The following is a 57,671-nucleotide window of genomic DNA, read 5'->3' on the forward strand; positions in this document are numbered from 1 at the left end:
TCCTGGCCAAAAACAAGATCGGTCTGAAAAATTTATATCAATTGGTTACGCTTTCTCACCTCCAGTATTACTACCGTACCCCCAGGATTCCGCGGCAGGAGTTAGTGCAGAGAAGGGAAGGGTTACTCATAGGGTCAGCCTGTGAAGCCGGCGAGTTGATCCAGGCATATCTGGCCGGTCAACCGAGCGCCAATCTGGAGAAAATCGCTCAATTTTATGACTTTTTAGAAATTCAACCGACGGGAAACAACGAGTTTCTGGTCCGTAACGGCCGGTTTTCGTCGGTGCGGGAACTGGAGGAAATGAATCAAGCCATCGTTGATCTTGGCCGCCGGCTGAGTAAACCGGTGGTGGCTACGGGCGACGTGCATTTTTTGGACCCTGCTGATGAGGTTTACCGCCGCATCCTGCAAGCCGGGAAGGGTTTTGAAGACGCCGAATTTCAGGCCCCACTTTACTTCAAGACCACGGAGGAAATGCTGAATGATTTTGCCTACCTGGGTGAGAAAACGGCTTACGAAGTAGTAGTGACCAACTCCAATTTAATCAATTCCTGGATCGAAGACATCAAACCGATCCCTGACGAATTGTATGCCCCCAAAATCCCGGGGGCTGAGGAACAGATTATCGAAATGACCTATAACCGGGCGCGCGAGATCTATGGTGATCCACTGCCCGCCCTGGTTCAATCCAGACTGGAGAAAGAACTCAATTCGATCATTAAGAATGGTTTTGCTGTCCTTTATTTAATTGCCCATAAACTGGTTAAAAAATCCAATGATGACGGGTACCTGGTTGGCTCCCGGGGCTCAGTCGGTTCTTCCCTGGTCGCGACTATGACCGGGATTACGGAGGTTAACCCGTTACCACCACACTACGTGTGTCCGAACTGCCATCACTCGGAATTTATCACCGATGGATCAATTGGTTCAGGGGCCGACTTGAGTGATCAGAACTGTCCACGGTGTGGGAGTCAGTACCAACGGGATGGCCACGATATTCCTTTTGAGACGTTTTTAGGTTTTGAGGGGGATAAAGTTCCTGATATTGACCTTAACTTCTCGGGTGAATACCAGAGCCGGGCCCATAAATATGTGGAAGAATTGTTCGGCCGGGATCATGTGTTTCGCGCGGGGACGATTGCTACCATCGCTGAGCGCACGGCCTTTGGTTTTGTTAAGAACTACTTAAAAGACCATCAGATTGTGGCCCGCAACGCGGAGATCAATCGCCTTGTCCAGGGCTGTACCGGGGTTAAACGCACCACTGGTCAACACCCGGGGGGACTAATGGTTGTCCCACGGGACGTTGATGTGCATGACTTTACTCCTTTACAGCGACCAGCGGATGATACCGAATCAGAAGTGATCACGACTCATTTTGATTACCACTCGATCAGCAGCCGGCTGGTGAAATTAGATATTCTCGGACACGACGACCCGACGGTGATCCGGATGCTGCAGGATCTTACTGGCTTTAACCCCAGAGAGGTTCCCTTGGGAGAACCGAAAACAATGCGATTGTTTTCTGGAGTAGAGCCGCTAGGAGTAACACCGGAGCAAATCCGGTCAACTGTTGGTACATACGGGATTCCCGAATTTGGGACCCGGTTTGTCCGGCAAATGCTGGAGGAAACTAAACCACAGACTTTTTCTGACCTGGTCAGGATCAGTGGTTTCTCACACGGTACGGATGTTTGGCTGAATAACGCCCAGGAAGTGATTCGCAGCGGTCAGGCCAAATTATCTGAGGCGATCTCGACCCGTGATGACATCATGACTTATTTAATCTACCAAGGAATGGAACCGATTGTGGCTTTTAAAATCATGGAGGACGTCAGAAAAGGCAAAGGACTTAAACCTGATTATGTAGCGGTCATGCGGCGCCAAAACATCCCGGACTGGTACATTTCTTCGTGCCAGAAGATTAAGTACATGTTTCCCAAAGCCCACGCAGTGGCCTACGTGACCATGGCCTTCCGTATTGCTTACTTCAAGGTTTATTATCCTGAGGCTTTCTACGCCAGCTTTTTTACCGTCAGAGCAGATGAATTTGACGCTCAGCTGATTGTTCAGGGATACGACGCTGTTTTGAAAAAAATCGAAGAGATAGAAAAAAAGGGGGTTGACGCATCACCTAAAGAAAAAAACCTGCTAACAATTTTGGAGGTGGCTCTGGAAATGTATGCTCGTGGCATCAAACTCTTACCGGTTGACCTGGACCGTTCTCTAGCGACTCATTTTTTGATTACGCCTGATGGATTACTACCGCCTTTGGCTGGTCTTCAGGGAGTAGGGGAAACAGCGGCCAGGAACATTGTGCAGGCGCGGGAGGAGCGCCCCTTTACTTCGATTGAGGACTTGCGCGTGCGCGGACGGGTTTCAAAGACGGTGCTCGACGCCCTGGCGACCCACGGTTGTTTACGCCATCTACCTCTTACGGACCAACTGGTGCTTTTTGCCTAGCTGAATTGGCTGTTTTTGTGAGTTAGCGCTTTTGCTTGTCAAGGTGATTGCCCTGTGCTATAATGATAAAGGATTCAGCAGTTAAGGGAACCTCTTTCAGTGAGGAGGCAAAGAGTGGGTATTAACCCACTCTTTCAACATTTATGAATTTTAATGGAGAATAAGGCATAGATGAACATGGCAAAATACGAATACCCTTGTTAATCTGTATAATGTCCGACACGCTATGTACAAATACGGAAGGAGGTTTGGCTGGCGTTGAAAAAGGACAGCAAGTCCAAGGAAAAAGTCGAAGAACAGGTGGAGAAATTGGCCCAGCCAATTGTTGCAGCGAACGACCTGGAATTAGTGGGAGTGGAATATAAGAAAGAAGGCGGGCACTGGTACCTGCGTATTTTTATTGATCGTGATGGGGGAGTAAATTTAGAAGACTGTCAGATGGTCAGTGAGCAGATTGGAGCCAAACTGGACGAGGTTGACCCGATTGCCGGCACATATATACTAGAGGTTTCTTCCCCCGGCTTAGAACGGCCTCTGAAGAGGGACCGCGATTATGAGCGTTTCCAAGGTCATCAGATCACGGTTAATACCTATGCACCCTATAACGGTATAAAAACATTTACGGGAACACTTATTGGACTGCGGGAGGGGATGATTGTCCTTGAGCAAAATGGAGAAGAGATCAAGATCCCGAGAGGGCAAGCCGCCAGAGTCCATCTAGTGGCCCAATTTGACTAAATTCTTTAATAAAACCGAATATAGAGGAGGCTTAATCATGAATTTAGATTTTTTACGGGCTTTAGAAGAATTGGAAAAAGAAAAAGGGCTTAGTGTTGAAGTTCTTCTTGAGGCGATTGAAGCAGCCTTAATTTCTGCTTATAAGAAGAACTTTGGTTCTTTGCAGAATGTTCGGGTGCATATTGACCGTTCTACTGGAGAGGTTAAGGTATATGCCAGGAAGAATGTAGTGGAAACGGTGGAAGATTCGCGCGTGGAGATTTCCGTAGATGATGCCAGAAAAATTGATCCGCGGTACGATGTGGAAGACGTGGTAGAGATCGAAGTAACCCCTAGGAATTTTGGGCGGATTGCGGCACAGACGGCTAAACAAGTTGTCGTGCAACGGATTCGCGAAGCCGAGCGGGGTTTGATTTTTGAGGAGTTTTCTAACCGTGAAGGGGATATCATTACAGGAATAATCCAACGTCAAGAACAAAAAAATGTGTTAATCGACCTGGGAAAGACGGAGGCTATTTTAGCACCTTCGGAGCAGATCAACGGTGAAGAATTCTACCAGGGAGAACGTGTTAAGGTATATATTGTTGAAGTTAAGAAAACAACTAAAGGACCGCAAATAATGGTATCTAGAACACATCCCGGGCTGTTGAAACGCTTATTTGAACTGGAAGTGCCAGAAATTTACGATGGAGTTGTAGAGCTAAAAGCAGTAGCCCGGGAGGCCGGTTCCCGTTCAAAGATAGCTGTTCATTCACGAGATGAAAATGTTGATCCAGTTGGTGCCTGTGTTGGTCCTAAGGGTATGAGGGTGCAGGCCATTGTTAATGAACTCAGAGGGGAAAAAATTGATATAATTAAGTGGAGTAATGATCCCGCAAAATTTGTTGCTAACGCCCTGAGTCCGGCCAAAGTAATTTCAGTGGACATCAACGAAGTGGAGAAGATAGCCAAAGTGATCGTCCCCGATTATCAACTTTCGCTGGCCATCGGTAAAGAAGGCCAAAATGCCCGGCTGGCAGCTAAATTAACCGGTTGGAAAATTGATATTAAAAGTGAAACCCAATCTGGTTTAAACAGCGCTAATATCGAGTAAGGCAGGAGGTGAGAAGTGTGCCCAGGATCAAGAAGATACCGCAGCGGATATGTCTGGGTTGTCAGGAAATGAAAAGCAAGAAGGAGTTAATCCGTATTGTGCGTACACCAGATAGCGAAGTGTTGATTGATCCTACTGGCAAGAAAGCAGGGCGCGGTGCTTACATTTGCCCGAATATTGAGTGTTTAACCAAGGCGATAAAAGGGAAACGGTTGGAAAAAGCTCTACAACAGAGCATTCCAGCAGAAATTCTGGCCGATTTAAAAACGAAACTGGAGGCGGCCCAGCTTGCTAAGTAAAATCAAAACCCTCTTAGGACTGGGACAAAAAGCCGGTAATGTGATTTCCGGGAGTTATGCTGTTCGGGTTGCGTTGGGGAAAAAGCAAGCCAGATTAATGGTCATCGCCGAGGATGTCTCGGACAGGACACGCCAGGAATTGGTAGAACTGGCCAGACGTAATGAGGTGCCGATTATTGTTTTGGGGACCAAGGATGAACTGGGGCAGTGTCTGGGAAAAGGTCAGCGAGCGGCAGCGGTAGTTATTGATCAACAATTGGCTACAGCGATCCGCCGAGCTGTAAAGGAGGAGGAATCCTAAGTTATATGCTGCGGGGTTAGAATTATGGGGGTGATAGCATGGGTAAAATTAGGGTACACGAACTGGCAAAAGAACTGGGCGTAAATAGCAAGGAACTGATTAATAAACTACAGGAGTTGGGGATACCAATAAAGAATCATATGAGTACATTAGAAGATTATCAGGTGGCGAGAATAAAAGAAATCTGGCAGAAAAAAACACCAGCCATCACCGCCAAAACTGAGACACCAACGGTTGTTGAGCCTCCCCAGCGTAAAGAGAGACGCGAGACATCTCATCTGCCTGAAACACAAAAGACGGGAGTCCAAACGGTGGTGCTAAACCCGCCGAAGAGCCTGAGCCCGAATCAGGCCAGTTCTAAAGGGAATCAGCCGCGTCAGACTGGTGAGATTAAGCAGATCGTTAAAGAACGAGTCGCGATGGCTCCTCATCAACCAACCGGGTTTAAAGGCAGCCCACACGGGACGAAAGACCGGGTGCCGCAAGGTGGGTATGACCGAATTGTCCATCCGCGGCCGGCTTCGCCGGAGGACCGGCGGCCAACTCCGCAGGGTGACCGGCGGCCAACTCCGCAAGGGGACCGGCGGCCGGTTTCACAGGGCGAGCGCCGGCCTCCTCAAGATGAACGAGGAACCGGAATACCGCGCGACAGATTTGGGACAAATCAGAAGCGCGAACAAGTTGCCTCTCCGGTCAAGATTCTTCCTGTAGTACCTCCAGTACCTCCCGTGCCAATAGAAGGGCAACGACGAGATAAAACCGTTCGTCCTGAGAGGGGACCAGCTAGTGGGAAAAAGAGGGTTGAAGAACGGGACTTTGTCGATGAACGCTTACTTATGCCCCGTGGAAAAAAGGGACCTGGTGGGGCGGGTAAAGGGAAATCGCGAGGGGATGTAGCGGTGATCGCCACACCCAAATTAGTAAAAATTCCCGGGGCAGTGACAGTACAGGAACTGGCTGGGCTTTTTAAACGGAGTCCGGCCGAGTTAATTAAAAAGTTGATGGCTCTAGGGATATTGGCTACCATTAACCAGGAGGTCGATCCGGAAACGGCGATAATCCTGGGAACGGAATTTGGAATCAATGTCGAAGTAGAAGTTCCGAAAACCGCGGAGGACCTGTTGGAAGAAATTGTTGATCCTCCTGAATACCTGGTTGAGCGTCCACCCGTGGTTACGGTCATGGGACATGTAGACCATGGTAAAACATCGCTGCTGGATGCGATTCGAGAAACAAATGTTACCGCACAGGAAGCTGGTGGAATTACCCAGCATATTGGGGCGTATCAGGTGGAGATTAACGGGAAAAAGATAACGTTTATCGATACCCCCGGGCATGAGGCTTTTACCGCCATGCGGGCTCGCGGGGCCCAAGTGACCGATATCGCCATCCTGGTTGTGGCAGCAGATGATGGGGTTATGCCTCAGACCATTGAAGCAATTAATCATGCCAAAGCCGCTGGCGTACCAATTATTGTGGCTATTAATAAGATCGATAAAGCTAATGCAAACCCTGATCGCGTGAAACAACAGTTGACGGAATATGGTTTGGTTCCGGAAGAATGGGGGGGCGATACTATTTGTGTTCCTGTTTCTGCCCATACCCGGGAAAACCTGGATACCCTCTTAGAGATGATTCTGTTGGTGGCTGAGATGAGCGAAATCAAGGCCAATCCCAATCGCCCGGCTAAAGGGACAGTCATCGAAGCCCAGTTGGATAAAGGGCGTGGCCCAGTGGCAACTGTTTTAGTTCAGCACGGCACCTTAAAAGTAGGGGATTCGATCCTGGTTGGATTGACTTCAGGCAAGGTCCGGGCCATGATTGATGATAAGGGCCGTCGGGTCAAGAAGGCAGGTCCATCTACGCCGGTTGAGGTATTAGGTTTAAGTGAAGTGCCGATGGCCGGGGACATCTTCCAGGTAGTTACAGACGAAAAACTGGCCAGACAAATTACAGCCGAGCGGCAGAACCGTAAGCGAGAAGAAGAGTTACAGAAAACCGCTCGGGTTACCCTGGACGATTTATTTAAACAGATTAAAGAAGGTCAGGTCAAGGAACTCAATATCATTATCAAAGCTGATGTTCAGGGTTCAATTGAAGCCCTGCGGCAGGCCCTGGAGCGGCTCAGTACGGACGAGGTACGGGTCAATCCAATACATGGTGGAGTAGGAGCGATTACGGAGACGGACGTGATGCTGGCTTCGGCTTCCAACGCGATTATCATTGGCTTTAACGTTCGACCCGATAGCAATACCCGCCGGGCGGCCGAAGCTGAACAGGTCGATATCAGGCTGTACCGAGTGATCTACGATGCAATTGAAGATATCAAAGCGGCGATGAGCGGTCTGCTGGAGCCAGAATGGAAGGAAGTAGTCCTGGGGAGAGCGGAAGTCCGGGCGACCTTCAAAATACCCAAGGCGGGAACAGTTGCTGGCTGCTATGTCACTGAGGGCAAGATCACCAAGACGGCGGAGATTAGAGTGATCCGCGACGGCATTGTTATTCACGAAGGTAAGGTTGAATCATTGCGACGGTTTAAGGATGACGTCAAAGAGGTTAGCCAGGGATTTGAATGTGGTCTCGGTATTGAGAAGTTCAATGACATAAAAGAAGGGGATATCCTAGAGGCCTTTACCATGGAGAAGGTTCAACGCGCGTTATAGAAGCCTATTCACCCGGCGGAAGGAGGTACTTACAAGATGTCACATCGCGCCGTTCGCCTTGGGGAAGAAATGAAGAAAGAAATCGCTCAGATGCTAAGAGATGAGTTGAAAGATCCCCGAATCGGGTTTGTCACTGTAACTAAAGTAGATGTAGCCAATGACCTGGGACACGCCAAGGTATTTGTCAGCATCTTGGGAAGCGAGGAGGAAAAACGGCAGTCGATGCAGGCGCTGATTAAAGCGACTGGCTTTGTCCGCAGTGAGATCGCCAGAAGGATCCGTTTGCGTTATGCGCCGGAGATCGTTTTCAAGTTGGACGAATCAATCGAACAAGGTGTAAGGATCGCTTCCCTATTGGAACAGGTCAAAGTAAAGAACAAGCCTGAGGAGTCCTGAAAATGGACAACCTGACAAGAATTGTAAAAGAGTTAGCAAATGCGCCATCGGTTCTGATTTGTTCACACGTGATGCCGGATGGTGACAGTATTGGTTCCATGCTGGCACTGGGTTTAGCCATGGAGAAAATAAATAAAAAGGTCGTGATGGCAGCCAATGCTCCTATTCCGGATGTGTATCGTTTCCTGGCCGGCAGCCAGAAGGTCAGATTACCGGTAGAAGTGGTTGACATACCGCCAGTAGCGGTCATTCTAGACTGTACTGAGGAAGAACGGGTAGGAGATAAATTGCTTGACTTGATTAGACCGATCCCAGTGAAAATAAACATTGATCACCATATTAGTAATACCGGTTTTGGCGAATATCGCTGGGTTGACCCGGCGGCAGCGGCTACAGGCGAACTAATTTTTACCCTGTTAAAAACCATGGACGTGCCGCTTGATCCCCCCATAGCCACGGCTATTTATACAGCTCTGGTTATGGATACCGGCAGTTTTCAATATTCCAACACCACTGACCAGACCCACCGGATTGCGGCGGAACTACTTCTCCAAGGGGCTGACCTAGATGGGGTACGCGAATATCTGTTTGAAACTCAGCCGGTCGTGGTCCTGCGCTTGCTGGCGGAAGTGTTATCTAGCCTTCAATTATCTGAGGATGGATGGGTGGCCTGGATGGTAGTGACCCGAGAAAATGTTGAAAGTTTAGGAGTATCTAGTGAGCACTTCGAAGGAATAGTGAACTATCCCAAATCTGTAGCCGGGGTAGAAGTCGGACTCTTATTTCGTGAACTGGAACCAGGCAAAATCAAGGTCAGCCTTCGCTCCAAGCGGTTGGTAGACGTGAATAAACTGGCGGCCAGGTTTGGCGGAGGGGGGCATCAGCGGGCGGCCGGTTGTATAGTAATTGGCTCGCTGGCAGAGGTTGTTCAGCAAGTAGTTGCGGCAGCTAGGGAAGCAGTAGCCAAGGTTAAGACTAAAGAGCTCCGTTGATTTACACGGTACCGATGAATATTGGAAAGAGCAATCTCGGAACGGAGGTGGATGTGTCTACCTGAAGCACAGATATATGGATATACCAATCCAGAAGAAATATTTTTATGGTAACCAGGAGTATCTTATGGACGGACTGATCAACGTACTGAAACCGCCAGGTATGACCTCACACGATGTGGTTGATTACATCCGGCGGCTCCTAAAAACCAGAAAGGTGGGCCACGCCGGAACACTTGATCCCGGGGCGTCGGGAGTATTACCGGTTTGCGTTGGGCGAGCGACCCGTCTGGTTGAATTCATGAGTGAATGGACCAAAACTTATCGGGCAGAACTGGTCCTCGGGGTAAGTACTGATACCCAGGACGCTCAAGGACAAAGATTATCTGTGTGCGAAGTAACGGGCCTAACTGAAGGCGATGTTCAACAGGCAATGCGCAAGTTTATTGGTCTGATCGAGCAGACACCACCCATGGTTTCTGCTCTGCACCACCAGGGACGAAGACTTTATGAACTGGCGCGTGAAGGAAAAACAGTTGAACGGCAGCCAAGACGGGTGCAGATTTTTAAACTCGACCTCCTGCGATTTGAACCTAATTGGCCGCACCCCAGAGTACTGTTTGAAGTCAACTGTTCGAAAGGGACGTATGTGCGGACGCTCTGTGCTGATCTTGGTTTGCACCTCGGCTGTGGTGCTCACATGTCATTCCTGGTTCGTACTAGCGTCGGACCATTTGACTTAACCGAGGCTTATACTCTTGAAGAATTAGCGGACATGGTTAAAGATAAGAAAAACTTTTTTCTTCTTCCCATGACGTTAGCTGTTTACGAACTGCCAGCCCTCGTCATCAAGTCTGATGCCCGGCCGGCCCTGCAGAACGGTCAGACGTTAGCGGCATCTGATTTTTACGCCGCTGACGTTAACATAAAGTTAGGAACCGTAAAAATTATCACTCCAGAAGGTAACCTGGTCGCTCTGGGCCAAGTTGAGTTCGGCCAGAATAAGCAGTGGTGTTGCAAGCCGCTTAAGGTGTTAGATCCTTTACATAAATTAAGTTAGGTTAGGTAATAAAGCTGCTTAATTAGAATTTATAAGAAGAGGAGACAGAGTACATGAAAGTGGTTCAAGACCCACAAGAGATTGGGAAAAGTTACGAAAATGTAATGGTCGCTTTGGGCAACTTTGACGGAGTGCACCTGGGTCATCAGCGACTGATTAGAGACATGATCCAGGAAGCCCGCCAGGCTAAAGGTGCGGCAGTAGTCGTAACGTTTCATCCTCATCCCTTGAAGGTCTTACAGCCAGACAAAGCCCCCAGGTTACTCACAACCCTCGAAAGAAAAATTGAACTGATTCGTGGGTTAGAAGCCGATGTCCTGCTCCTGGTTCCTTTTACCCTAGAATTGGCCAGGCTTTCACCCCACACTTTTGTTCAGGATATTTTATACGATCGGCTTCAGGTTAGAAAGGTGTTTGTCGGTTTTAACTTTAATTTTGGCTATCGCGGGGCCGGTAACCCCGAGCTTTTACGAACGATGGGTGGACAACTCGGGTTTGACGTGGAAGTACTTCCGCCAATCACGGTCGAAGGGACAATTGTCAGCAGTACGGAAATTCGTCAGGCCCTGGAACTAGGAGATATTTTAAGAGCGCGTACATTTTTAGGATATTGGCCGATCGTGGAAGGTAAGGTGATTTCAGGTGACCAGCGGGGCCGGCAAATAGGGTTCCCGACCGCGAATGTGGCGATCGATCAGGAACTAATGCTACCCGGACGGGGTGTCTATGTTGCCAAGGTAAAGGTACGTGGAAAATGGTACGTCGGAGTAGTGAATATCGGAACCAAGCCGACATTCACCAATCTTGAAGTGTGGACGATCGAGGCCCATCTTCTGGACTTCTGCCAGACAATCTATGGAGAACGGATTGAGCTTCACCTGCTCCAAAAACTTCGCGATGAATGCAAATTTAACAGTGTAAATGACTTGGTCGAACAGATAAAGTTGGATATTGCTGAGGCCAGGGTGCTTACAAATACTGCTATGTTTAACCGGGCCCAGTCTAGATAGAAAGATACGGGATATTTATTTGCATCCATCTGATAATTATGCTACAATAAATTTCGGTAACGATTGCAAATCCTTGGAAAGGGGAGTTCGCTATGGCCCAGCCAGTTATTGACGACTCCCATCATGAATTGAGAAGGATTGTGCAGAAAATTTCCTATATTTGTACCAGCGATGAGTTTCAAGCTCTTAAGAAAGAACTTGAAACGCTGTATCGACGGTATGGGACGGAGCAGCCAGCCATCTCAGCCTTTCAAGATGCTTTATACACCTTGCTTGTTCAGGAAGAAATTGATCTTTTAAGGTCGAGGGCATATTGAGGTGAAGGATGGGTTTCCGTGAAGATCGTTATTACCGACCATGCCAAAAAAAGGCTGCGTGCTCTTCGACAAGAAAAGATTACCCCGGCTGATATTGTTAATTCTTCCTTGCAAATCCCGGGATTTATTCCTACAGCGACAAGATTTAGAGGATTTTTGGCTGAATCTGGACGAGTCTTCGATCTGGTGGTAAAAGATATTCCCGGCGGTCGATTAGTAATAACCGTAATCGGGAAATGAATTAAACGAGAACCGACGGCTAGGAATACCGATGCTCCGACGGTAATCTTGGCTTTCGGCGATTAAGTAAAAAGGAGGTGAAGTGAGTGGCTCTGGCGAAGGAACAAAAACAATTGATCATTAACCAGTTCAAAATTCACGAGAACGATACTGGCTCTCCCGAAGTGCAGATCGCTATTTTGACTGAACGGATCAACAGTTTAACCGAGCATCTGAAAATTCACAAAAAGGATCACCATTCCAGACGGGGCCTGCTCAAAATGGTTGGTCAGCGACGCGCACTGTTGAACTATCTTAAAGATAATGATGTTGACCGTTACCGGGCAATCGTTGAACGGCTAGGTCTGCGTCGTTAATAGCTTTTGTTACAGTTTAAAGAGCGCTTTGTCGCTCTTTTTCTGCTATACTTTATTTTGTTCTCGTCTCAACGTACGGTACCTTCTTAATTTATAAATGGTTGTTTTTGCTATTAGAAGGAAATAATATATCGTATGTCGAATCTTTCAGAGTTTGCAATAAAAACTTACATGACAACAAGGAAAGGAGGTAAAAATGATGCACACTTTTTCCACAACCCTGGGCGGTCGTCCACTGATTATCGAGTCAGGTAAGATGGCTAAGCAAGCAAATGGGTCAGTCCTGGTCAGATATGGGGATACCGTGGTTTTGGTTACGGCTACGGCTTCAGCCGAACCGCGGGAAGGGATAGATTTTTTCCCGCTCACCGTGGATTATGAAGAGAGGTTGTACGCAGTGGGTAAGATCCCAGGTGGCTTTATCAAGCGCGAAGGACGGCCAAGTGAAGCAGCGATTCTTTCTGCCCGGTTGATCGACCGGCCACTCCGCCCACTATTTCCGAAAGGTTTTCGCAATGATGTTCATATCGTGGCGACAGTGATGTCTGTCGACCAGGATAATGCACCGGACATAACGGCCATGATCGGGGCTTCTGCTGCCTTGATGGTCTCAGACATCCCGTTTCAGGGGCCGATCGGGGCAGTGGTGGTTGGTCGTGTTGACGGGGAGTTTGTCATCAACCCCACCAGGGTACAACTCGAAAAAACAGAGATGTATGTAACTGTAGCGGGAACGAAAGATGCCGTCATGATGGTCGAAGCCGGCGCTAATGAAGTGCCGGAGGATGTAATTCTGGAAGGGATCATGTATGGACATGAAGCAATCAAGGGGTTGGTTGATTTCCAGGAGGAGATCCGTCAAGCGATCGGGAAGCCGAAGCGAGAGGTTCCCTTGTACCAAATTGATCCCGAAATTGAGATGGCGGTTCGCGAGTATGCCACTGACAAGCTCAATTCCGTTATCCGCACAGCCGACAAGCTCTTGCGAGAGGAGCTAATTCAGGGAGTTAAGACGGAAACGCTCGAACATTTTTCAGAAACTTATCCTGACCAGCAAAAGCAGATTAAAGATGTGCTGGAAAAAATCATAAAGGAAATAGTGCGCCGCATGATCACGATCGAGCGAATCAGACCGGATGGTCGCCAACTGGACGAAATTCGACCGATCTCAGTAGAAGTGGGGGTTTTACCACGCACCCACGGTTCCGGTCTTTTTACCCGTGGTCAAACCCAAGTGCTTACGGTCTGTACACTCGGGGCTGTTGGCGACGAACAGATTCTCGATGGATTGGGCATTGAGGAATCAAAACGTTATATGCACCATTACAACATGCCTCCGTACAGTGTCGGGGAGGCCAGACCAATGCGGGGGCCAGGCCGACGGGAAATCGGACACGGCGCCTTAGCGGAGCGGGCCTTAGAGCCGATGATTCCCAACGAAGCCGAGTTTCCGTACACCATCCGGCTGGTTTCCGAGGTACTGGAGTCAAATGGTTCGACTTCCATGGGCAGCGTCTGCGGCAGCACTCTGGCCCTGATGGATGCGGGTGTTCCCATCAAGGCCCCAGTAGCGGGGATTGCGATGGGGCTGGTTAAGGAGGGCGACGAGTTTGCTGTCCTGAGTGATATCCAGGGGATCGAAGACGCGCTGGGAGATATGGACTTTAAAGTTGCTGGTACGAAAAAAGGAGTTACCGCTCTACAGATGGATATTAAGATCGCGGGGGTTAATCGAGCTATTTTGGAAAAGGCCTTGGCCCAAGCTCGAGCTGGCCGGTTGTTCATAATGGACAAGATGCTGGCGGTTATTGATCGACCGCGTCCTGATTTGTCACCTTACGCGCCGCGAATTATCACGGCGACAATCGATCCAGACAAAATTCGTGATGTCATTGGTCCCGGTGGCAAGACCATCAAAAAGATTATTGATGAAACCGGGGTCAGTATTGATATTGAGGATGATGGTCGTGTCTTTATTGCGGCGATTGACGCGGAAGCAGGTAAGGAAGCCTTGCGGATCATTGAAGCATTAACCCAGGAAGTCGAAGTTGGACGGACTTACCTGGGCAAAGTGGTTCGGCTCATGGATTTCGGGGCCTTTGTCGAAATTATCCCGGGAGTTCTGGGAATGCCTGGCAAGGAAGGGCTGTTGCACATCTCCCAATTGGCTGAGGAGCGGGTAGCTCGAGTCCGCGGCGTGGTCAGTGAGGGCGATGAAATCCTGGTGAAGGTAACTGATATTGACAAACAGGGGCGAATCAATCTATCGCGAAAGGAAGTTTTGCGCAGCCAGCGAAAACTTAGGGAAAAAGAAAAGAATTGATCAAAATAAACCGAGCCAACTCGGTTTATTTTATAGGGATATATTGGAAGCATAATTATAACCCGACCGACATACAGTTATGGCGATAGAATTCGCATGATATGGAGTGATCGGTGTGCGGTTTTATTATTTTTTTCAGTTCCGGCGGCTTAAACAACTGGCTTTATTCTTAATGATAATTGGTATCGCCCTAGAGGTAGTCTACCAGAGTTGGCGCGATCAGGCTACCTTATCAGTCACAAACCCCAACGGACCAATTCGCCGGGGAAATACCGGGCAAAGGGTGGTCGCTTTGACCTGCAATGTTGATTGGGGTGAGGAATATTTACCAGCTCTTTTGGAGATTCTGGCGAGCCAACAAGTCAAGGTCACCTTTTTTATTAGTGGGCGGTGGGCTGAGAGAAATCCTGAACTGACCAAGCAGATCGCCGCTGGTGGTCATGAGATCGGCAACCATGGATACTCCCACCCTCACCCGAATAATCTTTCCCGCGAACAATTAATACGAGAGATTCAAAGAACTCATGATACTTTAACCCGGATTACTGGTCAGCCAGTGAAGCTGTTTGCTCCTCCATACGGTGAATGTAGCCCGAAGGTAGTCAACACCACGGCTTCTCTTGGCTACCGGGTAGTCCTCTGGAGTTTAGATACCATCGATTGGCAAAAACCAGTTCCTTCAGTGATTGTTCAGCGCGTGGTACCGCGAATCCATAATGACGCGATCATCTTGATGCATCCAACCTTCCCAACGGTTAAAGCTTTACCCCAGATTATCGACCAGCTCCGAAAGCAGGGCTATGAGTTTAAAACTGTTTCAGAAATCAGTTCTTTTCTATCCTGATTAAAGGAATTTGTCGGATTAGTCGCGAATTACATTTAAATGGGCAAATTAAGGAGGAATGGTATGCTGGACTACCGAAAAGAGATTCTTCCTAATGGAGTAAGAATAGTCACCGAGGAGATTCCGTACATACGTTCAGTCGCGATAGGAATATGGGTTGGTGTTGGTTCACGGGACGAAGACGAACACAACAACGGAGTCTCTCATTTTATCGAACACCTCTTATTTAAGGGAACAAAAAACCGAACAGCCAAGCAAATCGCGGAAGCCTTGGAGGCGGTAGGGGGACAGCTCAACGCTTTTACAACTAAAGAATATACCTGTTACTATGCTCGTGCTTTGGATGAACATTTTGATCTTGCGGTAGACATACTTTCAGATATATTTTTTAATTCTCTGTTCGATCCCAAGGTAATCGATACCGAGCGCAATGTCATCCTGGAAGAGATCCATATGTATGAGGACTCTCCCGATGAGCTCATTCATGACCTCTTTGCCCAGGTGATTTGGCAAGGACATCCACTGGGACGGCCGATCCTGGGTACCATGGCTACGGTTAGTAGCTTGACCCATGCTGATATTATAAATTATTTCCAAAAACATTATGTCCCTGAGGATGTAGTCATCGCTGTGGCTGGCCGAGTAGAACATGCTGCGGTTATGGATAAGTTGGGTCCGGTATTTGGGGCATGGGAAAGGGAACGTGTTCCCAAAAACGCTGAAGCACCGGTAGCCCGGGCGACAACAGTGATGAGTGAAAAGAAGACGGAGCAGATCCAGATTTGTTTGGGTACACCCGGGGTGGCGCAGACTGATGACCGCCTGTATATCCTGCATGTGTTGAACAACGTTTTAGGGGGAGGAGTAAGTTCTCGTTTATTTCAGGAGATTAGAGAAGAACGCGGACTGGCTTACTCTGTGTATTCTTATCACTCGGCTTATCGGGACAGTGGTTTATTTAGCATTTACGCCGGGACAAGCCCAAATAATATGGAAATGGTGCTTGAACTAATCATGGAAGAAATAAGCAAAATCAAGCGGGAAGGGATTACTCAGGCAGAAATAGAACGGACAAAAAACCAGATTAAGGGTAATCTGTATCTTGGTCTGGAGAATGTAAACAGTCGAATGAGCCGCCTGGGCAAGTCTGAACTGTGTTACGGGCGGATCATTTCGCCGGATGAGGTGATCGCCAAGATCGAGAAAGTGACTGCCGATGATCTGATCAATTTAGCCCGGGAGATGTTTAACGTGAACAAGTTTGCTCTAGCGACGATCGGTCCAAAACGTGAGACACCGGCTGATATGGGCTTTTGGTTAAACAAGGCTGGGTTATAACATTTGGGGGGAACCATTGTGTCAGCAACAATAACGGTAAAAGTGAAAAAACTGTCTCCCCGGGTGGGGAGTGAATTTGAACTACCCTGCTATGCGACACCTGGTTCGGCAGGTATGGATTTATGCGCCTGCCTGGACCAGCCAGTGATTATCAGATCGGGAAAGAGGGCGGTTATTCCCACGGGGTTAGCCTTCCAACTGCCTGAACAGGTTGTCGGGCTGATTTTTTCCCGGAGTGGACACGGTCGCCATCATGGAGTTAAGCTGGGTAACAGTGTTGGGGTTTTAGACTCGGACTATATTGGCGAGGTTCAAGTTGTATTAGAGAATGGCGGCGAAGAAGATTTTACGGTTAAACCGGGGGATCGCATCGCCCAGATTGTGTTTATGCCGGTGTTTTCCGCCCAGCTCCTGGTGGTGGATGAATTGAATCAGACTGAACGGGGAGCCGGCGGGTTTGGCTCTACCGGTGTTGTTGGCAAAAAGAAATCGCCTTAAGGCGGTTTATTTTGTGCACATAACCCGGGTCAGATCAACATATGGATGAAGTAGTGCAAGTTAACCATTAGTGGGAGGGCCCGGCTATGCGGCTGAGCGAACTCGTTGGCAAGGAGATTGTCAATATCTATGATGGAGTCCGACTGGGGGTTGTGGGTGATTCCGACCTGATGATTGATCCCGAAACCGGCCAAATCCAGTCAATCATTTTGCCGAACCGCACTAATTTCGTTAACTTTTGGGTTGACCGGCAGCACCTGGTGATCCCCTGGGAAGCGGTCCGCAAGATTGGCACGGAAGTGATCATTGTGGACCTTGATCATACACACGTCCGTTTGCGGCGATATTTGGGGTAATTCACTTAATCCTAACCGCTGCTGGACGGTGTTTTTTTTATTACCTGTTTGGTCTTTTGTGTTTGTTTACACATTTATTGACATAAAAAGACTTTTGTACGAGAATAATCTTTAAAGATGGACAAGGTTGGAAGGAGAGACAAGCATGACCGAACAAATTCGGGTTGTGGTTACGGGGGCATATGGCAAAATGGGTCGAGAAGTTGTAAAATCAGTGGTTGGTGACCCAACCCTAAAATTAGTTGGCGCTGTTGATGTTAAGGGTAAAGGAACTGATGCCGGTTATCTTGCGGGAATTGATCCGGTTGGTGTGGCGATTTCTACTGACCTGGAAGGGTTGTTAAACGAGGTGCAGGCTGAAGTTTTGATTGATTTTACCAATCCCCAGGCGGTGCTGCGTAACATTCAAATCGCCTTGAATAAAAAAGTCTGCCCGGTTGTGGGAACGACAGGAATGACAGAAGATGATCGTCAAGCAGTAGCCAAGCTGGCCGAAGAAGTTGGCGTGGGAGTGGTGATCGCGCCTAATTTTGCCTTGGGAGCAGTCTTAATGATGCGTTTTGCCAAGGAAGCGGCTCGCTATTTTCCCCATGTGGAGATCATTGAATTACATCACGATCAAAAAGTGGACGCCCCATCGGGAACTGCCCTACGTACCGCTGAACTAATTTCGGAAGAGCGAAAACCGCATCATCAGGGGGCGATCAACGAGTATGAGAAAATAAAAGGAGTCCGGGGTGGCAACTTTGAGGGCATGAGGATTCACAGTATTCGCCTGCCTGGACTGGTGGCCCATCAGGAGGTCATCCTAGGGGGGAATGGACAGACTCTGTCTATTCGCCACGATTCTATCCATCGGGAATCTTTTATGCCCGGTGTTCTGCTGGCTGTGCATAAAGTTCAACAGGTCAAAGGAGTCATTTATGGTCTGGAAAATTTATTGGATTTATAATGATTTATAATTTGGGAGGGTTTAAAAGCAATAAATAGTGACTAATTGAATATGGAACAGGCATTAACAAGCACCTCCTGATCGCGTGACTCATATATTGGTAGTGGGCATAGAGAACCAATACTAGGAAGGGGAGCCACCGGGAAAAGGAGGGTAGAGAATGAGTGCAAATTTAACCGGTCTTAAAATAGCAGTATTGGGTGGAGACGACCGTGAACTGGTCTTAATCCCGGAATTGATGAAACTGGGAGCACTGGTTTCGGTAGCAGGTTTCCCTCCCAGGCCAGAACTTGCTAACGCTAGACTAATCGAAACGGTTGAGGCAGCTATTCATGGAGTAGATGCAATCATCCTTCCGATGCCAGGAATAGATGCAAGCGGCAATATTCGTGCTGTCTACGCGACTCGTAAGCTGGCGTTAACGGAGGAAATTGTCAGACAAATTCCAGCCGATACCCCAATCATTATCGGAGTGGCGCGGCCAATTTTACGCGAATGGGCAAACAAGTATCGTTTGCACCTGATTGAAATCGCTGAAATGGACGAAGTCGCGATCTTAAATTCTGTTCCTTCGGCGGAAGGGGCGATTCAGATTGCGATGGAAGAACTGCCGATCACCATCCATAGTAGTCAGGCGTTTGTGTTGGGCTTTGGACGAACCGGTAAAACTCTGGCCCGAATGCTGCAAGGGATCGGGGCACACACGACGGTTGTGGCTCGAAAAAAGGCCGATTTAGCGCGGATTTGGGAGATGGGATTTCGCGGCTTAACTTTTACCGAGCTAACTCAGTATATCCAAGAGGCAGAGATTATCTTCAACACGGTGCCGGCCATGGTACTTGATGAAGAGATTCTCCGAAAGGTTAACCGTGAGGCCTTAATCGTTGACCTGGCTTCCACCCCCGGGGGAACAGATTTCCTAGCCGCAGAGCGGTTGGGAATTAAGGCGATTCTGGCGCCAGGGCTACCTGGAAAAGTAGCACCCAAAACGGCTGGGCTGATCCTGGCCCGAGTCATTCCACCACTCATTGTCCGCGAAGTTGCCAGGGCACAAAAGCGTTTGCTTTTTAGTTGAGGCACGTGGGAGGTGCTGCACATGCGTTTGGCAGGGGTTAAAATTGGCTTTGTTATGACCGGCTCGCACTGTACAATCCCTGAGGTCTTGCCGGAGGTAGAAAAACTTATCACCGAGGGAGCAGAAATAATCCCGATTTTTTCCTATACAGTTAACTGTACTGATACCCGTTTTGGAAAAGCTGAACAGTGGCGAAAGTGGTTTGAAGGGATAAGTGGTCGTCAAGTGATCGCCTCAATTGTTGATGCCGAGCCGATTGGACCACAAAAGCTGTTGGATTTAATCGTGGTGGCGCCCTGTACTGGCACTACCCTGGCCAAGTTAGCTAATGGGATTATTGATACCCCAGCTTTGATGGCTATTAAGGCCCATCTGCGTAACCAGCGGCCAGTGGTAATTGCGATCTCGACAAATGATGGATTGGGGCTCAACGCTAGAAATTTAGGAATATTAATGAACCTGAAGAATATCTACTTTGTCCCCTTTGGGCAGGATAATCCCCAAGAAAAGGCCAATTCCCTTGTGGCCCACATGGATCTAATCGTGGAGACAACGATCCTGGCTCTACAGGGTAAGCAGATTCAACCTATCCTAATCAGCCCAAAAGTGCACCAGAATAGTTGTGCCAATTAGACATTGGGGATTTTTTTGTAGCCGGTCGTAAAATATTGTACCCCTTCCGAAACGGTTATGCTAAAATTATAAAAACAATAAAATCTACCCGCAGTAGGAGGTAACAACAATGAAAAAATATAACGTGGCGGTAGTTGGGGCGACCGGTGCTGTCGGGCAGGAAATGCTGAAGGTACTGGCGGAGCGAAATTTCCCAGTAGGAGAGGTTAAGATGCTGGCCGACCCCCGAGAAGAGGGCACTAAAATTACCTTCAAGGGTCAGGAATATACCGTTTTTGGTGCAGAGCCAGAATCTTTTAATAATGTGCAAATCGCTTTGTTTGCCGCGGGAGAAGTAGTCAAAGAATTAGCCCCGGCAGCAGTAAAAAAAGGTGCGGTTGTAATCGACAATAGTAGTACTTTTCGACTTGATCCCGCTGTTCCACTGGTGGTGCCGGAGGTTAATCCAGAAGACGTTCGACAGCACCAGGGGATTATTGCCAACCCAAACTGCTCAACCATCATTATGGTTGTTGCTCTCAAGCCAATTCATGATGCAGCTGGGATTAAACGGGTGGTTGTTTCAACCTACCAGGCAGTATCAGGAGCGGGAAAAGCTGGCATTGAAGAACTAAAACTGCAAACCCCAAAAGTTTTGGCCGGCGAGCCGATTCAGCCGGATGTTTTCCAGTATCAGATTGCATTTAATTTAATCCCCCATATTGATATTTTCGTGGAAAAAGATTACACCAAAGAAGAAATGAAGATGGTTTATGAAACCCGGAAGATTATGCATGAACCCGATATGGCCATTACTGCGACCACGGTGCGGGTGCCGGTCTTCCGCAGCCATTCTGAATCGGTAAACATCGAAACCGAAAAGAAAATTACTGCTGAGGAAGCACGCGAGATCCTGTGCCGGGCTCCAGGAGTGATTGTTTTAGATAACCCGGCAAAAAAAGAATATCCGATGCCGATCATTACTTCAGATACCGACGAAGTTTATGTTGGACGCATTAGAGAAGATATATCGATCGATAAAGGTTTAAACCTCTGGGTCGTGGCCGATCAAATTCGCAAGGGGGCGGCCACCAATGCGGTCCAGATTGCAGAAATACTGGTGAAGGAGAACTTGCTCTAACCTCAGACTGATTTTTAGTTTTCATAAACTACCCCAGACTAAATCTAGGAGGGTGGCCTAGTTGCGAATTATAGTCCAGAAATTTGGAGGGTCTTCAGTTGCTTCCCCAGCCCAGCGGCAACAGGTCGTTAAGAAGATAATTTCCGCGGTCCAGGAAGGATACTCTCCTGTAGTCGTAGTTTCGGCGATGGGACGCAAAGGTGATCCATACGCGACAGACACGTTTATTGGATTGGTAAAAGAGATTACCAGTGATTATCCAGCCCGAGAAATGGATATTCTTATGTCGTGCGGCGAAATCATTTCGGCAGCAGTAATGGTAGCTACTCTAAGGAAAATGGGTTACGAGAGTTGCTTATTAACCGGCCGTGACGCTGGCATTATCACTGACAAAAATTTTGGGGACGCCCGGATCATCAAAGTACTACCTCAGCGTATTTTTGAACTCCTCCAGGAGAAGAAAATCGTCGTTGTTACCGGCTTCCAGGGCGTCACAGAGGACGGAGATATTACTACGCTAGGCCGGGGGGGGAGCGATACAACGGCTTGTGCACTCGGGGTGGCGCTGGATGCAGAAGTTATTGATATTTATACCGATGTGGAAGGAATTATGACGGCGGATCCCCGAATTGTTGAAGACGCAAAGCTGCTCGACACCGTTACCTACAACGAGATCTGCCAGCTAGCGCATCAGGGGGCGAAAGTAATTCACCCGCGGGCAGTGGAAATTGCGATGCAGAAAAATATTCCGGTGCGAGTGCGGTCGACCTTCTCGGATCACCCGGGTACTCTGGTGAGTAACCTGGGTGGAGGCAATGAATTGGGGACTGACATCAGGAACGACCGGCTGGTCACCGGTATCACCCAGATTCCTAATATTACTCAAATCCGTATCTTGACGCGAGAAGTTTCTGAACCAGCAGGGCTGGAATTAAAAATTTTTAAAGCTATGGCGCTGGCAGGAATCAGCGTTGACTTTATCAACGTTACTCCCGAAGCAGTGTTGTTTACGGTCAAAGAGGAACAGGCAGAGAAAGCAGTGCAAATCTTGCAGAATATGAATTTTATACCCCAGGTTCGCCACGGTTGTGCTAAGGTCTCAGTAGTTGGGGCGGGCATGGCGGGCATTCCCGGCGTTATGGCGGCGATTGTCGAAGCACTTACTCGAGAAGGCATTCAAATCCTTCAGTCCTCGGATTCTCACACCACCATCTGGTGTCTGGTAGAGCGGGAGGACATGGAAAGGGCTGTCCGAGCTTTGCACCAGCAGTTTAAACTCGGTCAGTAAAGATATTTAATTTGATTGGGCGGTGAAAGAAATGACCGATTTCGGGCGTGTCTTAACGGCAATGGTTACACCGTTTGATTCGTCTCTCCAGGTGGATATCCCCGGAGCCCAAAAGCTGGCCCGGCACCTGGTTCAGACCGGATCAGACACCTTGGTGGTCGCCGGAACGACCGGCGAGTCGCCTACTTTAACCTACCAAGAAAAACTAGACCTTTTTGCCGCGGTGAAAGAAGCTGTTGGCAGCAAGGCCAAGGTGATTGCCGGCACCGGCAGCAATGATACCGCGAAAGCTATTGAGTTGAGCGCAGAAGCCGCCAAACTCGGTGTTGACGGTCTCATGCTGGTAACCCCTTATTACAACAAACCTTCACAGGAAGGTTTGTACCAGCATTTTTTGGCGGTAGCCAAAAAAGTAGACCTGCCAATTATGATGTACAACGTTCCCGGACGGACTGCTACCAACCTTTTACCCAGCACTGTGGCCAGACTAGCCCAAATTGACAATATTGTCGCCCTTAAAGAGGCTGCAGGCAGCCTTGACCAGCTATCTGACCTGATGCGTGTTGTACCACCGGCATTTTCTATCTATTCAGGGGATGATTCGTTAACCCTGCCCATGCTGGCGGTTGGGGCCCGCGGCATCGTCAGTGTGGCCTCCCACCTCGTTGGCCAGCGTTTGCAGGAGATGATTTCTGCGTATATCAAGGGCGATGTTACCAAAGCCAGAGAGATTCATCTCGAACTCTTCCCTCTCTTCAAGGTCTTGTTCATTACCTCAAACCCAGTGCCAGTAAAAAAAGCTTTAAATCTTCTAGGTTTACCAGCAGGTGGGCTTAGATTGCCACTGGTTGAGGCAACCCCGCAGGAAACGGAGCAAATCCGGGATGTGCTTCAGCAATTGAAGTTAATTTAAATTGTAGTTAATTATTCAAGAGAAGGTGAAATAATTAACAGCAAGGGAAGTATTTTGCTTCCCTTGCTGTTGTTATTAGGGCAACATTTGTGACAATTTGAATATAATCCGATTAAGACAATCCAACGACTTGGCTTGTACCCGATCGGGGCATAATGTATAATAAATAGAGAATGCACGGTGCGGTAGGTTAGAGAATACCTGTTCTATCAACATTTGCCCAAAATAATCGGTAAGGTCGGATGATTCAGTTATATGAACGGGAGACTTCAATGAATTACTTACGCACATGGTTCGGATGATTTAAGATATATGGAGGTGAATTGATGGCAGAAAAAAAACTAAATATTATTCCACTGGGCGGACTCGGTGAAATTGGTAAAAACATAATGGTAGTTCGGTATGATAACCACATCATTGTTATTGATGCGGGCCTTATGTTTCCGGAAGATGAAATGCTGGGTATTGACATTGTCATCCCCGATATTACCTATCTCAAGGAGAATCGGGAACTGGTTAGAGGCATCATATTGACCCATGGCCATGAAGACCATATTGGTGCCCTGCCATATGTTTTGAAAGAATTGCCCGTACCGGTTTATGGCACCCAGCTGACCCTGGGACTATTGCAGGGTAAATTGAAGGAAAACGATGTGCAAGGTGATTTGCGCTGTGTTAAGCCGCGCGACGTGCTGAATCTAGGGCCTTTCCGGGTGGAATTCTTTAGAGTCAGTCACAGCATTGCCGACTCGGTTGGCCTGGCCATCCATACGCCGGTAGGGACAATCGTTCACTCCGGTGATTTTAAGGTTGACCAAACCCCAGTTGACGGAGTAGTCATGGATTTTCACAAGCTGGCTGAATTAGGTGACCACGGTGTTCTGGTTCTTTTGGCTGACAGCACCAACGCGGAACGGCCCGGATACACGATGTCAGAGCGGGTCGTCGGCGAAACGTTTGATGAAACTTTCCGGACAGCGAAAGAGAGGATTATTATCGCGACGTTTGCTTCGAACGTCCACCGGTTGCAACAGGCCATCACGACGGCCCACAAGTACCAACGGAAAGTTGCCGTGGTTGGTCGCAGCATGGTCAATGTGGTAAATGTGGCTTCGGAGTTGGGTTACTTAACTATTCCTGCGGATACACTGGTTGATGTTGAAGATCTTAATCGAGTGCCCAGGAATAAACTGGCCATTCTCACCACCGGGAGCCAGGGTGAGCCAATGTCTGCTTTGACCAGAATGGCGATGGCCGACCATCGCTGGGTGGAGATTGTTCCCGGTGATACGGTGATCATTTCAGCGATTCCCATCCCGGGTAATGAGAAACTGGTGGCGCGAACGATTGACCTTCTCTTCCGACAGGGAGCAGAGGTGATCTACGAGTCGGTTTCGGGAATCCACGTTTCTGGCCATGCCAGTCAGGAAGAGCTAAAACTGATGATCAATCTGGTCCGCCCCAAGTTCTTCGTACCGGTTCATGGAGAATACCGACATTTGATTAAACATGCTCAACTCGCGCAGAAGCTGGGTATACCGCGAGAAAATATTTTTGTGGCTGAGAACGGGCAGGTACTGGAATTCACCCGCCACAGAGGTTCAATCAGCGGCCGGGTGACGGCTGGCCGGGTTCTGGTTGATGGACTGGGGGTTGGTGATGTTGGTAATATTGTCTTGCGTGACCGCAAGCAGTTGTCTCAGGACGGGATTATGGTCGTTGTTGTAACGATCGATAAGGAATGCGGTTGTGTCATTGCTGGTCCAGATATAGTATCGCGTGGGTTTGTTTATGTGCGTGAGTCAGAAGGATTGATGGAAGATGCCCGAGAACGAGTTCGTCTAGCCCTGGAGAAATGTGAAGACCGAAAAATAACCGAATGGGCGGCGATCAAGTCAAACATCCGGGATGTGCTCGGCAAGTTCTTATATGAAAAAACCAGAAGACGTCCCATGATCTTACCGATAATCATGGAAGTATAGAAGATATGCAGGATCAACCTGCGTATCTTTTTTTGCTGAAATCGCATACTAGAACTGTTAATGGAAAGATTAAGGAGAGTGGGAAATCGTATGGATGGTTGGTTTGCGAATTTGTCAAATTTGTCAGATAGCCTGAGTTCTGAGAGGACGGCGCAGAACGAACCGGTGGCACCGGCTGAAGCTCCAAAGGGGCGAAAGAAACAAGCGGGAAAAAAACTCGAGGCAGTCAAGGAGTTGGGCCAACTGGATGTCCCAGAGATGAAGAGTAATATCCACTGCATGCCGATTGTCGGACAGATCGAAGGGCACCTGGTCTTGCCACCCCAAAATAAGACCACTAAATATGAACACGTCATTCCTCAACTGGTGGCTGTGGAGCAAAACCCGGAAATCGAAGGTATGCTGGTGATTTTGAACACGGTGGGAGGCGATGTGGAAGCTGGCCTAGCCATCGCCGAGATGATCGTCAGCATGTCAAAACCAACGGTTTCCCTGGTACTGGGCGGAGGACATTCGATTGGTGTCCCGATTTCGGTGGCATCCAACTATTCATTTATCGCCGAAACCGCGACCATGACCGTTCACCCGATCAGACTGACCGGCCTGGTCATTGGCGTGCCGCAAACATATGAGTACTTGGACAAGATGCAGGACAGGGTCGTCCGCTTTGTTACTGAGCACTCCAAGATTGATGATAAAAAGTTTCGTGAACTGATGTTCAGGACCGGCGAGCTAGCCAGGGATATCGGCACTGTTTTAGTAGGTAAAGACGCGGTTGAAGTCGGCCTGATCGATGAAGTTGGGGGACTGGCCAAGGCAGTAGCCAAGCTGAAGGAATTAATCCGCCTCCACAAAGAAAGGAATCAGGGGGTACCGATTCAATGATTTTATACACCGCCCTGCCAATCGAACTGATTCTGGAAGGCTCTGAGTGTGAGCGTAAATTCCGACAAATTGAGCTCGATGGCGTCAAGCTGCTGGTGGAGGCGACCGGTGAAGAAGAGGGCCGGATTGTCCAGGTGCTCAGTTCCGATCCCAACGATTTTCTCAATCCATCGTTTCAGCCCGGCCAAACCGTGAAATTTTATTCTTGCGCTGCGGTGGTGGATTAAGCGACCATGCGCCGTGTCATGCGAAATCACGTTGTAGGAAAAAATTCGCTTCAGTACCTCTACCAAACCGTCAGTCCAGTGAAAGTCATTAGGAATTACCTGATCATCACGTTGGGCCGAATTTGCCCTTCACTGCGGCTGAAAAATTTCCTGTACCGGTTTTTTTTGAAGATGCAGATTGGCCAGGATGTTTCCCTGGGTCTGCACATGATGCCGGATGTTTTCTTTCCCGAAAAGATATCAATTGGGGAAAACACGATCATCGGATATAACACTGTGATTTTGACCCACGAGTATTTGCTTAACGAGTGGCGGGTCGGGCGGGTGGAGATCGGGAAAAATGTGCTGATTGGTGCTAACAGTACTATTCTACCTGGAATAAGCGTCGGGGACAATGCGGTGGTGTCGGCAGCGTCCCTGGTGAATAAAGATGTTCCCGCTGGCGCTTTTGTCGGCGGAGTGCCGGCCAGACCAATCCCGCGGAAGATCAGTCAGAAGATTCCAGAAAGGGTTTAGTTAGGTATTTATGCTCTTCCAGGGGCTATTTTAAAGCTATAACTGCCATGTTGCCTTGACTAGTGAATTACCATTATTAGCCTTTCTCTTGGTGCGGGAGAAAGGTTTTAATTTTTCTCATCGTGTTTTAGTTGATGATGGAATCCTCTTCATGGAGTAAATAAGGAAATTGTGGTATAATTGGCCTGTGTATACCAGTTTCTGTTAACATTATGGGGGGATGGTCATGAGTCGACCAGTGCGAATCGCGAAAGCGCCTCGTTCAAGACATAAGTATGAAATTCTAGGTTTGACTCTTGTGGCTGTAGGAGTATTGGCTCTGGTTAGTTTATTCAATTTGGCCGATTCGAACAGTGGGACCGGCCGGGTCGGCACCTGGTTGGCTACTCTGCTGGTGAAACTGGGTGGACAGGGAAAATATCTTCTGCCATTGGCTATCGGGTGGTTGGGGGTACAAATGATTCGTCTTCGCTCTAACCCGTTTAGGTTAACTTCCACTTACGTACTAGTTGTGACTTGTTGTTTAGCTATTCTGACGTTCTTGCATTTACAACTGCCCTTCGACCAGTACTGGTCGAGGGGCTGGGAGGGCCAGGGTGGAGGGATTCTAGGAGCGGTAATTGCCTATCTCTTCACGAAAGCCTTTGGACTGTTGGGCACTTACATCGTGCTGGGAACATTCTGTCTGGCCGCTGTCGTATCAGCAACCGATCTTTCCCTGGTGGCCATGGTTCAGCGCTTGCTTCACTTGGTCGGGTGTTCGTATCAGAAGGCCCGTGAACACTTGGCAAATTTTCTCTTTGTCGTGGTAGATGAAGAGGAAGAAGTAGATAAGAACAAAGAGGTTCAGCCAGTGATGGAGGAGCGGGAACCGATTATTATTGACCACGGCGAGGTGGTGACGGGTCCGTCTATCCAAGCAGTTTCCAGTAAAGACAAGACCGGGCAAAAGCCGGCCCGGAAAGACCTGCCGACGCCCAAATCACCTCCCCGGGCAGCCAACCAGCTTGTTGAGGTTGAGCCGCCAGCTATGGGCATCTTTGTTCTTCCACCACTGAGCTTGCTCGATAATTCACTGCGGGTTAAGAATACCAGACTTAATAAAGATATTACTGACAACATTCGCATTCTGGAAGAAACTCTTGACAGTTTCGGGGTCCGGGCAAAAGTGACGCAGGTCAATCGGGGACCAACCATCACCAGGTATGAAATGCAGCCGGCTCCTGGGATCAAGGTGAGTAAAATTGTTAGTCTGGCCGATGATATCGCTCTCAGCTTGGCTGCTCCCGACGTGCGGATCGAAGCTCCCATTCCCGGTAAAGCAGCCGTAGGGATCGAGGTTCCCAATAAGGAAATTACCCTGGTTAATTTTCGGGAAGTTTTGGAAAGCCAGGAGTGGCAGGAAAGCTCTTCTAAATTGACGGTTGCACTGGGGAAAGATATCGCGGGCAACGCTGTGGTAGCCGATTTAACCAAAATGCCGCATCTGTTGATCGCCGGCGCCACTGGATCAGGTAAGAGCGTGTGTATGAATACCCTGATTGCCAGCCTGCTATTCCGAGCAACACCTGACGAAGTCAAATTTTTAATGTTTGACCCCAAGATGGTGGAGTTAACCACTTACAACGGAATTCCGCATTTGATCACTCCAGTTGTGACCAATCCCAAAAAGGCAGCGGTGGCCTTGCGCTGGGTGGTGACGGAAATGGAAAAGCGGTACGAAAAGTTTGCTACCAGCGGCACTAAAGATATGGTGCGGTATAATCAATTAAAACTGAAAGAAAATCAGCCCCATCTTTGTTTGCCCTATATCGTGGTGTTGATTGATGAGTTGGCTGACCTGATGATGATTGCCCCAGCCGATGTGGAAGACGCGGTCATCAGGCTGGCTCAAATGGCTAGGGCAGCGGGAATTCACTTGGTCTTGGCTACGCAGCGGCCATCCGTCGACGTTATTACGGGCTTAATCAAGGCGAATATTCCGTCGCGGATCGCTTTTGCGGTTTCCTCTCAGATCGATTCGCGAACGATACTGGATATGAACGGAGCGGAAAGATTACTGGGACGCGGGGATATGTTGTTCATGCCAGTGGGAGCGCCGAAGCCAATCCGAGTCCAGGGAGCTTATATCTCTGACCGTGAGGTAGAGCAGATCGTAAATTTCTTGAGGAAACAGGGCCGTCCCCAATATGTTGAGGGTATCACTAATGTTGATCCGAGCAGTAGTGCGGAGCAGATGCAGGAAGATGAGTTGCTACCGGAGGCAGTTCGGTTATTCATCGAAGCTGGCCAGGCTTCGATCTCCTTATTGCAGCGGCGCTTCCGGATCGGTTACACCCGGGCTGCTCGCTTAATCGACATGATGGAAGAGCGGGGAATAATTGGTCGGTACGAGGGGAGTAAACCGCGAGAAGTTTTGATGACTATAGAACAGTATGAGAACACATTTGGTAAGTTTTAATCAGCGGCAAAAAGTTTGAAATAGATTTCCCTGGGTGATATACTGAGGGAAAAAGAAGAGGGTTTAATAACCATATGTCACCCTAATCACCACGACGGCAGAGTTAGGAGGACAACAACTGGTTTTAGATGGTTATGCATAAAATAATCACCGCTGAAGAAGCAGTAAAATTGACTAATCAGATTTTTGTAGATGTCCGTTCGGAAAGTGAGTTTGCGGAAAACACGTACCCGGGGGCGGTCAATCTACCAGTATTAAACGATCAGGAGCGGGTACAAGTCGGTACTATTTATCATCAAGTCAGCCCCCAAGCCGCCAAGATTAAGGCACTGGAGATCATCGCACCGAAATTGCCAGGTCTGGTAGCTCAGATCGCGGAGTGGAGTCAAAAAGGGGAAGTAGTCCTCTTTTGCTGGCGGGGGGGCATGAGGAGTCAGGCCCTGGCTACAGTCTGCGACTTGATGGGGATTCCGGTTCGGCGTCTAGCCGGAGGGCTCAAAGGATATCGACGCTTTGTCAATGCCTACCTGAATAATTTAGAGCTACAAGCAGAGATAGTCGTTTTACATGGTTTAACCGGGGTAGGCAAGACAGATATGCTCAAGGAACTCAGTAAGCTTGGGGTGGCGACGATAGATCTGGAGGGATTGGCACATAATCGGGGCTCTGTTTTTGGTGATATTGGGATGCCTCCCCCTCCGAGTCAAAAAAGTTTTGAGGCCGCGCTGGTCCAACATTTGATTCGCTTTGCTCCAGAGCGGTTTATCGTGGTTGAGTGTGAAAGCAGACGGATTGGCCGCAATGTAATACCTGAGCGATTTTTTGCAGCCATGCAGGCTGGTCGCCACATATTGCTGTATGATACCCTGGAGAATCGGATCAACCGGTTAGTCAAAGTATATGTAGATGATGACCAGGACAATCTCCATGAACTGCAGGCGGCGGTGACAGCCTTAGAAAAACGACTGGGGAAGAAAAAGGTGGCGGAGCTCAACGAATTGATCCGTTCCCGAGATTTTACCACTGTGGTAAAAGTGTTGTTGCTTGAGTACTATGATCCTCTGTATAATTATCCGAGTGGCCCAAGTCCGGAATATGAGTTGTGTGTTGACGCGGGAAATATTCAGGCCGGGGCGGCCCAAATTAATGAGTATCTGAATTCAGTAGCGTCTGACTAAATATGTTAATTATCGGAAGGAGGTTAAGGGTTGGTGAATATTGGTGATCAGTTAAAGGAGGCGCGCCAGCGAAAAGGGTTGACGATAGCTGAGGCGGAGATGGCTACTAAAATCAGAGGAAAATACCTGCGGGCTCTGGAAGAGGGAGCTTATGAAGAACTTCCAGCCCGGGTCTATTCTGTTGGCTTCCTCAGAACGTACGCCCGGTTTCTCGGCATCAATCCAGAGGAACTGGTTGAGGAGTTCAAAGCCATTTCCGCTGATCCAGAACGACCGGCCAACCTTGAGCCTGTGGTAAATAAGGAGCCTTTCGGCTGGCGGATTAATTCTCGGCAGCTCCGGTTTGGCTTGATTGTTGGTATAGCGGTGATATTGCTGGGGATACCGGTATATTGGCTCAGCAGGGGACATTCTTCTACGAAAATGCCACCAGCGTCCAGTCAGATAACGAGTGTTAACCAGCCTGATCCGGCAGCAGTTCAGCCTATTCAAGAACCCAGCCCTGCCCCACCGACCAATTCAGTTCAACCGGCCCGCCCGACCCAGCCAGTCAACGGGAGAATTACTTTGGAACTGTTAGCTCAAGAAAACACCTGGGTTCAGGTGGCGGTTGATGGCGTTAATACTTTTACAGGCAAGCTGACACCAGGGGAACGCAAATTGTTCAGCGGTAATGAGCGCGTGTGGATGTTGATCGGTAACGCTGGGGGAGTGGAATTGATTAAGAACGGGACCAGCTTAGGTTTCCCAGGGAAAAAAGGCCAGGTGGTCCAACAAGAGTTTCGTGTAGATAATAATTGAACTTGAATGAGGGGATACAATTGACTGTTAAAGTTGGGGTAGTCAGCTTAGGTTGCCCAAAAAATCTTGTTGACTCCGAGGTAATGCTGGGCTTTTTAACTAAGCAAGGTTATGAGATTACCAACAGGGAAGATGCGGCTGATGTGTTAATCGTCAATACCTGTGGATTTATTGAAGCCGCAAAAGAGGAGTCGATCCACCAGATCCTGGAGTTAGCGAAGTGGAAGAGTGAGGGGCAGTGTCATGGTTTAATCGTGACGGGTTGCCTGGCCCAACGTTATAGTAACGAACTCCTAGCTGAGTTGCCGGAGATCGATGCGGTTGTTGGCACTGGCGAGTTTTCTCGCATTGCTCAGGTTGTTGAACAAGTGCTGCAAGGAAAAAGAGTTGCCTTCATTGATCAACCCCAGTTTATATATGGCCATCAGACACCGCGCCGTTTGACGACCCCGCGCCACTATGCATATCTTAAAATCGCTGAAGGGTGTGATAATCGCTGCTCTTATTGCATTATTCCTGCTATCCGGGGTAATTACCGCAGTCGTCCCCTGGAATCCGTGCTGGCCGAAGCCGAGGCTTTAGTCGGGCAGGGAGTTAAAGAGATTATTCTGATTGCCCAGGATACCACCTGCTATGGGGTAGATATTTATGGGAAAAGCCGGCTTCCTGATTTGCTGCGGAGTCTGGCTCGACTCAAGAACCTGGAATGGGTCAGGTGGCTTTACGGCTATCCGGGTCGGATTACTGATGAGCTAGTTGAAACAATGGCCAGTGAACCCAAGGTGTGTAATTACCTGGATCTTCCTTTGCAACACGCTGATCCGCGTGTGTTAGCCCGGATGAACCGGCCAGTGAATCTGGAACCAGTCAAAGCTTTACTGCATAAAGTTCGGCAAAGGCTTCCCGATGTAGCCATTCGTACCTCTTTTATTGTGGGATTTCCCGGTGAGACGGAACTTGAGTTTGCTCATTTGCTCAATTTCGTTCAGGAAATGCGATTCGATCGCGTCGGAGTTTTTACCTACTCAGCGGAGGAAAATACCCCGGCGGCTAGCTTGCCTGAACAAGTGGAAGAAGAAATCAAGCAGCGTCGGTATCATCAACTGATGCAGCTGCAGCAAGATATTTCGCGGCAGAAAAATCAAGCCTGGATCGGACGAACCGTACCGGTTCTGATCGAAGGACAAACTGAAGGTGATTCCCGTATGTATTACGGACGGACAGAACGGGACGCCCCCGGGATTGATGGAATGGTTTATATTCCGTCAGCCCCAGTTCAGGCAGGCGATATGGTGCTGGTGAGGATCACCGGCGCGACTGAATATGACTTAATTGGAGAGGTTGTTTTATGAATCTACCTAATCTCTTAACATTGCTCAGGATTTTCCTGGTCCCAGTTTTCATGCTGATCTTGTTGATCAGAATTCCTTACGGTGAATATATCGCCGCGGGCATCTTTATCCTGGCGGCTAGCACTGATGGTTTGGATGGCTATATTGCGCGCAGTCGCCACCAGGTAACCCGGTTTGGAAAATTAATGGACCCTCTGGCTGATAAGTTACTGGTCTCAGCTGCGCTGATCTCCCTGGTGGAATTGCAACAAATTTCGGCCTGGATTGCGGTAATCATTATTGGACGGGAATTTGCCGTTTCCGGTTTACGGTCGGTTGCGGCGGCTGAGGGAGTGATTATCGCGGCCAGTAAACTGGGTAAGGCAAAAACAATTACCCAAATCGTGGCGATTACGGTGATCCTTTTGAATGATTTCCCGTTCAGTCTGATTAGTTTTCCGATCGGCGAAGCCGCAATGATGGTTGCTGTAGCATTTACTGTAATTTCAGGAATCGATTATTTTATTAAGGCGAAAAAAACACTGCGACTTTACATGGAATAGATCGTTTTTTCTCAGTTTTTGTAAATTCTCCTGTTGAACCGGATTCACAGTTAATGATATAATTTGTCTGAGTTATTAATTAAAACAGGAGGAAAATGAAGCCATGTTCAAACACAAGGGGTTTGTTCTACTGATGGTAACACTGCTTGTGGCCAGCTTGGTGTTAGGGGTAGTCGGGTGCGGTCAGAAAACCGAACCACCTAAAGAGCCTGCTAAACAAGCCGGCGAGCCGGCCAAACAACCGTCCAAGAAACTAGTGGTAGGAACGGATGCCACTTATCCACCCATGGAGTTTCATGAAAAGACCGGAGATAAGGATGTTATTGTCGGGTTTGACATTGATTTTGCCACGGCTCTGGCCAAGGAAATGGGTATGGAAGTAGAATTCAAGGACACTGCTTGGGACGGGATCATTCCAGCTCTGCAGGGCGGGAAGTTTGATATGATCGTCTCTTCAATGACCATTACTGATGAACGGAAGAAGACGGTAAACTTTTCTGATCCCTATTTTGAGGCTGGCCAGATAATCGCTGTACGACCTGATAACACAACGATCACCAAACTAGAAGACCTAGCGGGGAAACGCATCGGTGTCCAGATCGGCACCACTGGTGATGAAATGGCAACGAAGGAGACGAAGGGAAAGGTCCAGCGATTTAACACGATTAGTGATGCGTTCATGGCCCTGGAGCAAGGTCGCGTTGACGCGGTTTTAAACGATAAACAGGTGGCCGAGTATTACATTAAGAAGGGAGCCAAGGTGAAGACGGTTGGTCCGCTCTACTCTAAAGAATACTACGGGATCGCGATCAAGAAAGAGAACACCGAATTGTTGAAACAAGTCAATGATGCCCTGAAGAAGCTGAAAGACAGCGGCAAATACCAGGAGATTTATAACAAGTGGTTTGGCAAATAAGCAGATTTAGATATATTCTTAATCCAGATGGTTTAAGCAACCGGTGAGCATCCTCACCGGTTTTCACTTGATCGATTCGATTAGTAAGGGGAGAAAAAATGGGTGCTTTAGATATCGTGTTGGATTCATTGCCTAGTTTACTGTTAGGGGCGAGGGTAACCCTCACCTTGACCGGATTAGCGGTGCTGTTTGGAACGATTATTGGTACCTTCGTGGGGATGGCCCGCATCTCCAAGAACAAGCTTATCTATGGCGTCGCTACAGCTTATGTCGAGATAATCCGTGGTACACCGCTCCTTTTACAGATCTACTTTTGTTTTTTTGGTCTGGGTCAATTAGGAATCAATTTGGATGAGGTCACAGCTGCCGTCGTGGCCTTGGCAGCTAACTGTGGGGGTTACACCGCTGAGATTGTCCGGGCAGGGATTCAAGCTATTCCCAAAGGCCAGATGGAAGCCGCACGCTCTTTGGGCATGACTTACTCCCAGGCCATGCGCAAAGTCATCCTGCCCCAGGCCTTTCGCCAGATGATTCCACCGATGGTTAACGAATTTACTGCTATGCTTAAAGACTCTTCCTTGGTCTCGATTCTTTCGATCACAGAGTTAATGCGGGCCGGGGTTATTGTTGTGACTAGAACATACCAGGCGATTCCTTTGCTCTCCGCTGTTGGTGTTATTTACTTTATCATGACGTTCATCCTGTCACAGCTGGCGAATTACCTGGAGAGGAGGTTGAGGACGGGTGATTAAAGTAAGAAAACTGAATAAAAAATTTGGCCGCCTCCACGTCTTAAAAGATATCAGTCTGTTTGTGAATCCTGGAGAAGTTATAGTGATTATTGGACCCAGTGGCTCCGGCAAGAGTACCTTCTTGCGGTGCCTCAATCAGTTGGAGAGCATTACCAGTGGCGAGATTTTTGTTGATGGAGTATCGCTGACCGATCCCCGAACTGACCTCAATCTGATTCGCCGTCGGATCGGTATGGTTTTTCAACAGTTTAATCTTTTTCCTCACCGCACTGCATTGGATAATATTACCATGGCACCGCTGGAGGTGTTGAAGCAAAAACGCGAGCATGCGGAAGCTGTGGCTTTTGACCTGCTGAAAAAGGTTGGCTTGGCGGATAAGGCCCAGGCCTATCCCAGTCAACTGTCGGGTGGACAACAGCAGCGGGTGGCGATCGCCCGAGCGTTGGCCATGCGGCCGGATATAATGTTGTTTGATGAACCAACATCGGCTCTCGACCCAGAAATGATTAACGAGGTCCTCGATGTGATGAAAGACCTCGCCCGAGAAGGGATGACGATGGTGGTGGTCACGCACGAAATGGGTTTTGCTCGTGAGGTAGCCGACCGGGTTTTATTTATGGACGACGGGCGGCTCTTAGAAGAAGGCGAACCCACGGATATCTTTTCTAATCCGCGTCACGAGCGAACCAGGGAGTTTTTAAGTAAAGTGTTGTAATCGATGTTTGGGGTTATTGAACCGTTAATCACTCGTAAAAGTGGTTGAATCCGCGTGGTGTAAGTTCCGTCCTTGAACCGTTGGCACTCTGCAGCCAGCGGCCAGCGGGAGCCGGTAAAATTTCTCCGACCACAGTTAATGGACAGCCAGTATCGGCTATAACCTCGGTCAAACTGGGCAGATTGGCAGGAGCAGTGGTAAAAACCAGTTCATAATCCTCACCGCCGTACAGCGCCCAGTTTATTTCTTTTGCGTTAAAGTGACGGGCAATGGCGCGCGTAGTGGTCGAGATCGGCAGAGCCTCAACCCAAAGCACGGCCCCGGTTTGACTGGCACTGCAGATTTCTGTAACTTCACTGGCCAATCCATCACTAATGTCATTCATTGCCGTAACCAGACCGGTGGCCGCCAGCCGCTGCCCGATCTCGACCCGTGGCTCTGGTCGGAGGTGGCGGCGTATGACTGCTTTGGTTTCGGGTAGATGGCAAACAGGGGCATTGGCCAGTACGTGCAGACCAGCGGCTGAAGCCCCCAGGTCGCCAGTGACCACGATCACGTCTTCTACCTGTGCGCCTGACCGTAAGACAACATGGTCCGGCGTTGCCTCGCCTAAAAGCGTCAGACTGAGACACACACCGCCGGTGGAGCGGACGGTGTCTCCACCCACGATGTTTACCCCAAACTGCCGAGCCAGTTGAATCATCCCGGTGTATAACTCTTCCACTTCTTCTACCGTGAGACTGGGTGGCAGGGCGATGGTGACCAGGGCACTTAAAGGCCGTCCTCCCATGGCAGCGATATCGCTTAAATTAATGGCCATGGCTTTGTGGCCTAGATCCGCCAGGGAAGTCCATTCTCGCCGAAAATGGATCCCTTCTACCAGCATATCGGCGGTGGCCAGCAGGACCCGTTCGGGCTGCTGCGGCAGGACTGCGGCATCATCGCCGATCCCAACCAGAACAGTAGACGGATTACAGATGGACAAAGGTTTTATGCGGTTAATTAGACCGAACTCACCAATTTCGTGCAGTTTCATACATCCTACTCCTATGCAAAATTTCAGTCAGCATTTCCTGGGTTGTCTTGGCAATGTCTGGAGCAGTAACAATAGCAGAAACAACCGCGATCCCATCAGCTCCAGCCGAAATCACCTCGCGAATATTGGTCAGGTTGATGCCTCCGATGGCTATCAGGGGGAGGGAAACGACCTGACGGATTTCCTTTAATCCAGCAAGACCGACGATATCCCGCGCATCACTTTTAGTGGTCGTTGGGTAAATAGGTCCGACCCCAAGATAGTCGGCTCCTGCTGCCTGAGCAGCCAGGGCTTCGGCGACGGAGGTGACGGAAATCCCAAGGATTTTCCCAGGGCCTAATAACTTTCGGGCTACTTCGGCTGGCAAATCATCCTGCCCGAGGTGAACGCCATCTGCGTCAACGGCGAGGGCAAGGTCAACCCGGTCGTTGATAATGAATGCAGCACCCGCTCTGGCGGTGATTTCTCGCAGTTCTACTGCTTGCTGCCAGAGTTGACGTTCAGGAAGTGCTTTTTCCCTCAGTTGAACTGCTGTTGCTCCTCCAGCCAGGGCTTGGGTAATCACCTCTCGGTTGCTACGAGGAGAAGACAACTGCTGATCGGTGATGACATATAAGGTTCCGTTAAAAAACATTAATTAACCTGACCTCCCTGGCAATTTTCAATAGTGAAGCGCCCCATACGCCGGATTGTTTGTTCATCCAGATTATACAGGCTGTCGAAGAAAGCGGCTTTAAAACTGGCTGGCCCAGTAGTTTCAGGCCTTTGGGCGGCTAATTCTCCAGCGATCCCAAAGCAGACGAGAGCGCCAAGGGAAGCCAGGACGGGATCTCGTTCTACAGCGGCGAAAGTGGCAATCACGGAGGCAGCCATACACCCGGTGCCAGTGATCGTTCCCATCAGAGGATGCCCATTGTCTACATAGGCCCAGATCTGACCGTTGGTGATGAGGTCGCGTGGTCCGGTGACGACGACGGTGGTTTGGTGGGTATTAGCTAGTCGAGTCGCTCCTTCTGCTAGATCACCGGTAACGCCAACCGCTTCTACTCCTTTGATTTCTCCTTGCAGGCCAGCCAGGATGGCGATCTCCGCCGAATTACCCTTGATAACCGTTACCTTGACGGCATGCAAAATTGCCCGCGCGCTGTCTGTTCTAAGTCTGGTGGCGCCAACACCGACCGGATCCAGGATGACTGGGATATTTTTCGCATTTGCCTGTTGGCCAGCGAGAATCATGGCCTTGATCTGGTCAGGAGTGAGGGTACCGATATTAAGCACTAGGGCGCCGGCCATCGTGACCATCTCTTCGACTTCTTCTCGGGCATGGGCCATGACAGGCAACGCACCCATTGCAAGGGTAATGTTGGCACAGTCATTGATCGTTACCTGATTGGTAATATGATGGATTAGCGGTTTGGACTTACGCAGTTGATTGAAGCGGTTGACAATTTGGTTAAGCACGAGATATTCCTCCTAATTTATTAATTATTGTTTGTTCCAGAGTATAACAGCGATAACGGATTTTTTTGAAACTGACCCCGATTTCTGGAGACAATAGTTTCCCGAATTCCTCCAGCACCCGCATGGCTTCCTGAATTCGACGAAGGTTGGCCCGCACCAGGTCAGTTAAGTTTACCCTCGGTGTCTGACCATCTCTGGCTAACTCTGTGCCCACATCACCGTCGGTGTTTCGTTTTACCAGGAGTTCAGATGCATTGGGAATGCTAAATTCAGCCTGAAGTAGGTCGTGTCTCAACTGTTTTATACTGTCTGTTAGAACTTGGTCGTTCAGGATGAAGCGGGCGACTTCTTCGACTACGCGCAATCCTTCACGTGCTCGATTAAGGTTGGCATCGATAATCCGATAGATGGTATGCATTGAATTTCACCTCCCCCGAGTTAAATAAACAGCAAAAACCGTGAAGCCTGATCCAGGTTTCACGGTTGATTTCTCACCCGCTTCCCTACGCTGGTATTACCCAGATCAGGTGCAAAGGGTCAACGGCTTCATGCCATTTCTCAGCTCTGTTTTAACGAGCTCCCCTAGCGGTTATACGTTCTTTAATTTCCTTCAATATACCATATCTGGTTTGAGGTGTAAAGATATAAAACTCAGGGACAGACTTTCCAGACATCTCCTAAAGAACCTGACTATCGGCTTGTGGTATAATGTCTCGTAGGTTACAGCGGGTTAGAGAAAGGAGTTGACTCCCTATGAAGGTGAAAGACATACGCATTATCGTTGCTCTGCTGGTCATGATTGGGACCTTCACCGTGCTCGTGGGAGGCAACTTCATTTACCAACGGTATTTTGTTCAGCAACCTTTGGCGGCGCTCCTAGCCCAGAACAGTGATGTTCACAACCTGCAGATTGAGCAGGAGGCTGACCGGGTGGTGATTACGGTTGAATTGGGCGAAGTTAAGAACCTGCAGGATACTTATCGTGAGTTAGAAGAAATGGTCCGGAAACATATGGGGTCAAAGAATTGGGAGCTCAGGATTATTGATACCCGGACGCCGAATCTGGAACGGGTTTGGCATGCTTCCCAGTTTGCCCTGTATGAAGCGATCGTCCAGGGAAACTTTACTCACATGGCTAGTGTAATTGAGCAGTTAGCTAAAGGTGCTGGTCTTGACCGCTACGGATTGTATATAGACGAAAATTACCTCTACCTGCAACTGCATCAAGACCAAAACTTTCTTTACGCTGTTCTTCCGAGGGGTTCAGTGCTGGGTAATCAACTGGCTCCAACAAGAATGGCCTTGGAAGGACAAGGGGGTAAAGCCAGTGATTAAAGAGATTCTGGTGGGTGTCGGCCTGGGAATTTTGGCTTTTCTGGCGTTTATGGGAGTCAATGTTGCTCCGTTTTTGTTGATGGGAGGGCTGATCGCTACCTTCTATTTCATCGTTGAGAAGAAGGGCCTGTTGAAGTCTACGGTAATCGGTGAGTATGGACTGCGGACGGAGTTCACTTTTGAAGACATTGGTGGACAAGCCACGGCCAAGCAAGAATTGAAAGAGGCACTGGAATTTATAATTCAGGCGGACAAAATTCGTGAAATGGGTATTCGACCATTAAAGGGAATTCTTTTAACCGGTCCGCCGGGAACGGGAAAAACTTTACTGGCGAAAGCAGCCGCTACTTATACGCGGTCTTTATTCCTGGCTGCTTCCGGCTCTGAATTTATTGAAATGTATGCTGGAGTCGGGGCGCAACGGGTTAGAAGTCTATTCAAAAGCGCACGCGAACAGGCTAAACGTCAGGGGAAAAACAGCGCGATCATATTTATTGATGAGATTGAGGTGCTTGGTGGTAAAAGGGGATCGCACACCAGCCACCTGGAATATGATCAGACCTTGAACCAACTCCTGGTCGAGATGGATGGAATCTCTAACCAGGACGATATTCGTTTGCTGGTGATTGGGGCGACCAATCGGATGGACATGCTGGATCCAGCCTTGCTTCGTCCCGGCCGGTTTGACCGACAGGTGCGGGTCGACCTTCCCGATAAAGCAGGACGTTTAGAAATCCTCCGATTGCATACGAAGAATAAGCCGCTGGATGATGAAGTTGATCTTGAGCAAATCGCCAGGGAGAGCTTTGGTTTTTCCGGGGCTCACTTAGAGAGCCTGGCCAACGAAGCCGCAGTTTTAGCCTTGCGTGAGGGAGCAAAGGTGATTACTCAACATCACTTGCGCGAGGCGATTGACAAGGTAATCATGGGAGAAAAACTTGATCGCAAACCAACGCAGGATGAACTTGAACGGGTAGCAGTTCATGAAGCTGGTCACGCGGTGGTGAGTGAAGTGGTGCGAGCAAATTCGGTGGCCCGGGTGACCATTTCTCCCCGGGGTGGCGCGCTGGGTTACGTTCGACGGACACCCGAAAACGACCAGTACCTTTATACCCGGGATTTTATTGAGAAGCAGATTATGATTTGCCTGGGCGGAGCAGTTGCCGAGGAAGTGGTGTTAGGAGAGCGGAGCACGGGCTCGTCTAATGATTTTGAAGAGGCTGTCCGGCTGGCCAAAAAGATCATCAGTGCTGGATTGTCTCCTCTGGGGATTATCTGCGAGGAGAACATCTCCTCAGAAACAATGCACCAAGCTATAAAAGATATCATTGCTCAACAGGAGTTTCAGGTAAAGCGTCTGGTTGAGCGGTACCGCAGTAGCATCATCGGGATCGCCAAGGTATTGCTGGACAACGAAAGCTTACCTGGCGAGGAATTGCGTGCCTACCTTTATAATAGTGTAAGCAAAGCTTCGTAAACATTAAGCCTGAGACAAAAAAGTTTCAGGCTCACTCTTTTTAGTCAGAACAAAAAAGGAAATTTATTAGATATCACGAAAATATGTAATATTGGCTATTGCCAGAAAAAGAGAGCTTGCCCATGATAGAAAAAGTGATTGACGAATTGCTCCAGAAGCAAAATCAGGTCAGGTGCAAACAGGTGAGTATACGAACTTTTATTGCGATCAAATTATCTTCTGAATTACAACGAGTAGTGCTCCAGCGTCAAAACCAGTTGATGCAGGAAATAAACGGGGTCAAGTGGGTTGAAGCTGAAAATTTGCACCTCACCCTGAAGTTTTTGGGTGATACTGATGAAAACGCGGTAAAGCGAGTTTGGACGGCCTTGAATGACGGAGTGGAAGGAATCTCCCCGTTTTCTCTGGTTGCCGAAGGAATTGGCGGATTTCCAAACTCAAATCGGGCCAGAGTGCTCTGGCTCGGGGTGGGGGGTAACCTGAATGAACTGAATCGGGTATACGACGGGATTGAGACAGCCCTGGTCAACCTTGGATGGCCCAGGGAAAAAGCGAGGTTTCATCCTCACATTACGTTGGGGCGGGTCAGAAATGGCGCGCTTCCGGTAGACCTCCGGCCGTGGGTAGAGGGACAGGAGTTTAAACGGATGGGTTCTTGGTTGGTGAAAGGCGTTTCGTTTATGCAGAGCGAATTGACCCGGCGGGGACCGATTTATACCACTCTGGCTGAAATTTTACTCCGGCCCAATTAATTTACCTTATGTTCGGTTGACAGGAATTAGAAATTTGTCTATAATTTAGCCATACCGAACAAGTGTTTTGGAGGAGGAGAAAATTATGTCCGAAAAGCAGCGGGCCTTAGAAATGGCTATCGGGCAAATTGAGAAACAATTTGGCAAGGGTTCAATTATGAAGTTAGGGGAAGCGACTAAGATGGTGGTTGAGACTATTCCCACCGGTGCCCTGACTTTAGACCTGGCGTTAGGTGTCGGCGGGGTGCCCCGTGGGCGGGTGATTGAGCTCTACGGTCCGGAATCCTCGGGCAAGACGACGGTCGCCCTGCACATTGTCGCGGAGGCGCAGAAGATGGGGGGGACAGCCGCTTTTATTGATGCTGAGCACGCTTTAGATCCTATCTATGCCCGTAAGCTCGGGGTTGATATAGATAATCTTCTGGTTTCGCAACCGGACACCGGTGAACAAGCGCTGGAAATCGCTGAAGCCTTAGTGCGCAGCGGGGCGATTGACGTGGTGGTGGTTGATTCAGTGGCTGCGCTTGTTCCCCGGGCAGAACTGGAAGGAGAGATGGGAGATCAGCATGTGGGGCTTCAGGCGCGGTTGATGTCACAGGCCCTGCGCAAACTGACTGGGGCGATCAGCAAATCGCGCACGGTAGCCATCTTTATTAACCAACTCCGGGAAAAGGTCGGGGTGATGTATGGTTCACCTGAGACCACGCCTGGTGGGCGTGCCCTGAAATTTTACGCCTCGGTTCGGTTGGAGGTTAAGAAGGTCGAGACCTTAAAACAAGGTTCAGAAGTGGTTGGTAGTCGTACCCGGGTTAAAGTGGTGAAGAATAAGGTTGCCCCGCCCTTTAAGCAGGCTGAGTTTGATATTATGTACGGTACGGGCATATCCCGGGAAAGTAGTCTGATTGACATCGGGGTAGAATTGGATATTATTAGTAAGAGTGGGGCTTGGTATTCTTACGGCGGCGAGCGACTTGGGCAGGGACGGGAAAATGTCAAAGAGTACCTTAAAGAACACCCGGAGATAGCGGCTGAGATCGAAGCTAAAATCAGACAAGCTTTAAGTGGTGGACAGTTGAAATCCCTTCCACTGGCAGATGAAACCGAGAACATAGAGTAGGACGGATTAGGCACAAGGCTTGACAACCCTGATAAAAAAGAATAGAATGGAGGATGGGAGAAACTGGACTTTGGAATACTTCCTACCACTGAGCGGGTTTCTTATATAGATAAAAAACTATACTCTACCAGAACAGGCTGGTGGGGATTTTTAGCGGTTTTTTGGAGATATAAGAAAAAGAGCAAAACTCTGGCTTTGAGTCACGAGGAACAGCCTACCCGTGTTTATGTTGCTTATAAACAGTGGAGGAAAGTTTCTAAACGTAACCGAGTTTCTACTCGGTTTAATTTTTTGTCTAGCAAACCTAGACCTATTTCTATGACAAGGAGGTGAAACTATATTATCAATTATTTAATTGGGGCAATACTTCTAGTTATTGGTGTTCTGATTGGATTTCTGGTCCGTAAGGCTTTAGCGGAGGCCAGGATCAATTCAGCGGAAGAAGCTGCCCGAAAAATTATTGAGGAAGCCGAGAAAGAGGCAGAGGCCAAAAAGCGGGAAGCGATCCTGGGGGCAAAAGAGGAAATTCACCAACTCCGTTCTGAAGCCGAGCGGGAAAACCGGGAGCGCCGGAACGAGCTGCAACGGTTGGAACGCCGCTTGTTGCAAAAGGAAGAAACGCTCGATCGCAAGATGGAGGGCCTGGAGCGCAAAGAAGACGCTTTGCAAAGAAAAGAAGCCGAGGTTGACCGGCTCAGAGAGGAGTTGGCGCGAATCCATGAGCGGCAGCTAACGGAATTAGAACGTTTGTCCGGGTTAACCTGGGACGAGGCTCGCCAGTTGCTTTTGAGTAAGGTTGAGGATGAAATTAAGCATGAGATTGCTGTCATGATCAAGGATATGGAGACTCAGGCCAAAGAAGAGGCGGAGAAAAAGGCGAGAGAAATCATTACCCTGGCTATTCAACGCTGCGCCGCTGATGTTGTGGCCGAGACCACTGTATCAGTTGTGGCTTTACCGAACGATGAGATGAAGGGGCGGATTATTGGGCGTGAAGGACGGAATATCCGTACACTCGAGACCCTGACCGGTATTGACCTGATTATCGATGATACACCGGAGGCCGTGATTCTTTCCGGTTTTGACCCGATCAGACGGGAAATAGCTCGACTGGCTCTGGAAAAACTAATTTTGGACGGGCGAATTCACCCGGCTCGTATTGAGGAGATGGTGGAAAAAGCCCAGAAGGAAGTTGACCAGAAAATCCGGGAAGAAGGAGAACAGGCTGCGTTCGAGACAGGGGTTCATGGTCTGCATCCCGAACTGATTAAGTTACTCGGGCGGCTGAAGTACCGAACCAGTTATGGCCAAAATGTTTTAAAGCATTCAATTGAAGTATCCCATTTAGCCGCGGCCATGGCTGCTGAACTTGGTGCTGATGTGCAATTGGCAAAACGAGCGGGCCTTCTTCATGATATCGGTAAGGCAGTTGACCACGAAGTCAGTGGTCCCCACGTCAATATCGGTGCGGATCTGGCCAAGAAATATCGAGAGGGGCCCGAGGTAATTCATGCGATTATGGCCCACCACGGTGATATTGAACCTCAGACTATTGAGGCGGTTCTGGTACAGGCGGCTGACGCTATCTCGGCAGCCAGACCAGGAGCACGCCGGGAGACCCTTGAAGCCTACATCAAACGGCTTGAGAAACTAGAAGAAATCGCGGATTCTTTTGAAGGCGTCGAAAAATCATACGCTATTCAGGCGGGGCGGGAGATCCGGATTATGGTTAAACCTGATAAGGTTGATGATGCAACCTCAGTGCGCATCGCCCGCGATATCGTTAAGAAAATTGAAAGCGAACTAGAATACCCCGGGCAGATTAAGGTTGTGGTAATCAGAGAGACCCGGGTGGTTGATTACGCCAAGTAAATTGTTTGATTTTAGACATTAAAAACTGGTCTCGGTTGAGGCCAGTTTTTTCAAATCGCTTAAATCGAAATAGAGAGAAAAAAAGAAGGATTTTGTTTAAAGATCGCGAAATAATATCAACACTTATGACCGAAAGGAAGGCGACCACTACTGTGTACATAAAAACTAGGACGGTGCATGCCGGCTCCGATAGCGTTGAACTCTTGACATCAATTATGATGCGTTACCCGGAAGTTGGGACAATTAATTTTGAACCAGCCAGACGACTACTAAAGTTTACTTTTATTCTCTCACAAGTGGTAACGAATAAGGAGATTGATTTATTCCGGGAAAAGCTGGTCACTATGGTTGATGCTTATAATCATTTAGAGGGCCGGGAACCAGGTGTGGTCGAAGTGACAGCTACTTTTTGTAAACAGTTAACACTCTTGGAAATTAGTCGAGACATCGAGTCCCTGGATTATGACGAAATTGCCTTATTAATGGCCATCCTGCACCAGCAATTTGGTTCCCTGATTATGACCGAGGAGAGCGAGGGGATGCTGGAAGAGGAAATTCTCTTGCAGGAAGACTTGATCCGACAGATGCTAGAGAGCTTAAGGTGCTGTGAACAAGAAAAGAAACTGGTTGCCTTTCGTGAAGAGGGCCGCGTTCTGGTATTCAATAAATAGGAAAGATGGTATGGTTAATTTTCCCCCATGGCACTGGGGACTACCAGACTAATTTTGGGATACAACAATTTAAAATTTGCTTATTGGGGGGAGATTTGTGCGGATATTAATGATCGGGGACATTGTGGGCCGGGCTGGCAGAAAAATAGTTCGGGAACTCTTGCCCCAAATCATTAAAGAGCACAAGGTTGACTTGGTCATTGCCAACGGGGAGAACGCTGCCGGTGGAAACGGGATTACCCAAGCTATCGCTGAAGAATTGTATTCTTACGGGGTTGATATCCTGACCATGGGCAATCACGTTTGGGACAAAAAGGAAATCTTTGATTTTATTGATTATGATGATCGAATCCTTCGTCCGGCTAATTACCCACTTGGAACGCCGGGGAAGGGTTTTCTTATTTTTTCAGCGGCAGAAGGATTTAAAGTTGGGGTAATCAACCTGTCGGGTCGGGTTTTTCTAAACTCGCTTGATTGCCCATTTCGGTTAGCCAATCAATTGATTCAGGAGATTAGGGAAGCTACTCCGAACATAATCGTAGATTTTCATGCTGAAGCTACCTCTGAGAAGGTCGCATTTGGTTGGTACCTTAACGGCCGGGTTAGTGCGGTTTTAGGGACGCATACCCATGTGCAAACCGCAGATGAGCGGGTTTTACCTGGTGGAACCGCCTATATAACGGATGTGGGAATGACTGGACCACGTGATTCTGTGCTAGGGGTGAAAATCGATCAGGTCATTACCAAGTTTACTACCCAGTTGCCGGTTCATTTTGAAGCAGCCAGAGGAATGGCGCAATTTAACGGTGTACTGGTTGATCTGGAGCCCTTAACAGGTAAAGCAATCGACATCAGGCGTTTACAGATGATCTTAGAATCGTAAATAGGCGAAAAATAACGAAAAGTGTCGAATGAAACACTATAAAAGAATTAATTTTACAAATTAGGAGGATATTCGCAACATTAAAGAGAATATACTATATCAAGACAATGATTCAAAGCATCTGTTCTAACATTAAAGGAGGTAATTTTAATGGAAGTATTAAAAGTCTCAGCTAAATCCAGTCCAAACTCAGTGGCCGGGGCACTCGCAGGAGTGTTAAGAGAGCGGGGAGTTGCTGAGATTCAAGCTATTGGGGCTGGCGCGTTAAACCAGGCCGTCAAAGCAGTGGCGATTGCCAGAGGGTTTGTTGCTCCAAGTGGAGTTGATCTAATCTGCATCCCGGCCTTTACTGATATTCAGATTGATGGTGAAGAAAGAACCGCCATTAAGTTGATCGTTGAACCACGGTAGGAATAGTGTGGACAAAATAGCAAGCATGTGTGAAACCTGTTTATTTGGCTAAAATAAACAGGTTTTTATAATTCTTCACTCTAATCTAGGAGGGAAACCACGTGGCGAGGAGAGAAAACGCAGCAGAAATTACGGCCCGGATCCACCGGGATACAATCATCATCGATGCCCACTGCGACACCATCGAACGGGCTTATCGTGCAGGAGCCAATTTGGCTCATTTCCCAGCCGCCCAGCTTGATTTTGCGCGTTTGTTGGCTGTGGGTGTTAAAGTTCAGTTCTTTGCGGCGTATATCGCCACCGAATATAAACCGGAAAGGTCCCTCAAGCGAGTGTTACAGCTGATCGACTTTTTTCATCAACAACTGGCCCAAAATAGCCAGTACGTACGGCTTGTGCGTCGGATGATGGACATTACCAAAGCTATTCAGTCTGGGCAAATCGCTGCCCTGCTCAGCGTGGAGGGAGGAGAACCGGTCGAAGGCGACCTGGCCTATTTACGGATATTATATCGACTCGGCGTGCGTTCCTTGGGTCTGACCTGGAATCAACGCAACCAGTTGGCTGATGGGGTGGGGGAAAGAGAAACACAGGGCGGTCTAACTTTGTATGGCAGGGCTGTCGTCCAGGAAATGAACCGCCTGGGCATGTTGATCGATGTATCGCACATGTCTGAAGCGGGATTTTGGGATGTCATCCAGGAAACACAGCACCCGGTAATTGCTTCTCACGCGAACTGTTACGCCCTGGTTCCGCATCCCCGTAATTTAACTGATGATCAGATCACAGCCCTGGCCAATGTAGGGGGTGTTGTGGGGATTACATTTGTGCCGGAGTTCCTGGCGGAAGATGATAAAGCCATTGTAACCCGTGTCCTCGATCATATTGAGCATGTCACTCAGTTGGTGGGAGTGGACCACGTTGGAATTGGTTCGGATTTTGACGGGACGGAAACCACCTTGCCAGGACTGGAAGACGTCACCCGGTTGCCACAGTTGACAGAAGGTCTTCTAAAACGGGGATATTCAGGGGAGGAGATTCAAAAAATAATGGGAGGAAATTTTTTGCGCGTGTTGAAGCAAGTAATTGGTTAGCACGTTTCACAGAAAACTAGTTATGTGAGGATAGAGCATGTGTGTAGATTTACATATCCACACTACAGCCTCGGATGGGTTGCTTTCACCGCAACAGGTTGTCGGTCAGGCCGTTGATTTAGGCTTACGGGCGATCGCCATCACCGACCACGACATTATTGATGGTTGTTCCCCAGCGATCACCGTGGCCGGGGAAAAGCTAGAGGTGATCCCCGGGATTGAAATCAATACCGAGTGGAAAAATAAGGAGGTCCATGTTTTAGGCTATTTTATTGATCTTGAGGATCAGCAATTTCTTCAAACGTTAAAGGAACTTCGGCAAGCTAGACTGAACCGGATAGGTAAGATCGTCCGAAAATTACGGCAATTAGGCTTGAATATAGAACTGTCGCGAGTTCTGGAGCTGGCCGGTGCAGGGACAATTGGCCGCCCTCACATCGCTATTGCGATGATCGAGCAGGGATATGTCGAGACCATTCAAGAAGCTTTTACGAATTACATTGGTTATGGTGCCCCAGCCTACGTTCCTCGTTACAAGCTGTCACCCAGTGAGGCGGTAGAAATCATCCGTCGGGCGAAGGGTATCCCGGTCTTAGCTCACCCCGGCTTAATCGGCAGTGATGAATTGATTCCTGACTTGGTGAAAATTGGATTGCAAGGGTTAGAGGTGTTTTACCCGGAACACGATCCAGAGCAGACCGAACACTATTTACGATTGGCCAGGTACTATAATTTGGCTGTTACCGGTGGGTCAGATTTCCACGGTAACAGCAGTGACTACCGTGGTGAGCTGGGTGGTCTGAAGATCGACTACAGTGTAGTCGAGAAACTACGCGCTCTGAAAACAGGGTTATGATTGAATATAGAAAAATCGCCTCGCCGTGAGGATATTTTAAGGGGGAACGCTCATGAAAATAGCCAAACGAGTAGCGCAACTGACCTCAGCCATTTTCAATGAGATGGACAGGCTAAGACTAGAAGTAATTGCTCAGGGTGTTGAGGTGATCAACCTGGGCATCGGTAGTCCGGACCTACCGCCAGCGCCACACATAAAGGAGGCTCTGATTAGGGCGCTTGATGAACCGAATAGTTTTGGCTATCCCTTGTCTGATGGGTTACCGGAATTTCGGCAGGCAGTCGCCACCTGGTACAAGCGACGCTTTGGAGTAGAACTGGATCCGGCAACGGAAGTCCTGTCTTTGATGGGGTCACAGGATGGCCTGGCCCACATATTCCTGGGCTTAGTTGATCCGGGGGAGGTAGCGTTAATTCCCGACCCGGGTTACCCTGTCTATACGGCAGGTTTACTTCTAGCCGAAGGAGTCAAATACCCGCTGCCATTAGTTAAAGAAAAGCGATTTTTGCCCGATCTGAAGCAAGTACCACCGGAGGTAGCCCGACAGGCCAGACTGATGTTTTTAAACTACCCGAATAACCCGGTGGCTGCTACCGCGGATCGAGAGTTCTTCAGCCAGGTGGTGGAATTCGCCAGGGAATATGAAGTGATCGTTTGCCATGACCTGGCTTACTCTGAATTGGCCTTTGACGGGTTTAAACCGATGAGTTTTCTCGAGGTACCAGGGGCAAAAGAAGTGGGGATTGAGTTTCATTCTGTTTCCAAGACCTATAATATGGCAGGTTGTCGGCTTGGCTTTGCTGTCGGTAATCCCGAGGTACTGTCTGTTTTAAGTCGGATTAAGTCTAACATCGACTACGGGGTTTTTAAAGCTGTCCAAATTGCCGGTGTGGCTGCTCTATTAGGGCCGCAAGATGTCGTGCGGCAGACTGCCGCCACCTACCAGCGGCGGCGGGACATCCTGCTTGATGGTTTGACAGAGGTTGGCTGGATGATCGACAAACCTAAAGCATCCATGTTTGTCTGGGCACAATTGCCGGATGGCTTTAAATCATCATACGCTTTCGCGGTCGACCTTCTCCGACGAGTGGGGGTTCTGGTTATTCCGGGAATCGCCTTCGGTGAACAAGGAGAGGGCTATGTTCGCATGGCTCTGGTTGGGAGCGAGACGCAGTTACAGGAAGCGGTCAGGCGGATTGGCTGTTATTTATAAACTACAAAAAGTGATTATTGAGGTCAGGCCATGAATATACTATGCAGCAGAAGGAATTTCCAGGGGGTGGCTTGACCTTGGATGAGCGACGTCGGATCGAAGTCTTACAGAAGCGAATTAAAGAGTTGGAGCACCTGGTGGAGCAATTGCGTGTTAGCCGCCGTGTTTTAATGAATTTGTTGGAAAGAGTAGAGCGCGAGAAGTGCAGTGAGGTCGCCAGGCTCCAAGAAGAAAACCGGAAGTTACAGCGAGCGAACCAGCGGTACGCCAGGACTTTGTGGAAGAGGAACCGTTTGCTTATAGAGTCAAACCAGGTCGAAAAATAACAATCACGAGTACGGAAGATGGATTTATTTATTAACGTGAGGGCAGCGAAATGAAAAAAACTTTCGCCTTAGTTTTGGTTACGGTGATAGTTCTCACCAACTGTAGCGCTATAAATTTTACTGGTTTTCAACTGGCAGGCCAAAATGCGCTTGTGCCCAAGGAAAATAATAATCCTGACTGTGTTGTGGTAGACCACAGCCTGTCCAATGACATCAAGAGCGAACCTACTCGACCAGGGATGGCCAGCAAAGAAAACCCGGTCAGCGTCCTACCGATGCGAATAGTTAGAACAGCTAAGCCTTTACCCAGCCGTGCTGCGAAGGAGACGGCGCAGGGTATTGTTAGTAGTGCTCGGAATTTTTTGGGGACTTCGTATAAATACGGTGGCGAGTCACCAGGCGGTTTTGACTGTTCCGGTTTTACCCGTTATGTGTTTAGTTTGCATGGACTAAATCTTCCGCGGACGGCCGGGGAGCAGGCAAGTGTCGGCAGCCGGATCAGCCGAGAGAGTTTACAGCCGGGTGATTTGGTGTTTTTTACCATTGATGGGAAAAGTCAGATCGGGCATGTGGGTATTTATTTGGGTGAAAATCTTTTTATCCACGCCAGCCGGTACCAGGGTATTACTATCACTTCCATGGATGATAGCTGGTATGTTGATAAATACGTTGGAGCGCGTCGCATTTATTAAGGGGTATAGTAGTCCTGTTCCCAGATCAAACTAGATCAGGACTATCAGTCGTGATTCAGGAGGTGAAAAGTGTGGAACAGCATGAACCATTTATTCCTCAAGGAACTGGCTCCTGGCCGCCCTGGGGACGTGGACCAGGGCTGAAAGAAATGACTCAAGAAGTAGGGATTGATTTCGACCAGTTTATCGAATGTCTGCGGCTAAACCGTACCGATGCGGAAATGGCCGTTGAATTCGATGTTTCGGAAAAAACCATTACCTGTTTGCGGAATCATTTTGAACGCTATGGCCTGGATTCGGTAATGGGTGGGGATTAAAGGGTTGTTCACCGGTGAAACCATATGTAACATCTGAGGAGAAGACCGGCGTGATATAGTATTGAGCTGCTACATTACCCCGGTCTTTTTGTTTGGTGGATTTTTCGGTTTTTTTCATTTTAATCCCTCAAATTTCGGCCAATGTGGTCAATGTTCTTAGCATTAACACAAAACAATATTTTTATGAGGAATTAATGTTGGATTTGGAATTAACTAACTGGTACAAATTTGAGCTGGTGTGATATAATACTGCCAATAACGAAAGGGGTCTCGTTGTGGTGTAATAGATGAATCTTGCAGGAAGGAGAAGGTGTTGTGTGGGATGAAAAATTTGCTAAAGAAGGACTAACTTTTGACGATGTTCTTTTGATTCCCGGTAGTTCTGATGTTTTACCGCGAGATGTGGATGTTTCTACTTATTTGACAGCCAGGATAAAACTCAACATCCCGATCATCAGCGCTGGGATGGATACAGTTACCGATTCCCGTTTGGCCATTGCGATCGCCCGTGAAGGTGGATTAGGTGTGATCCATAAAAACATGACGATCGAGAAACAGGCGCTTGAGGTTGATCGGGTTAAGCGTTCTGAACATGGAGTAATTACGGATCCCATATTTCTTAGTCCCGACCACCGGGTGGCGGATGCCCTGGCCTTGATGGAAACCTACCATATATCGGGTGTTCCCATCACTGTGGAGGGAAAACTGGTAGGAATTTTGACAAATCGCGACCTGCGATTTGAAGTTGACATGAATCAGAAGATTTCCGAAGTAATGACGAAAGATAATTTAATTACTGCACCGGTTGGCACTACTCTGGAACAAGCCAAAGAAATCCTACGCCGTCATCGGGTTGAGAAACTGCCGATTGTTGATGAAAACAACAATTTACGCGGTCTAATCACGATTAAAGATATTGAGAAAGCCAGACAGTATCCTAATTCCGCGAAGGACGCGCGGGGTCGGCTCCGGGTTGGGGCGGCGGTCGGGGTCAGTGCCGATACTCTGGAGCGAGTGCAAGCCCTGGTTAAGGCGGGGGTTGACGTGATTGTGGTTGATACCGCGCATGGACATTCGCGGGGAGTAATCGAGGCTGTACGGTATATTAAGAGTCACTTCCCGGATCAGGACTTGATCGCCGGTAATGTGGCCACAGCGGAGGCTACCGAAGCCTTGATCAAAGCTGGCGCGGACGCAATCAAGGTCGGGATTGGACCAGGATCGATTTGCACCACCCGAGTAGTAGCGGGGATTGGCGTGCCGCAAATTACGGCGGTTTACGACTGTGCTCGGGCAGCGGCCAAATACGGGATTCCGGTTATTGCTGACGGCGGGATCAAATATTCCGGCGACATCACAAAAGCCATCGCTGCTGGGGCAAACGTGGTGATGATCGGTAACCTCTTAGCCGGTACAGAAGAGAGCCCCGGTGACATCGAAATCTACCAGGGACGGAGCTTCAAGGTTTACCGCGGTATGGGCTCAATTGGCGCGATGAGAGATGGCAGTTGTGACCGGTACTTCCAGGAAGACCAACCTAAACTGGTGCCAGAGGGAATTGAGGGACGGGTCCCATATAAAGGACCATTGGCTGATACCATCTTCCAACTGGTTGGCGGGTTACGCGCCGGCATGGGCTACTGTGGGTGCCGAAACATCAAAGAGTTGCAAACGAAAACCCGGTTTATGCGCATCACCAACGCTGGTTTGCGCGAAAGCCACCCACATGATGTGCAAATCACTAAAGAAGCTCCTAACTATAGCCTGTAGTTGGAAACAAGGATTAGAGGACCTGAGCAACATAGAATATAAAAAGGTAAAATGGCTTGTGAAAAGTCTGGTTTGGGCAGTGGTTCCTGCCTGGCCAGATTTTTTCTTTGTGTTTTGGTATATAGACAGGTAATTAGTGGAAAACTAGGCTGGAAGGAGTTGAGATAAAATGAGCTTGATCAATAATTTAATTAAAGAATTATGGCAAAGATGGCACGCCGCCCTGGGCCAACAGGGTAAGCCTGATGTTGGACCTCTACCGGTGGATCAAACAAAACTGGCTCGATTATTAGACTATTATGGAGCTCGGTTTAGTTTTTTTATGCTGACGATTATCATCCTGGGAGAGTTGAATTTCCGTCTTATCCAGGCGATTGTTTTTGCCTTTTTGGGAACATTGGTGTTACATTTTTACCTGAAAAGGTTGCGCCGTTTGCGCTTGACGCGAATGGTCCGAGCCAGGCTGCAACAACTACCGGTCCAAGATCCCTCTAATGCCATCGCTTCGCTAACGATTAGAGAGACACAGCCCAGTCGCAGGGTTGAGGAACTTATCAATCACCTTTTGACGGTCCGGGGGATGCGCGGTTTAATTACCTGTGGAGTATTTTTAATGGGGTTCGGAGTTTTCTTTGACCAGTGGTGGCGAGCGTATTTTGTCGGTTTTGGATTATTGGATGTACTTCTGGCGATTTGGGTGTACTTACGTCTAAGTCAGAGAAGGATTAACCCCCTCGTTGATTGCGCTCCCGGTGAAGCCAGCAGTAAGGAAAATCCTTGCGAAAAAATGGTACCGCCAGTAAAATAGATACAGAGTGACTGCACCAGGGGGGAGGGTAAGCGGTGCATAACGAAAGCATCTTCCGGGTCCGGTATAAAGAAACCGACAAAATGGGAATTGTTCATCACAGCAATTACTTGGTCTGGTTTGAGTACGGGCGGACAGAGTTCCTGCGCGCCATTGGCTTGTCCTATTCCCAGTTTGAGGAGGCGGGAGTGGGTCTCCCGTTAATTGAGGCGCACTGCCGTTACATATCGCCGGCTGTTTTTGACGACGAATTGCGGCTGATAACATCACTCAAGTATCTATCCAGGACGCGGATGAAGTTTGAGTACCGTTTACATCGCATAACGGATGATAGGCTACTGGCAGAAGGGATGACTTTCCATGTGGTCATGAAGCTGGATTCGGGTAAGCCAGTGGACCTGCGAAAGGCTTCACCAGCGCTTTGGCAGAAACTTGTCAGTTATTGGCCAGGCGAAGTGTCATGAACCATTTACTTAATGAGGATATGGTGATACGGCTGTTCCTGGCAGTTTTGGCCGGTACCGTGATGGGATATCCCCACGCTAGATACATCAAATCAGCAACCCGCATCTACGCAATCGTCTGTTTGGGTAGTGCGCTGGTGATGCTGGTTTCTACCTGGGGGTTTGCTGACTTAACACCCTGGATAAACTTTGACCCCGCGCGTTTATCGGCACAAGTCATTGCTGGCATGGGTTTTGTAGGTGCGGGAATTATTATCATTCGACAAGGTCGGGTATACGGATTACCAGCTTCCGCTACCCTGTGGCTGACGGCTTCGATTGGGTTGGTGATAGGGCTGGGATGGTATTTTATGGCCATTCTGGCAGTTTTCGCGAGCTGGGGGACTTTCCTTGTCTATCCATTGATGAAGAAGTTGCTGCGTTTGCGCCGAAGAAAAGCCAGGGAATTACGCGGCGAGTGAATTTTTGTCGTGATAAACATAAAAAAGCCCTGATTGCTCAGGACTTTTTCTTCTCCAACTCATTTAAATCGGCCATCAATTTTTCTATGTTTATGCCATGCATAAGAGCACCCTGCTCTATACTCTCAAAGAGTGCACCGCCTCAACCAACACACCGCAGACCGTGTTTGGCAAAAATCCTGAGTGATTCAGGGTATTTTTCGACCACATCCTTGATGATCATGTTTTTGCTAATCATGGAAATTCACCTCCCTTACTATTACCATTATAACCAGTTAAACGTAAAAATACCAGGGGGGCAAACCCCTGGCCGGTGCGAAATTAAATAGTAGGGGTATTTTGGGAAGTTTGGAGCTCTCTTTCCGCTCTCTCAATGGCCAGTCGCACCAGATTTCCGCAGTTTCGGGATGATACATCGCCAAAACCACGGGTTACGACAGTGTCGTATATTCCCAGTTCCTTGGCCAGTTCAAACTTGAGTGCATCAGACATGACTCCGTTTCTTCTTGCCAATATTTTACCTCCTTTTATTATTTCGCACCACTGATATTTTTTGCAGAGCGAACCGGAATTATGTCTCATTACCAACACAAGATTTAACAATAAATATTTGTTGGATGTATCGAAGAAAAATTTTTGGATTACCACTGATAGACGTGGCCAAATTGATCATTCAGTTGCAAGACGCAGAAAATTATGAGACACTTAAGAGTAGAAAGAATGCTGACTTCCAGGAGGTTGTCAAATGCGCTACGAAGGTATGGTCTATCGACCGCCCAGCGAGGCGTACAGCTTTATATTGCAAGTGACAATTGGCTGTTCCCACAATGGCTGTACTTTTTGCGGGATGTATAAAGATAAAAAGTTTCGCGTACGTTCACTTGAGGAAATCGAAACTGATATTCGGATGGCGAAGCTATACTATGGCGATGTCGAAAAGGTCTTTTTGGCCGACGGCGACGCAATGGCGATGGACACAGAGCAATTGATTAAAGTATTGAACACCTTGTATAAAACTTTTCCCAGTCTTCGTCACGTTGGCCTCTACGCTGGCCCGCGGAGTATCCTGAATAAAGGAGTAGATGAGCTAACCAGATTGAAAGAACACGGAGCGACGATTGCTTATCTGGGGGTTGAAACAGGAGACCCTGAATTACTTAAAGAGATCAACAAGGGAGTAACTTTTGAAGAAATGGCGGCTGCAGGGCAGGCTGTAGTTCAGTCGGGGATTGAACTCTCCGCTACAGTCATCCTGGGCCTGGCCGGACGCGACCGGGAACGGGCTAAACGCCATGCTGAAGGGACAGCCAGACTGATTAATCTCATTAATCCCGATTACTTAGCGCCGCTCACTTTAATGCTGGAGCCAGGGACACCGATGTACCGAAAAATGCAGCAGGGGAAGTTTACTTTGCCAGATGCCTACGAAATCCTGGAAGAGTTGAGGATTATGATTGCCAACTTGACAGTGGAGAACTGTGTCTTTAGAAGCAATCATGCCTCAAATTATTTGGCTTTGAAGGGGACCCTGAGCCGGGATAAAGCAGTTCTCTTACAATTGATTGATTCTGTATTACGAACCAAAGATTCGCGGTATCTGCGGCCTGATTTCATGCGCGGGTTGTAATTACTCCTGCTTTATATCGTATCTGGAGGCAATGGTATGTCGAGAATTAAGATTTATACTGACAGTACAGCTGACCTGCCACCGGCCTTAGCCAAAGAGCTTGATATTACTGTTATCCCAATGACGACAACTTTTGGCTCACAAGTTTTCCGGGACGGGGTTGACTTAACCAATGAAGAGTTTTATCGAAAGCTTGCTGAGAGTGAAACACTGCCGACAACCGCTCAACAAACTCCTCAGGAACTACTGGACCAGTACGAAAAGGGAACAGCAGACGGATCGTCGATTATCGCTATCCATCTGTCCTCCGGTTTGAGCGGGACAGTCCAGAGTGCCCTGATGGCCAGGAGTATGCTGCCGCCTGGTCGAGACGTGACAATTATTGACTCTCTCGGTGCTTCACTGGGTCAGGGGATGTTAGCTATTCGGGCGGCGAAAATGGCTGCGGCGGGCGCAGATAAGGAAGAGATTGTTCAGCAATTAGAAAACTTGAAGAAGCACCTGCACCTGATTTTTACTCTGGACACTCTGAAGTATCTTCTCAAAGGGGGCCGCATTAATCGGGTGCAGGCGGTAATGGGTTCGCTGTTAGATATTAAGCCAATCTTACACATGAACGCAGAAGGGAAAATTGATCAACTGGATAAAGTCAGAAGCCGACGGGCGGCAATTCGACGATTATTGTCCCTGGTGGAGGAAAATGGCCAAAATTTGGACCAACAGGTGGTCGGAATTTCTCACGCGCGATGTCTGGAGGAAGCAGTAAGTCTGGGTGAGCAGATCCGCCAGAAATTTGGGGTGCGAGATGTGATCATTAGTGAAATCGGGGCGGTTATAGGCACTCATGTTGGGGAAGGCTGTTTGGCTGTCTTCTTTGAGGGACGTGAGAAAAACTAAGACAACGACAGAGTGATGCAGTTTGGAAATTATTGGCTTTGAGATCATTGGGCCGGTAATTTTTACATGCTAACCATTCATGTTTAGAAAAGCACACCCAGTAATGAAAATACCTTTGTATTTTCTTGTTAAATCTTTCAATCACTGCTAACTAAGGGGGAAGGGGTATGTGGCCGTTTGGTCAAAAGGATTACCAGTTGTTTAGAATGTTCAGCGAGAGTGCCAGGGTAGTTACTTGCGCTGGAGAAATCGTTCGCGATGTGGTTTATAATTACAAATCTTTGGACGAACGGCTGGCTGAACTCGAAGCCCTTGAGAATGAAGGAGATAAAATTATTGAACAACTAATGCAAAAACTGAATCAGTCATTTGTGCTGCCCTTCGACCGAGAAGATGCATATTCTATGGCCCAAAAACTTGATTCCATTCTGGATTATATAACAGGGATTATTGACCGGATGATCCTGTATAAACCTGGGGTGCCGAACCAGGTAGTCAGAGATCTGGTGGAAACGCTGCTGATGGCGATCAAAG

63 protein-coding genes and 1 riboswitch (2 of these 64 cut by a window edge) are annotated in these 57,671 nt (G+C 48.5%); of the genes, 57 read left to right on the forward strand and 6 right to left on the reverse strand.

From position 1 onward, the window contains the following. The 36 genes from HPY81_00635 to HPY81_00810 all read left to right on the forward strand — a co-directional run. A protein-coding gene (locus tag HPY81_00635) for a PolC-type DNA polymerase III (GenBank protein NPV25965.1) crosses the window boundary here: on the forward strand, positions 1-2,465 show its 3' portion. It extends 1,183 nt beyond the left edge of the window; 2,465 of the gene's 3,648 nt are visible here — the last part of the coding sequence; its start codon lies beyond the left edge, outside the window; its stop codon occupies positions 2,463-2,465. A gap of 258 nt (positions 2,466-2,723) precedes the next feature. After that, the gene (locus tag HPY81_00640) at positions 2,724-3,203 is read left to right on the forward strand and encodes a ribosome maturation factor RimP (protein NPV25966.1); all 480 of its coding nucleotides are present in this window, start codon (positions 2,724-2,726) and stop codon (positions 3,201-3,203) included. A gap of 37 nt (positions 3,204-3,240) precedes the next feature. After that, entirely contained in the window at positions 3,241-4,296 is a 1,056-nt protein-coding gene (gene nusA, locus HPY81_00645) for a transcription termination/antitermination protein NusA (GenBank protein ID NPV25967.1), read from the forward strand. 17 nt (positions 4,297-4,313) lie between these two features. Next, the gene (locus HPY81_00650) at positions 4,314-4,595 is read left to right on the forward strand and encodes a YlxR family protein (protein ID NPV25968.1); all 282 of its coding nucleotides are present in this window, start codon (positions 4,314-4,316) and stop codon (positions 4,593-4,595) included. Then, a complete protein-coding gene (locus tag HPY81_00655) occupies positions 4,585-4,896 on the forward strand; it encodes a 50S ribosomal protein L7ae (GenBank protein NPV25969.1) in 312 nt (103 codons plus the stop codon). Before HPY81_00650 ends, HPY81_00655 begins: the two co-directional genes overlap by 11 nt. Before the next feature lie 38 nt (positions 4,897-4,934). Then, the gene (gene infB, locus HPY81_00660; protein NPV25970.1) at positions 4,935-7,559 is read left to right on the forward strand and encodes a translation initiation factor IF-2; all 2,625 of its coding nucleotides are present in this window, start codon (positions 4,935-4,937) and stop codon (positions 7,557-7,559) included. Between the two features lie 36 nt (positions 7,560-7,595). Next, complete coding sequence (gene rbfA / locus HPY81_00665; protein ID NPV25971.1) at positions 7,596-7,955, forward strand: 30S ribosome-binding factor RbfA; 360 nt, start codon at positions 7,596-7,598, stop codon at positions 7,953-7,955. Positions 7,956-7,957: 2 nt separating this feature from the next. After that, positions 7,958-8,947: a bifunctional oligoribonuclease/PAP phosphatase NrnA gene (locus tag HPY81_00670; GenBank protein NPV25972.1), complete on the forward strand. Its 990-nt coding sequence runs from the start codon at positions 7,958-7,960 to the stop codon at positions 8,945-8,947. Positions 8,948-9,074: 127 nt separating this feature from the next. Further along, entirely contained in the window at positions 9,075-10,007 is a 933-nt protein-coding gene (gene truB / locus HPY81_00675; GenBank protein NPV25973.1) for a tRNA pseudouridine(55) synthase TruB, read from the forward strand. 53 nt (positions 10,008-10,060) lie between these two features. Beyond that, the gene (locus HPY81_00680; protein NPV25974.1) at positions 10,061-11,017 is read left to right on the forward strand and encodes a bifunctional riboflavin kinase/FAD synthetase; all 957 of its coding nucleotides are present in this window, start codon (positions 10,061-10,063) and stop codon (positions 11,015-11,017) included. Between the two features lie 92 nt (positions 11,018-11,109). Then, a complete protein-coding gene (locus tag HPY81_00685) occupies positions 11,110-11,334 on the forward strand; it encodes a hypothetical protein (protein ID NPV25975.1) in 225 nt (74 codons plus the stop codon). Positions 11,335-11,352: 18 nt separating this feature from the next. Continuing rightward, complete coding sequence (locus tag HPY81_00690) at positions 11,353-11,574, forward strand: hypothetical protein (GenBank protein ID NPV25976.1); 222 nt, start codon at positions 11,353-11,355, stop codon at positions 11,572-11,574. Between the two features lie 86 nt (positions 11,575-11,660). Next, positions 11,661-11,930, forward strand: coding sequence for a 30S ribosomal protein S15 (gene rpsO / locus HPY81_00695; protein NPV25977.1), 270 nt, complete (start codon positions 11,661-11,663; stop codon positions 11,928-11,930). A 199-nt stretch (positions 11,931-12,129) separates the two neighbouring features. Then, positions 12,130-14,253, forward strand: a complete 2,124-nt coding sequence (locus HPY81_00700) for a polyribonucleotide nucleotidyltransferase (GenBank protein ID NPV25978.1) — start codon at positions 12,130-12,132, stop codon at positions 14,251-14,253. Positions 14,254-14,425: 172 nt separating this feature from the next. Beyond that, positions 14,426-15,097, forward strand: a complete 672-nt coding sequence (locus HPY81_00705; GenBank protein ID NPV25979.1) for a polysaccharide deacetylase family protein — start codon at positions 14,426-14,428, stop codon at positions 15,095-15,097. Between the two features lie 63 nt (positions 15,098-15,160). Then, positions 15,161-16,435 (forward strand): insulinase family protein, encoded by a 1,275-nt coding sequence (locus HPY81_00710; protein NPV25980.1) that lies wholly within the window; start codon positions 15,161-15,163, stop codon positions 16,433-16,435. Positions 16,436-16,465: 30 nt separating this feature from the next. Then, positions 16,466-16,933 carry a dUTP diphosphatase gene (gene dut / locus HPY81_00715; GenBank protein NPV25981.1) on the forward strand — a complete coding sequence of 156 codons (468 nt, stop codon included), beginning with the start codon at positions 16,466-16,468 and terminating at the stop codon, positions 16,931-16,933. 86 nt (positions 16,934-17,019) lie between these two features. Next, a complete protein-coding gene (locus tag HPY81_00720; GenBank protein NPV25982.1) occupies positions 17,020-17,289 on the forward strand; it encodes a YlmC/YmxH family sporulation protein in 270 nt (89 codons plus the stop codon). 145 nt (positions 17,290-17,434) lie between these two features. After that, positions 17,435-18,241, forward strand: coding sequence for a 4-hydroxy-tetrahydrodipicolinate reductase (locus tag HPY81_00725; protein ID NPV25983.1), 807 nt, complete (start codon positions 17,435-17,437; stop codon positions 18,239-18,241). 160 nt (positions 18,242-18,401) lie between these two features. Then, on the forward strand, positions 18,402-19,316 hold the full coding sequence (gene dpsA / locus HPY81_00730; GenBank protein ID NPV25984.1) for a dipicolinate synthase subunit DpsA: 915 nt from the start codon (positions 18,402-18,404) through the stop codon (positions 19,314-19,316). A gap of 21 nt (positions 19,317-19,337) precedes the next feature. Further along, positions 19,338-19,949, forward strand: a complete 612-nt coding sequence (locus HPY81_00735) for a dipicolinate synthase subunit B (protein NPV25985.1) — start codon at positions 19,338-19,340, stop codon at positions 19,947-19,949. Positions 19,950-20,058: 109 nt separating this feature from the next. Further along, complete coding sequence (locus tag HPY81_00740; protein ID NPV25986.1) at positions 20,059-21,069, forward strand: aspartate-semialdehyde dehydrogenase; 1,011 nt, start codon at positions 20,059-20,061, stop codon at positions 21,067-21,069. A 61-nt stretch (positions 21,070-21,130) separates the two neighbouring features. Next, complete coding sequence (dapG, locus tag HPY81_00745; GenBank protein ID NPV25987.1) at positions 21,131-22,357, forward strand: aspartate kinase; 1,227 nt, start codon at positions 21,131-21,133, stop codon at positions 22,355-22,357. A 31-nt stretch (positions 22,358-22,388) separates the two neighbouring features. Continuing rightward, positions 22,389-23,270: a 4-hydroxy-tetrahydrodipicolinate synthase gene (dapA, locus tag HPY81_00750; protein ID NPV25988.1), complete on the forward strand. Its 882-nt coding sequence runs from the start codon at positions 22,389-22,391 to the stop codon at positions 23,268-23,270. A gap of 323 nt (positions 23,271-23,593) precedes the next feature. Then, positions 23,594-25,252 (forward strand): ribonuclease J, encoded by a 1,659-nt coding sequence (locus tag HPY81_00755; GenBank protein NPV25989.1) that lies wholly within the window; start codon positions 23,594-23,596, stop codon positions 25,250-25,252. 90 nt (positions 25,253-25,342) lie between these two features. Then, the gene (locus HPY81_00760) at positions 25,343-26,137 is read left to right on the forward strand and encodes a translocation-enhancing protein TepA (protein ID NPV25990.1); all 795 of its coding nucleotides are present in this window, start codon (positions 25,343-25,345) and stop codon (positions 26,135-26,137) included. Then, a complete protein-coding gene (locus HPY81_00765; GenBank protein ID NPV25991.1) occupies positions 26,134-26,364 on the forward strand; it encodes a hypothetical protein in 231 nt (76 codons plus the stop codon). Before HPY81_00760 ends, HPY81_00765 begins: the two co-directional genes overlap by 4 nt. Positions 26,365-26,370: 6 nt before the next feature. Continuing rightward, positions 26,371-26,880, forward strand: a complete 510-nt coding sequence (locus tag HPY81_00770; GenBank protein NPV25992.1) for an acyltransferase — start codon at positions 26,371-26,373, stop codon at positions 26,878-26,880. Between the two features lie 220 nt (positions 26,881-27,100). Further along, entirely contained in the window at positions 27,101-29,341 is a 2,241-nt protein-coding gene (locus tag HPY81_00775; GenBank protein ID NPV25993.1) for a DNA translocase FtsK, read from the forward strand. 134 nt (positions 29,342-29,475) lie between these two features. After that, entirely contained in the window at positions 29,476-30,519 is a 1,044-nt protein-coding gene (gene mnmH, locus HPY81_00780; GenBank protein ID NPV25994.1) for a tRNA 2-selenouridine(34) synthase MnmH, read from the forward strand. 33 nt (positions 30,520-30,552) lie between these two features. After that, positions 30,553-31,320, forward strand: coding sequence for a helix-turn-helix domain-containing protein (locus HPY81_00785; GenBank protein ID NPV25995.1), 768 nt, complete (start codon positions 30,553-30,555; stop codon positions 31,318-31,320). Positions 31,321-31,340: 20 nt separating this feature from the next. Further along, positions 31,341-32,672, forward strand: coding sequence for a 30S ribosomal protein S12 methylthiotransferase RimO (gene rimO / locus HPY81_00790; GenBank protein NPV25996.1), 1,332 nt, complete (start codon positions 31,341-31,343; stop codon positions 32,670-32,672). Next, positions 32,669-33,214, forward strand: a complete 546-nt coding sequence (pgsA, locus tag HPY81_00795; protein NPV25997.1) for a CDP-diacylglycerol--glycerol-3-phosphate 3-phosphatidyltransferase — start codon at positions 32,669-32,671, stop codon at positions 33,212-33,214. Before rimO ends, pgsA begins: the two co-directional genes overlap by 4 nt. A gap of 103 nt (positions 33,215-33,317) precedes the next feature. Continuing rightward, complete coding sequence (locus HPY81_00800) at positions 33,318-34,130, forward strand: basic amino acid ABC transporter substrate-binding protein (protein ID NPV25998.1); 813 nt, start codon at positions 33,318-33,320, stop codon at positions 34,128-34,130. Positions 34,131-34,228: 98 nt separating this feature from the next. Beyond that, complete coding sequence (locus tag HPY81_00805) at positions 34,229-34,882, forward strand: amino acid ABC transporter permease (protein NPV25999.1); 654 nt, start codon at positions 34,229-34,231, stop codon at positions 34,880-34,882. Beyond that, on the forward strand, positions 34,875-35,597 hold the full coding sequence (locus HPY81_00810) for an amino acid ABC transporter ATP-binding protein (GenBank protein NPV26000.1): 723 nt from the start codon (positions 34,875-34,877) through the stop codon (positions 35,595-35,597). The genes HPY81_00805 and HPY81_00810 overlap by 8 nt, the downstream gene beginning before the upstream one ends. 28 nt (positions 35,598-35,625) lie before the next feature. On the opposite strand, the gene thiL is transcribed toward HPY81_00810, so the two are convergent. The 4 genes from thiL to HPY81_00830 are packed head-to-tail and all read right to left on the reverse strand — an operon-like array spanning position 35,626 to position 38,512. Continuing rightward, entirely contained in the window at positions 35,626-36,633 is a 1,008-nt protein-coding gene (gene thiL, locus HPY81_00815; GenBank protein NPV26001.1) for a thiamine-phosphate kinase, read from the reverse strand. Next, positions 36,611-37,267: a thiamine phosphate synthase gene (thiE, locus tag HPY81_00820; GenBank protein NPV26002.1), complete on the reverse strand. Its 657-nt coding sequence runs from the start codon at positions 37,265-37,267 to the stop codon at positions 36,611-36,613. The genes thiL and thiE overlap by 23 nt, the downstream gene beginning before the upstream one ends. Beyond that, positions 37,267-38,094, reverse strand: a complete 828-nt coding sequence (gene thiM, locus HPY81_00825; protein ID NPV26003.1) for a hydroxyethylthiazole kinase — start codon at positions 38,092-38,094, stop codon at positions 37,267-37,269. The genes thiE and thiM overlap by 1 nt, the downstream gene beginning before the upstream one ends. Continuing rightward, on the reverse strand, positions 38,087-38,512 hold the full coding sequence (locus HPY81_00830; protein NPV26004.1) for a hypothetical protein: 426 nt from the start codon (positions 38,510-38,512) through the stop codon (positions 38,087-38,089). The genes thiM and HPY81_00830 overlap by 8 nt, the downstream gene beginning before the upstream one ends. A 65-nt stretch (positions 38,513-38,577) precedes the next feature. After that, positions 38,578-38,688: riboswitch (TPP riboswitch) on the reverse strand. A gap of 159 nt (positions 38,689-38,847) precedes the next feature. Between HPY81_00830 and HPY81_00835 the strand changes: the two genes are divergently transcribed. The 18 genes from HPY81_00835 (at position 38,848) to HPY81_00920 (ending at position 54,613) form a co-directional block, all read left to right on the forward strand. After that, positions 38,848-39,429, forward strand: a complete 582-nt coding sequence (locus HPY81_00835; GenBank protein ID NPV26005.1) for a hypothetical protein — start codon at positions 38,848-38,850, stop codon at positions 39,427-39,429. Continuing rightward, entirely contained in the window at positions 39,422-40,906 is a 1,485-nt protein-coding gene (locus HPY81_00840; protein NPV26006.1) for an AAA family ATPase, read from the forward strand. Before HPY81_00835 ends, HPY81_00840 begins: the two co-directional genes overlap by 8 nt. A 122-nt stretch (positions 40,907-41,028) precedes the next feature. Further along, positions 41,029-41,658, forward strand: a complete 630-nt coding sequence (gene thpR, locus HPY81_00845; GenBank protein ID NPV26007.1) for an RNA 2',3'-cyclic phosphodiesterase — start codon at positions 41,029-41,031, stop codon at positions 41,656-41,658. Between the two features lie 85 nt (positions 41,659-41,743). Continuing rightward, positions 41,744-42,775 (forward strand): recombinase RecA, encoded by a 1,032-nt coding sequence (gene recA, locus HPY81_00850; GenBank protein ID NPV26008.1) that lies wholly within the window; start codon positions 41,744-41,746, stop codon positions 42,773-42,775. Positions 42,776-43,117: 342 nt separating this feature from the next. Next, positions 43,118-44,647 (forward strand): ribonuclease Y, encoded by a 1,530-nt coding sequence (gene rny / locus HPY81_00855; GenBank protein NPV26009.1) that lies wholly within the window; start codon positions 43,118-43,120, stop codon positions 44,645-44,647. A 125-nt stretch (positions 44,648-44,772) separates the two neighbouring features. Continuing rightward, positions 44,773-45,318: a hypothetical protein gene (locus HPY81_00860; GenBank protein NPV26010.1), complete on the forward strand. Its 546-nt coding sequence runs from the start codon at positions 44,773-44,775 to the stop codon at positions 45,316-45,318. Positions 45,319-45,415: 97 nt separating this feature from the next. After that, positions 45,416-46,201, forward strand: coding sequence for a TIGR00282 family metallophosphoesterase (locus HPY81_00865; GenBank protein ID NPV26011.1), 786 nt, complete (start codon positions 45,416-45,418; stop codon positions 46,199-46,201). Between the two features lie 150 nt (positions 46,202-46,351). After that, positions 46,352-46,612: a stage V sporulation protein SpoVS gene (gene spoVS, locus HPY81_00870; GenBank protein ID NPV26012.1), complete on the forward strand. Its 261-nt coding sequence runs from the start codon at positions 46,352-46,354 to the stop codon at positions 46,610-46,612. Between the two features lie 101 nt (positions 46,613-46,713). Next, a complete protein-coding gene (locus HPY81_00875) occupies positions 46,714-47,706 on the forward strand; it encodes a membrane dipeptidase (GenBank protein NPV26013.1) in 993 nt (330 codons plus the stop codon). A 37-nt stretch (positions 47,707-47,743) separates the two neighbouring features. Then, complete coding sequence (locus tag HPY81_00880) at positions 47,744-48,562, forward strand: PHP domain-containing protein (protein ID NPV26014.1); 819 nt, start codon at positions 47,744-47,746, stop codon at positions 48,560-48,562. A gap of 52 nt (positions 48,563-48,614) precedes the next feature. Next, complete coding sequence (locus tag HPY81_00885) at positions 48,615-49,775, forward strand: LL-diaminopimelate aminotransferase (GenBank protein ID NPV26015.1); 1,161 nt, start codon at positions 48,615-48,617, stop codon at positions 49,773-49,775. 41 nt (positions 49,776-49,816) lie between these two features. Beyond that, entirely contained in the window at positions 49,817-50,101 is a 285-nt protein-coding gene (locus HPY81_00890; protein NPV26016.1) for a translation initiation factor 2, read from the forward strand. 50 nt (positions 50,102-50,151) lie between these two features. Next, positions 50,152-50,793 carry a C40 family peptidase gene (locus tag HPY81_00895; protein ID NPV26017.1) on the forward strand — a complete coding sequence of 214 codons (642 nt, stop codon included), beginning with the start codon at positions 50,152-50,154 and terminating at the stop codon, positions 50,791-50,793. Between the two features lie 149 nt (positions 50,794-50,942). Beyond that, complete coding sequence (locus HPY81_00900) at positions 50,943-51,110, forward strand: helix-turn-helix domain-containing protein (protein NPV26018.1); 168 nt, start codon at positions 50,943-50,945, stop codon at positions 51,108-51,110. Positions 51,111-51,425: 315 nt separating this feature from the next. Then, a complete protein-coding gene (guaB, locus tag HPY81_00905; GenBank protein NPV26019.1) occupies positions 51,426-52,880 on the forward strand; it encodes an IMP dehydrogenase in 1,455 nt (484 codons plus the stop codon). Between the two features lie 169 nt (positions 52,881-53,049). Continuing rightward, positions 53,050-53,688 (forward strand): hypothetical protein, encoded by a 639-nt coding sequence (locus tag HPY81_00910; GenBank protein ID NPV26020.1) that lies wholly within the window; start codon positions 53,050-53,052, stop codon positions 53,686-53,688. Positions 53,689-53,771: 83 nt separating this feature from the next. Continuing rightward, a complete protein-coding gene (locus HPY81_00915; protein NPV26021.1) occupies positions 53,772-54,152 on the forward strand; it encodes an acyl-CoA thioesterase in 381 nt (126 codons plus the stop codon). Beyond that, the gene (locus HPY81_00920; GenBank protein ID NPV26022.1) at positions 54,149-54,613 is read left to right on the forward strand and encodes an MgtC/SapB family protein; all 465 of its coding nucleotides are present in this window, start codon (positions 54,149-54,151) and stop codon (positions 54,611-54,613) included. The genes HPY81_00915 and HPY81_00920 overlap by 4 nt, the downstream gene beginning before the upstream one ends. Before the next feature lie 37 nt (positions 54,614-54,650). Here HPY81_00920 and HPY81_00925 read toward each other — a convergent pair whose 3' ends face one another. Together HPY81_00925 and HPY81_00930 are read right to left on the reverse strand one after the other, a co-directional pair. After that, positions 54,651-54,851, reverse strand: a complete 201-nt coding sequence (locus tag HPY81_00925; protein ID NPV26023.1) for a DUF1858 domain-containing protein — start codon at positions 54,849-54,851, stop codon at positions 54,651-54,653. Between the two features lie 83 nt (positions 54,852-54,934). Then, the gene (locus HPY81_00930; protein ID NPV26024.1) at positions 54,935-55,126 is read right to left on the reverse strand and encodes a small, acid-soluble spore protein, alpha/beta type; all 192 of its coding nucleotides are present in this window, start codon (positions 55,124-55,126) and stop codon (positions 54,935-54,937) included. Between the two features lie 232 nt (positions 55,127-55,358). Between HPY81_00930 and HPY81_00935 the strand changes: the two genes are divergently transcribed. The 3 genes from HPY81_00935 to HPY81_00945 all read left to right on the forward strand — a co-directional run. Then, complete coding sequence (locus HPY81_00935; protein NPV26025.1) at positions 55,359-56,240, forward strand: radical SAM protein; 882 nt, start codon at positions 55,359-55,361, stop codon at positions 56,238-56,240. A gap of 36 nt (positions 56,241-56,276) precedes the next feature. Continuing rightward, the gene (locus tag HPY81_00940; protein NPV26026.1) at positions 56,277-57,137 is read left to right on the forward strand and encodes a DegV family protein; all 861 of its coding nucleotides are present in this window, start codon (positions 56,277-56,279) and stop codon (positions 57,135-57,137) included. Between the two features lie 167 nt (positions 57,138-57,304). After that, positions 57,305-57,671: the 5' portion of a DUF47 domain-containing protein gene (locus tag HPY81_00945; GenBank protein NPV26027.1), read on the forward strand. Its footprint extends 260 nt past the window's final position; only the first 367 of its 627 coding nucleotides appear in the window; its start codon is at positions 57,305-57,307; its stop codon lies beyond the right edge, outside the window.

This window comes from Bacillota bacterium (assembly GCA_013178045.1).
GTDB lineage: Bacteria > Bacillota > Ch66 > Ch66 > Ch66 > Ch66.

Excerpts from the sequence above, each read along its gene's own strand:
- mnmH (NPV25994.1), top strand. The coding sequence starts at position 29,476 with ATGCATAAAATAATCACCGCTGAAGAAGCAGTAAAATTGACTAATCAG.
- thpR (NPV26007.1), top strand. The coding sequence starts at position 41,029 with ATGATAGAAAAAGTGATTGACGAATTGCTCCAGAAGCAAAATCAGGTC.
- HPY81_00940 (NPV26026.1), top strand. The coding sequence starts at position 56,277 with ATGTCGAGAATTAAGATTTATACTGACAGTACAGCTGACCTGCCACCG.
- HPY81_00800 (NPV25998.1), top strand. The coding sequence starts at position 33,318 with ATGTTCAAACACAAGGGGTTTGTTCTACTGATGGTAACACTGCTTGTG.
- HPY81_00770 (NPV25992.1), top strand. The coding sequence starts at position 26,371 with ATGCGCCGTGTCATGCGAAATCACGTTGTAGGAAAAAATTCGCTTCAG.
- HPY81_00805 (NPV25999.1), top strand. The coding sequence starts at position 34,229 with ATGGGTGCTTTAGATATCGTGTTGGATTCATTGCCTAGTTTACTGTTA.
- HPY81_00765 (NPV25991.1), top strand. The coding sequence starts at position 26,134 with ATGATTTTATACACCGCCCTGCCAATCGAACTGATTCTGGAAGGCTCT.
- HPY81_00880 (NPV26014.1), top strand. The coding sequence starts at position 47,744 with ATGTGTGTAGATTTACATATCCACACTACAGCCTCGGATGGGTTGCTT.
- recA (NPV26008.1), top strand. The coding sequence starts at position 41,744 with ATGTCCGAAAAGCAGCGGGCCTTAGAAATGGCTATCGGGCAAATTGAG.
- HPY81_00685 (NPV25975.1), top strand. The coding sequence starts at position 11,110 with ATGGCCCAGCCAGTTATTGACGACTCCCATCATGAATTGAGAAGGATT.
- HPY81_00680 (NPV25974.1), top strand. The coding sequence starts at position 10,061 with ATGAAAGTGGTTCAAGACCCACAAGAGATTGGGAAAAGTTACGAAAAT.
- rbfA (NPV25971.1), top strand. The coding sequence starts at position 7,596 with ATGTCACATCGCGCCGTTCGCCTTGGGGAAGAAATGAAGAAAGAAATC.
- HPY81_00860 (NPV26010.1), top strand. The coding sequence starts at position 44,773 with ATGACCGAAAGGAAGGCGACCACTACTGTGTACATAAAAACTAGGACG.
- spoVS (NPV26012.1), top strand. The coding sequence starts at position 46,352 with ATGGAAGTATTAAAAGTCTCAGCTAAATCCAGTCCAAACTCAGTGGCC.
- pgsA (NPV25997.1), top strand. The coding sequence starts at position 32,669 with ATGAATCTACCTAATCTCTTAACATTGCTCAGGATTTTCCTGGTCCCA.
- dapA (NPV25988.1), top strand. The coding sequence starts at position 22,389 with ATGACCGATTTCGGGCGTGTCTTAACGGCAATGGTTACACCGTTTGAT.
- HPY81_00710 (NPV25980.1), top strand. The coding sequence starts at position 15,161 with ATGCTGGACTACCGAAAAGAGATTCTTCCTAATGGAGTAAGAATAGTC.
- dpsA (NPV25984.1), top strand. The coding sequence starts at position 18,402 with ATGAGTGCAAATTTAACCGGTCTTAAAATAGCAGTATTGGGTGGAGAC.
- HPY81_00735 (NPV25985.1), top strand. The coding sequence starts at position 19,338 with ATGCGTTTGGCAGGGGTTAAAATTGGCTTTGTTATGACCGGCTCGCAC.
- HPY81_00705 (NPV25979.1), top strand. The coding sequence starts at position 14,426 with ATGATAATTGGTATCGCCCTAGAGGTAGTCTACCAGAGTTGGCGCGAT.
- nusA (NPV25967.1), top strand. The coding sequence starts at position 3,241 with ATGAATTTAGATTTTTTACGGGCTTTAGAAGAATTGGAAAAAGAAAAA.
- HPY81_00700 (NPV25978.1), top strand. The coding sequence starts at position 12,130 with ATGCACACTTTTTCCACAACCCTGGGCGGTCGTCCACTGATTATCGAG.
- HPY81_00935 (NPV26025.1), top strand. The coding sequence starts at position 55,359 with ATGCGCTACGAAGGTATGGTCTATCGACCGCCCAGCGAGGCGTACAGC.
- thiL (NPV26001.1), bottom strand. The coding sequence starts at position 36,633 with ATGAAACTGCACGAAATTGGTGAGTTCGGTCTAATTAACCGCATAAAA.
- HPY81_00915 (NPV26021.1), top strand. The coding sequence starts at position 53,772 with ATGGGAATTGTTCATCACAGCAATTACTTGGTCTGGTTTGAGTACGGG.
- HPY81_00670 (NPV25972.1), top strand. The coding sequence starts at position 7,958 with ATGGACAACCTGACAAGAATTGTAAAAGAGTTAGCAAATGCGCCATCG.
- HPY81_00720 (NPV25982.1), top strand. The coding sequence starts at position 17,020 with ATGCGGCTGAGCGAACTCGTTGGCAAGGAGATTGTCAATATCTATGAT.
- truB (NPV25973.1), top strand. The coding sequence starts at position 9,075 with ATGGACGGACTGATCAACGTACTGAAACCGCCAGGTATGACCTCACAC.
- thiE (NPV26002.1), bottom strand. The coding sequence starts at position 37,267 with ATGTTTTTTAACGGAACCTTATATGTCATCACCGATCAGCAGTTGTCT.
- HPY81_00920 (NPV26022.1), top strand. The coding sequence starts at position 54,149 with ATGAACCATTTACTTAATGAGGATATGGTGATACGGCTGTTCCTGGCA.
- HPY81_00900 (NPV26018.1), top strand. The coding sequence starts at position 50,943 with ATGACTCAAGAAGTAGGGATTGATTTCGACCAGTTTATCGAATGTCTG.
- HPY81_00760 (NPV25990.1), top strand. The coding sequence starts at position 25,343 with ATGGATGGTTGGTTTGCGAATTTGTCAAATTTGTCAGATAGCCTGAGT.
- HPY81_00885 (NPV26015.1), top strand. The coding sequence starts at position 48,615 with ATGAAAATAGCCAAACGAGTAGCGCAACTGACCTCAGCCATTTTCAAT.
- HPY81_00775 (NPV25993.1), top strand. The coding sequence starts at position 27,101 with ATGGTCATGAGTCGACCAGTGCGAATCGCGAAAGCGCCTCGTTCAAGA.
- infB (NPV25970.1), top strand. The coding sequence starts at position 4,935 with ATGGGTAAAATTAGGGTACACGAACTGGCAAAAGAACTGGGCGTAAAT.
- HPY81_00830 (NPV26004.1), bottom strand. The coding sequence starts at position 38,512 with ATGCATACCATCTATCGGATTATCGATGCCAACCTTAATCGAGCACGT.
- HPY81_00890 (NPV26016.1), top strand. The coding sequence starts at position 49,817 with ATGCAGCAGAAGGAATTTCCAGGGGGTGGCTTGACCTTGGATGAGCGA.
- HPY81_00910 (NPV26020.1), top strand. The coding sequence starts at position 53,050 with ATGAGCTTGATCAATAATTTAATTAAAGAATTATGGCAAAGATGGCAC.
- HPY81_00725 (NPV25983.1), top strand. The coding sequence starts at position 17,435 with ATGACCGAACAAATTCGGGTTGTGGTTACGGGGGCATATGGCAAAATG.
- HPY81_00835 (NPV26005.1), top strand. The coding sequence starts at position 38,848 with ATGAAGGTGAAAGACATACGCATTATCGTTGCTCTGCTGGTCATGATT.
- HPY81_00740 (NPV25986.1), top strand. The coding sequence starts at position 20,059 with ATGAAAAAATATAACGTGGCGGTAGTTGGGGCGACCGGTGCTGTCGGG.
- HPY81_00895 (NPV26017.1), top strand. The coding sequence starts at position 50,152 with ATGAAAAAAACTTTCGCCTTAGTTTTGGTTACGGTGATAGTTCTCACC.